The organism is Streptomyces sp. NPDC048506 (assembly GCF_040651315.1).
Lineage (GTDB): Bacteria > Actinomycetota > Actinomycetes > Streptomycetales > Streptomycetaceae > Streptomyces.
In genome coordinates, this window is record NZ_JBEZIX010000067.1 from 1 (window position 1) to 44,755 (window position 44,755).

The 44,755-nt window shown below is 69.3% G+C and carries 43 protein-coding genes and 1 pseudogene; 16 read left to right on the forward strand and 28 right to left on the reverse strand.

What is annotated here, in order from left to right; all coding sequences use genetic code 11:
* The 4 genes and pseudogenes from AB0C96_RS37470 to AB0C96_RS37485 all read left to right on the forward strand — a co-directional run.
* Positions 1–446 (forward strand): annotated as a pseudogene (locus AB0C96_RS37470) (potassium-transporting ATPase subunit B); the annotation flags it as partial.
* A 5-nt stretch (positions 447–451) separates the two neighbouring features.
* Entirely contained in the window at positions 452–1,063 is a 612-nt protein-coding gene (kdpC, locus tag AB0C96_RS37475; protein ID WP_362924039.1) for a potassium-transporting ATPase subunit KdpC, read from the forward strand.
* Positions 1,064–1,178: 115 nt separating this feature from the next.
* Positions 1,179–1,862: a response regulator transcription factor gene (locus tag AB0C96_RS37480; RefSeq protein WP_362924041.1), complete on the forward strand. Its 684-nt coding sequence runs from the start codon at positions 1,179–1,181 to the stop codon at positions 1,860–1,862.
* Between the two features lie 50 nt (positions 1,863–1,912).
* Positions 1,913–4,459 (forward strand): sensor histidine kinase KdpD, encoded by a 2,547-nt coding sequence (locus AB0C96_RS37485; RefSeq protein WP_362924043.1) that lies wholly within the window; start codon positions 1,913–1,915, stop codon positions 4,457–4,459.
* Positions 4,460–4,616: 157 nt separating this feature from the next.
* Here AB0C96_RS37485 and AB0C96_RS37490 read toward each other — a convergent pair whose 3' ends face one another.
* The 23 genes from AB0C96_RS37490 to AB0C96_RS37600 all read right to left on the reverse strand — a co-directional run bounded on the left by AB0C96_RS37490 (position 4,617) and on the right by AB0C96_RS37600 (position 30,221).
* On the reverse strand, positions 4,617–5,069 hold the full coding sequence (locus AB0C96_RS37490; protein WP_362924045.1) for an ester cyclase: 453 nt from the start codon (positions 5,067–5,069) through the stop codon (positions 4,617–4,619).
* A 46-nt stretch (positions 5,070–5,115) separates the two neighbouring features.
* Positions 5,116–5,436 carry a nuclear transport factor 2 family protein gene (locus AB0C96_RS37495; RefSeq protein WP_362924047.1) on the reverse strand — a complete coding sequence of 107 codons (321 nt, stop codon included), beginning with the start codon at positions 5,434–5,436 and terminating at the stop codon, positions 5,116–5,118.
* A gap of 1 nt (position 5,437) precedes the next feature.
* On the reverse strand, positions 5,438–6,943 hold the full coding sequence (locus tag AB0C96_RS37500; RefSeq protein WP_362924049.1) for an ATP-binding protein: 1,506 nt from the start codon (positions 6,941–6,943) through the stop codon (positions 5,438–5,440).
* Positions 6,940–8,163, reverse strand: coding sequence for a transposase (locus AB0C96_RS37505; protein WP_362924051.1), 1,224 nt, complete (start codon positions 8,161–8,163; stop codon positions 6,940–6,942). The genes AB0C96_RS37500 and AB0C96_RS37505 overlap by 4 nt, the downstream gene beginning before the upstream one ends.
* A gap of 468 nt (positions 8,164–8,631) precedes the next feature.
* Positions 8,632–10,203 (reverse strand): Na+/H+ antiporter, encoded by a 1,572-nt coding sequence (locus AB0C96_RS37510; RefSeq protein ID WP_362924053.1) that lies wholly within the window; start codon positions 10,201–10,203, stop codon positions 8,632–8,634.
* On the reverse strand, positions 10,200–12,095 hold the full coding sequence (glgB, locus tag AB0C96_RS37515; RefSeq protein ID WP_362924055.1) for a 1,4-alpha-glucan branching protein GlgB: 1,896 nt from the start codon (positions 12,093–12,095) through the stop codon (positions 10,200–10,202). The genes AB0C96_RS37510 and glgB overlap by 4 nt, the downstream gene beginning before the upstream one ends.
* Positions 12,089–14,293, reverse strand: coding sequence for an alpha-1,4-glucan--maltose-1-phosphate maltosyltransferase (locus AB0C96_RS37520; protein ID WP_362924057.1), 2,205 nt, complete (start codon positions 14,291–14,293; stop codon positions 12,089–12,091). The genes glgB and AB0C96_RS37520 overlap by 7 nt, the downstream gene beginning before the upstream one ends.
* 40 nt (positions 14,294–14,333) lie before the next feature.
* A complete protein-coding gene (gene glgA / locus AB0C96_RS37525) occupies positions 14,334–15,515 on the reverse strand; it encodes a glycogen synthase (protein ID WP_362924059.1) in 1,182 nt (393 codons plus the stop codon).
* The gene (locus tag AB0C96_RS37530) at positions 15,515–16,834 is read right to left on the reverse strand and encodes a sugar phosphate nucleotidyltransferase (RefSeq protein ID WP_362924061.1); all 1,320 of its coding nucleotides are present in this window, start codon (positions 16,832–16,834) and stop codon (positions 15,515–15,517) included. The genes glgA and AB0C96_RS37530 overlap by 1 nt, the downstream gene beginning before the upstream one ends.
* Positions 16,835–16,847: 13 nt before the next feature.
* On the reverse strand, positions 16,848–17,600 hold the full coding sequence (locus tag AB0C96_RS37535) for a MinD/ParA family protein (RefSeq protein WP_362924063.1): 753 nt from the start codon (positions 17,598–17,600) through the stop codon (positions 16,848–16,850).
* 49 nt (positions 17,601–17,649) lie between these two features.
* Positions 17,650–18,906, reverse strand: coding sequence for a SpoIIE family protein phosphatase (locus AB0C96_RS37540; protein ID WP_362924065.1), 1,257 nt, complete (start codon positions 18,904–18,906; stop codon positions 17,650–17,652).
* A 7-nt stretch (positions 18,907–18,913) separates the two neighbouring features.
* Positions 18,914–19,372, reverse strand: coding sequence for an ATP-binding protein (locus AB0C96_RS37545; protein WP_362924118.1), 459 nt, complete (start codon positions 19,370–19,372; stop codon positions 18,914–18,916).
* A 19-nt stretch (positions 19,373–19,391) separates the two neighbouring features.
* Positions 19,392–19,703 carry an STAS domain-containing protein gene (locus tag AB0C96_RS37550; protein ID WP_362924067.1) on the reverse strand — a complete coding sequence of 104 codons (312 nt, stop codon included), beginning with the start codon at positions 19,701–19,703 and terminating at the stop codon, positions 19,392–19,394.
* A 110-nt stretch (positions 19,704–19,813) separates the two neighbouring features.
* Positions 19,814–21,919 (reverse strand): glycogen debranching protein GlgX, encoded by a 2,106-nt coding sequence (gene glgX, locus AB0C96_RS37555; protein ID WP_362924069.1) that lies wholly within the window; start codon positions 21,917–21,919, stop codon positions 19,814–19,816.
* Positions 21,916–22,263: an STAS domain-containing protein gene (locus AB0C96_RS37560; RefSeq protein ID WP_362924071.1), complete on the reverse strand. Its 348-nt coding sequence runs from the start codon at positions 22,261–22,263 to the stop codon at positions 21,916–21,918. Before AB0C96_RS37560 ends, glgX begins: the two co-directional genes overlap by 4 nt.
* Positions 22,263–24,161 carry an AGE family epimerase/isomerase gene (locus tag AB0C96_RS37565; RefSeq protein WP_362924072.1) on the reverse strand — a complete coding sequence of 633 codons (1,899 nt, stop codon included), beginning with the start codon at positions 24,159–24,161 and terminating at the stop codon, positions 22,263–22,265. Before AB0C96_RS37565 ends, AB0C96_RS37560 begins: the two co-directional genes overlap by 1 nt.
* On the reverse strand, positions 24,154–24,624 hold the full coding sequence (locus AB0C96_RS37570) for a VOC family protein (protein ID WP_362924074.1): 471 nt from the start codon (positions 24,622–24,624) through the stop codon (positions 24,154–24,156). Before AB0C96_RS37570 ends, AB0C96_RS37565 begins: the two co-directional genes overlap by 8 nt.
* Entirely contained in the window at positions 24,624–25,226 is a 603-nt protein-coding gene (locus tag AB0C96_RS37575; RefSeq protein WP_362924076.1) for a DJ-1/PfpI family protein, read from the reverse strand. The genes AB0C96_RS37570 and AB0C96_RS37575 overlap by 1 nt, the downstream gene beginning before the upstream one ends.
* Positions 25,219–26,766: a GMC oxidoreductase gene (locus tag AB0C96_RS37580; RefSeq protein ID WP_362924077.1), complete on the reverse strand. Its 1,548-nt coding sequence runs from the start codon at positions 26,764–26,766 to the stop codon at positions 25,219–25,221. The genes AB0C96_RS37575 and AB0C96_RS37580 overlap by 8 nt, the downstream gene beginning before the upstream one ends.
* A 32-nt stretch (positions 26,767–26,798) precedes the next feature.
* A complete protein-coding gene (locus AB0C96_RS37585; protein ID WP_362924079.1) occupies positions 26,799–27,173 on the reverse strand; it encodes a nuclear transport factor 2 family protein in 375 nt (124 codons plus the stop codon).
* A 13-nt stretch (positions 27,174–27,186) separates the two neighbouring features.
* Positions 27,187–27,639 carry a nuclear transport factor 2 family protein gene (locus tag AB0C96_RS37590; RefSeq protein ID WP_362924081.1) on the reverse strand — a complete coding sequence of 151 codons (453 nt, stop codon included), beginning with the start codon at positions 27,637–27,639 and terminating at the stop codon, positions 27,187–27,189.
* Positions 27,640–27,673: 34 nt separating this feature from the next.
* Entirely contained in the window at positions 27,674–29,311 is a 1,638-nt protein-coding gene (locus AB0C96_RS37595; protein ID WP_362924083.1) for a thiamine pyrophosphate-binding protein, read from the reverse strand.
* An 88-nt stretch (positions 29,312–29,399) separates the two neighbouring features.
* Positions 29,400–30,221 (reverse strand): type 1 glutamine amidotransferase domain-containing protein, encoded by an 822-nt coding sequence (locus AB0C96_RS37600; protein WP_362924085.1) that lies wholly within the window; start codon positions 30,219–30,221, stop codon positions 29,400–29,402.
* A 235-nt stretch (positions 30,222–30,456) separates the two neighbouring features.
* Here AB0C96_RS37600 and AB0C96_RS37605 point away from each other — a divergent pair, with 235 nt between their 5' ends.
* The 8 genes from AB0C96_RS37605 (at position 30,457) to AB0C96_RS37640 (ending at position 36,555) form a co-directional block, all read left to right on the forward strand.
* Positions 30,457–31,524, forward strand: coding sequence for an ankyrin repeat domain-containing protein (locus AB0C96_RS37605; RefSeq protein ID WP_362924086.1), 1,068 nt, complete (start codon positions 30,457–30,459; stop codon positions 31,522–31,524).
* Positions 31,525–31,536: 12 nt separating this feature from the next.
* Entirely contained in the window at positions 31,537–31,845 is a 309-nt protein-coding gene (locus tag AB0C96_RS37610) for a muconolactone Delta-isomerase family protein (protein ID WP_362924088.1), read from the forward strand.
* Positions 31,846–31,892: 47 nt separating this feature from the next.
* On the forward strand, positions 31,893–32,585 hold the full coding sequence (locus tag AB0C96_RS37615; RefSeq protein ID WP_362924090.1) for an EthD family reductase: 693 nt from the start codon (positions 31,893–31,895) through the stop codon (positions 32,583–32,585).
* Complete coding sequence (locus AB0C96_RS37620; RefSeq protein WP_362924092.1) at positions 32,582–33,040, forward strand: nuclear transport factor 2 family protein; 459 nt, start codon at positions 32,582–32,584, stop codon at positions 33,038–33,040. Before AB0C96_RS37615 ends, AB0C96_RS37620 begins: the two co-directional genes overlap by 4 nt.
* Positions 33,037–33,459: a nuclear transport factor 2 family protein gene (locus AB0C96_RS37625; protein ID WP_362924094.1), complete on the forward strand. Its 423-nt coding sequence runs from the start codon at positions 33,037–33,039 to the stop codon at positions 33,457–33,459. Before AB0C96_RS37620 ends, AB0C96_RS37625 begins: the two co-directional genes overlap by 4 nt.
* Complete coding sequence (locus tag AB0C96_RS37630) at positions 33,456–34,352, forward strand: alpha/beta fold hydrolase (RefSeq protein ID WP_362924096.1); 897 nt, start codon at positions 33,456–33,458, stop codon at positions 34,350–34,352. The genes AB0C96_RS37625 and AB0C96_RS37630 overlap by 4 nt, the downstream gene beginning before the upstream one ends.
* A 119-nt stretch (positions 34,353–34,471) precedes the next feature.
* On the forward strand, positions 34,472–34,756 hold the full coding sequence (locus AB0C96_RS37635; protein ID WP_362924098.1) for a UBP-type zinc finger domain-containing protein: 285 nt from the start codon (positions 34,472–34,474) through the stop codon (positions 34,754–34,756).
* A gap of 128 nt (positions 34,757–34,884) precedes the next feature.
* Entirely contained in the window at positions 34,885–36,555 is a 1,671-nt protein-coding gene (locus AB0C96_RS37640; RefSeq protein ID WP_362924099.1) for an FAD-dependent oxidoreductase, read from the forward strand.
* 31 nt (positions 36,556–36,586) lie between these two features.
* Here the strand turns inward: AB0C96_RS37640 and AB0C96_RS37645 are convergent, their stop codons facing one another.
* The 5 genes from AB0C96_RS37645 to AB0C96_RS37665 form a co-directional block, all read right to left on the reverse strand.
* A complete protein-coding gene (locus AB0C96_RS37645; protein ID WP_362924101.1) occupies positions 36,587–37,957 on the reverse strand; it encodes a hypothetical protein in 1,371 nt (456 codons plus the stop codon).
* A 71-nt stretch (positions 37,958–38,028) separates the two neighbouring features.
* Complete coding sequence (locus AB0C96_RS37650; protein WP_362924103.1) at positions 38,029–39,393, reverse strand: hypothetical protein; 1,365 nt, start codon at positions 39,391–39,393, stop codon at positions 38,029–38,031.
* A 13-nt stretch (positions 39,394–39,406) separates the two neighbouring features.
* Positions 39,407–40,495, reverse strand: a complete 1,089-nt coding sequence (locus tag AB0C96_RS37655) for a WXG100 family type VII secretion target (protein ID WP_362924105.1) — start codon at positions 40,493–40,495, stop codon at positions 39,407–39,409.
* Positions 40,492–40,821, reverse strand: coding sequence for a hypothetical protein (locus AB0C96_RS37660; RefSeq protein WP_362924107.1), 330 nt, complete (start codon positions 40,819–40,821; stop codon positions 40,492–40,494). The genes AB0C96_RS37655 and AB0C96_RS37660 overlap by 4 nt, the downstream gene beginning before the upstream one ends.
* A 536-nt stretch (positions 40,822–41,357) precedes the next feature.
* Entirely contained in the window at positions 41,358–41,792 is a 435-nt protein-coding gene (locus tag AB0C96_RS37665; protein WP_362924109.1) for a hypothetical protein, read from the reverse strand.
* Between the two features lie 210 nt (positions 41,793–42,002).
* Here AB0C96_RS37665 and AB0C96_RS37670 point away from each other — a divergent pair, with 210 nt between their 5' ends.
* From AB0C96_RS37670 to AB0C96_RS37685, 4 genes are all read left to right on the forward strand, one after another.
* Positions 42,003–42,290, forward strand: a complete 288-nt coding sequence (locus AB0C96_RS37670; RefSeq protein ID WP_362924111.1) for a hypothetical protein — start codon at positions 42,003–42,005, stop codon at positions 42,288–42,290.
* Positions 42,291–42,717: 427 nt separating this feature from the next.
* Positions 42,718–43,005 (forward strand): hypothetical protein, encoded by a 288-nt coding sequence (locus AB0C96_RS37675; RefSeq protein WP_362924113.1) that lies wholly within the window; start codon positions 42,718–42,720, stop codon positions 43,003–43,005.
* On the forward strand, positions 43,002–43,136 hold the full coding sequence (locus AB0C96_RS37680) for a hypothetical protein (RefSeq protein ID WP_362924114.1): 135 nt from the start codon (positions 43,002–43,004) through the stop codon (positions 43,134–43,136). Before AB0C96_RS37675 ends, AB0C96_RS37680 begins: the two co-directional genes overlap by 4 nt.
* Before the next feature lie 213 nt (positions 43,137–43,349).
* The gene (locus AB0C96_RS37685) at positions 43,350–43,976 is read left to right on the forward strand and encodes a hypothetical protein (protein ID WP_362924116.1); all 627 of its coding nucleotides are present in this window, start codon (positions 43,350–43,352) and stop codon (positions 43,974–43,976) included.
* The last annotated feature ends 779 nt before the right edge of the window (positions 43,977–44,755 follow it).

Consider the following 44,755-nt stretch of genomic DNA (forward strand, 5'->3'; position numbering starts at 1 on the left):
ACACCGGTACCTCGGCCGCCAAGGAGGCCGGGAACATGGTGGACCTGGACTCCAACCCGACGAAGCTCATCGAGATCGTCGAGATCGGCAAGCAGTTGCTGATCACCCGGGGTGCGCTGACCACCTTCTCGATCGCCAACGACGTCGCGAAGTACTTCGCGATCATCCCGGCCATGTTCTCGGTGGCCTACCCGGGCCTGGACAAGCTCAACATCATGGGCCTGGCCTCGCCCGAGTCCGCGATCCTGTCGGCGGTCATCTTCAACGCGCTGATCATCATCGCACTGGTGCCGCTGGCCCTGAAGGGCGTGCAGTACCGGCCGATGAGCGCGGACAAGATGCTGCGCCGCAACCTGGGCATCTACGGCCTGGGCGGCCTGATCGCCCCGTTCATCGGCATCAAGCTGATCGACCTGCTCATCTCCCTCATCCCCGGAATCGGGTGACCGCCATGAACAACTCCGTCACCAGCACGCTCCGTCTGGCATGGGCCTCACTACGCATCCTGCTGGTCCTCACGGTCGTGTGCGGCGTCATCTACCCGCTGGTCGTCACCGGCATCGCGCAGGCGGCCTTCCACGACAAGGCCAACGGGTCCGAGGTGAAGGTCGACGGCAAGGTCGTGGGCTCCGAGCTCATCGGCCAGAGCTGGAACTTCAAGGGAACGGACAAGCCCGATCCCAAGTGGTTCCAGGGCCGTCCGTCCAACAGCACGTACGACCCGATGGCCACCGGCTCCAGCCAGCTCGGTGCGAGCGACCCCACGCTGGTGAAGAACGTGAAGGCGGCGAAGAAGCAGGTCGCCGAGTTCAACGCCGTACCGCAGTCCGAGGTCCCCAAGGACGCGGTCACCGGTTCGGCCTCCGCCATCGACCCCGGTATCTCGCCCGACTACGCCGAGATCCAGGTCAAGCGTGTGGCCGAGCACAACCGGCTGAGCGTCGGGCAGGTCGAGAAGCTGGTGAGGGCCAACACCGCCGGCCGTTCCGCCGGCTTCCTCGGCGAGCCCGCGGTGAACGTGCTCAAGCTGAACATCGCGGTGAGGGAACTCGCCAAGAAGTGAGTGCCCGCGTCGCGGGTGGCCGGCATGGGGGACCGGCCACCCGCGACGCCGCGTTCTTCGCGTACGACCGACAGAGATTCGCGTACGACCAGCAGAAAACAGAAAGGTGACACCGATGACCCGTGTGCTGGTGGTCGAGGACGAACCACCTCTCGTACGGGCCCTTGAGATCAATCTGAAGGCACGCGACTACGACGTGGACACCGCGCCCGATGGCGCACAGGCCCTGCGCCTGGCCGCCGCACACCCACCGGACGTCGTCCTGCTCGACCTCGGTCTGCCGGACATGGACGGCCTCGACGTGATCAAGGAGCTACGCGGGTGGAGCCGGGCGTCGATCCTGGTGGTCTCCGCCCGCCGGGCCTCCGACGAGAAGGTCACCGCGCTCGACGCGGGCGCCGACGACTACATCACCAAGCCGTTCAGCATGGACGAGCTGCTGGCCCGGCTGCGCGCCGCGGCCCGCAGAATCGATACGGCCAAGCCGTCCGACGAAGCCACGGTGATCGTGACGGAGGACTTCACACTCGACCTCGCCGCCAAGAAGGCCCGGCGCGACGGGCGCGGCGTCCGGCTGACCCCGACCGAGTGGCACCTGCTGGAGGTGCTCGTGCGCAACAGCGGGCGGCTCGTCGGCCAGCAGCAGCTGCTGGAGGAAGTATGGGGTCCGTCACACAGCACGCAGACCAACTATCTTCGCGTCTACATGGCCCAGCTCAGGCGCAAACTGGAGCCTGATCCGGCACACCCGAAGCACTTCTCCACCTCGCCCGGCATGGGCTACCGCTTCGACGCCTGACAACCCGGGCTTCGAGCCCCTGACCAAGACGACATGGAGAGCGGGAGCACGTGGGACGCGGCAAGCTTCGGATATACCTGGGCGCGGCACCGGGCGTCGGCAAGACGTACGCGATGCTGTCGGAGGCGCATCGGCGCGTGGAGCGCGGCACGGACTGCGTGGTCGCCTTCGTCGAGCACCACGAGCGACCGCGCACCGAGGTGATGCTGCACGGCCTGGAGCAGCTCCCGCGCAAGGAAATGGAGTACCGCGGCACGGTCTTCACCGAGATGGACGTGGACGCGATCCTGGAGCGCAGGCCGGCCGTGGCGCTGGTCGACGAGATGGCGCACACCAACGTCCCCGGCTCGCGCAACACCAAGCGCTGGCAGGACATCGAGGAGCTGTTGGAAGCCGGGATCCATGTGATCTCGACGGTGAACATCCAGCACCTGGAATCCCTCGGGGACATCGTCGAGTCGATAACGGGTGTGCGGCAGAAGGAGACCGTCCCCGACGAGGTGGTGCGCCGCGCCGACCAGATCGAACTGGTCGACATGTCGCCCCACGCGCTGCGCCGCCGGATGGCGCACGGCAACATCTACAAGCCCAACAAGGTCGACGCGGCGCTGTCGAACTACTTCCGGCCCGGCAACCTCACCGCGCTGCGCGAACTGGCGCTGCTGTGGGTGGCCGACCGGGTCGACGAATACCTCCAGGAGTACCGGAGCGAGCACAAGGTCTCGAAGATCTGGGGCTCCCGCGAGCGCATCGTCGTCGGTCTGACGGGCGGCAGCGAGGGCCGCACCCTCATCCGGCGCGCCGCCCGCCTCGCCGAGAAGGGCGCCGGCGGCGAAGTGCTCGCCGTCTACATAGGCCGCAGCGACGGACTGGCCGCCGGCTCGCCCAAGGAACTCGCCGTCCAGCGCACCCTCATCGAGGACCTGGGCGGAACTTTCCACCACGTGATGGGCGAGGACGTCCCTTCCGCCCTGCTCGAATTCGCCCGGGGCGTCAACGCCACCCAGATCGTGCTGGGGTCGAGCCGCCGCAAGGCGTGGCAGTACATCTTCGGGCCCGGCGTCGGCGCGACCGTCGCTCGCGACTCCGGCCCCGACCTCGACGTCCACATCGTCACGCATGAGGAGGTCGCCAAGGGACGCGGGCTCCCGGTCGCCCGCAGCGCGCGGCTGGGACGGCCCCGGATCATCTGGGGCTGGTTGGTCGGATCGGTGGGGCCGGCCCTGCTGACCCTGCTGCTGTTGCAGGTGGGGGCGGTCCTGGGGCTCGCCAACGACATGCTGTTGTTCCTGGTACTGACGGTTGCCGCGGCGTTGCTGGGCGGGCTGGTTCCGGCGCTCGCCTCGGCCGTGGTCGGCTCGCTCCTGCTCAACTGGTTCTTCACCCCGCCCGTGGGCCGCCTCACCATCGCGGACCCCAAGAACATCCTTGCGCTCATCATCTTCGTCCTGGTGGCGATCTCGGTCGCGTCAGTCGTCGACCTCGCCGCCCGACGCACCCATCAAGCCGCCCGGCTGCGCGCCGAGTCGGAGATCCTCTCCTTCCTGGCAGGCAGCGTGCTGCGCGGCGAAACCACCCTCGACGCCCTCCTGGAGCGGGTGCGCGAAACCTTCGCGATGGATGCGGTGGCACTTCTGGAGCGGGAGAACGACACGGCCCCCTGGACCTGCTCGGGCAGCGTGGGCGACGTCAGCCCGCTCGAACGCCCCGAGGACGCGCACGTCGACATGCCCGTCGGCGACCATATGGCTCTCGCGCTCACCGGCCGTGTCCTGCCCGCCGAAGACCGTCGCGTGCTGGCGGCCTTCGCGGCGCAGGCCGCCGTCGTCCTCGACCGCCAGCGCCTGCAATCCCAGGCCGACCACGCCCGCGAACTGGCCGAGGGCAACCGCATGCGCACCGCGCTGCTCGCCGCCGTCAGTCACGACCTGCGCACTCCCCTGGCCGGCATCAAGGCCTCCGTGACCTCCCTGCGCTCCGACGACATCGAATGGTCCGACGAGGACCAGGCCGAACTCCTCGCGGGCATCGAGGAGGGCGCCGACCGCCTCGACCACCTCGTCGGCAACCTCCTCGACATGTCCCGGCTCCAGACCGGCACCGTCACGCCCCTGATCCGCGAGATCGACCTCGACGAGGTGGTGCCGATGGCGCTCGGCGGCGTGCCCGAGGACAGCGTCATCCTCGACATCCCCGAAGAGCTGCCGATGGTCGCCGTCGACCCGGGGCTGCTGGAACGGTCGGTGGCCAACGTCGTCGAGAACGCGGTGAAGTACAGCCCGGACGGCGAGTCCGTGCTGGTGTCCGCCAGCGCGCTCGGTGACCGCGTCGAAATACGGGTGGCCGACCGCGGCCCCGGCGTCCCCGACGATGCCAAGGACCGCATCTTCGAGCCCTTCCAACGCTACGGCGACGCCCCGCGGGGCGCGGGCGTCGGCCTCGGCCTGGCGGTCGCCCGAGGCTTCGCCGAAGCCATCGCGGGCACCCTCACCGCCGAGGACACCCCCGGCGGCGGCATGACCATGGTCCTCACCGTCCCCACCGCCGCCGGCCACCTGGCGACCCGGCCCGACCTTCCGGCCGCCGTCACTTCGTAATGCGTCAGCGCTCCGCGCGTCGATCCGAAGGGCATCGGCCGGTCCCGTTCACATCCGCGGGTCCGGCCGATGAAGCCCGGCCGGTCGTCGAGGTTGCGCATGGGCGGGATCCCGAGACCGCAGGACCGGCACGAGGGGGCCCGGGCGGCACCCACACTCATCGATCGACGCTGCCCGACGTCTCTTCCGGAGTGGTCAGTTGCTGATGGATGCCCCAGAGGTCGAGCTGCGCCCACTGCCCGGTCACCCTGCCGTCGTTCACGTGCACGATGCGGATGGCCTGGAACGAGACCTTGCGCCCCGTCGCCGGTATGCCCAGGAACTCCCCCACGTGCGTCGCCTCCACGCGGAAGCGGATGGTGACGGCGTCCGGGCCTTCGACGACCTCCTCTTCGTGCATTTCCAGGCCGGTCCAGGGCCGGACCATGTTCTTCTCGTAGTGGGTGAGTGCGGTCTCGAAGTCGGTGAGCCAGTCGGTGAGTCCGAGGCACTTCTCGCGCCAGTTGTCGGCGTCGATGAACCGAGCCGCGCCTTTCAGGTCGCCGGCGAGCAGGCAGGCGTTCCAGGCTCGGTAGGTTTCCAGTGCTCCGGTCTTCGAGAGGGGCGCCATGGGGATTTCCTTTCTCCGTGGTCCGGTTGAACAGTCAGCCGTTGGGTCAGTCACCGAGGAATCCGGCCGTCTGCCGCCAGATCTTTCCGTCTCGCAGCACCAGCGTTCCCAGGGCGCCTCTCTCCTGCCCGCCCACATTCATTATGGCTCGGTAGAACAGCGTGTCAGCGCATTCGGCGTACTGCCGCAATTCCACGAGCCGCGGCTTGAGGGTGAGGTAGGCGGAGAGCGTCGCCCGGATCTGCTCGGTGCCGACGCATACTCCGTCGAATCTGAGGAGGCTCGCATCGGGCGTATAGTTCTCCATCACCGCATCTATGTCGCCCGCGGCGAGGGCTGCCAATTGGCGTTCGAGAACGGCGTGCATATCAGGCGCTTCCTCTCGTGCGTGTTCCGTCGGCCGGTATGCGGACGACCATCCAGGTGTCGCCCGGTGTCGAGCGTGCGGTGAGCGATCCGCCGTGCCGTTGGGTGACGATCCGGTACGACAGGTGCAGCCCGAGGCCGGTCCCTTTGCCCACGTCCTTGGTGGTGTAGAACGGCTCGAAGATCCGGGAGAGCGAGTCGACCGGGATTCCGTGGCCGGTGTCGCCGATCTCGACGGTCAGGCAGCTTCCCTGGAGGCAGGTGCGCAGGGTGAGTGTTCCTTGTCCGCCCATGGCGTCCACCGCGTTGTCGATCAGATTGGTCCACACCTGGTTGAGTTCGGTGGGATAGCCGGTCACCGGAGGGAGGTCCGGCGCGAAGTCGCGGACGATCCGCACTCCGGACAGCTGGTGCCGCATCATGGTCAGCGTGGCTTCCAGTCCGTCGGCCACGGAGAACCGCTGCCGAGGGGTGCGGTCGAGGTTGGCGTAGTCCCGGGTCGCGGCCACCAGTGCGGAGATCCTCGGGCCCGCCGACTGGAGCTGGTCCGTCAGCGCGCGGGCTTCGAGGAGCGCGGACAGTTGGTCGAGCGCCGCGGCGACGACGTCCGGTCCCATGCCCGCCACCCGTGCGGCCGCCCAGTCCTGGTCCAGTCCTCGCTCGGCCAGGGCGGTGGCCAGTGGCTCTGGTCGCACTGCGCCGTGTTCTGCCGCCCAGTCGCCCAGGGCGTCCTCGCGGTCCGCGAGGGCGAGGGGATCGGTGTCGGCGGTGGGTGGGGTGCGTGCGATCTCGCCGATCATCTCGTTCAGGACGGAGCGTTCCCGGTCATCGGCCACGTCTCCCCAGTGCTGTGCGGTCGCGCCGAGCCGGTCGATCACCGGTCCCAGGTCCTGTGCGGCACGGGCCACCGCCGCCGCAGGGTTGTTGAGCTCGTGCGCCAGGCCGGCGGCCAGTGTCCCCAGGGCGGTGACCGTGGCCCGGTTCCTGGCCTGGATCTCCGACGATGTGATGCGCCAAGCGAGGACGGGCAGGAGTACACGCGCCACGGTCGGGCAGCGCACCAGCATGTCGCAGAAGGCCTGTTTGGGGCAGGTGAGGACCGCTGTGGGACCGAAGGCGGTGGCGGTGGCCAGATAGCTGCCGTCGGTCAGCAACGGCAGCTCTCCGGTGAAGCGGTGGGCCGCCGACGGTTTGCCGTGGTGCCCCTCGCCAGGGCGCGGGCGGGTGCTGTGCCGGGTGAGCAGTTCCTCCCGGCCGTCCACGACTTTGGTCACGAGGAGTTCCCCCTCCAGGAGCACGTAGAAGTGGGTCGCCGGCTCGCCGTCCCGGAACAGGGTCTCGCCGTCCCCCAGGGACCGCTCCTCGGTCACCGCGGAAAGCCAGTCCAGCTGGCCGTCGGTCAGCTCCGCGAAGAGCTCGATCTCCCGAAGTCGCTTACGGTGCTGGGGGGTTGCGTCTGGTGTCGGCGTACGGGGTGTTGGTGCATCTGTTGCCGTTGTCTCGGTCATCGCGTCCCGATCAGCGGTCGTAACGGGGAGGCCGACGAGTACGGCGCGCGAGTGCGCCGGTCCGCCCGGGAAAGGACGGATATCGCATGCGCGATGGAGACGAGGGTGGAGTGGTGGTGCCAGCCCCGGAAGGACCGCCCGGCGAAGTCGCGGACGCCCACGCGGTCACAGACCTCATGGAGGTCCTGGGACACCCGCCTGGCGAGTTTGGCGATCCGGAAGAGCGCCGAGGAGGAGAGGTGGCAGACGTTGGACAGCCAGAATTCCGTGGGGCGGGCGATCGCCGGGTTCGTCCAGGCTCCGACCAGGAGGAGCGGCGGCGTCCCCGTCGCGCGTGCCATGTGGCCGACGGGCGTAGGGAGGCCCACGCGGGTGCCGACCACCTTGCTGACCCGGTGCCGCGACTGGCCGACGTCCCGCCACTCCACCGCCCCCGCCTGGTCCTTCAGTGCCTCCGCGAGCCGGAGCGCTGGGAGGATGCGCTGTTCGCAGACTGCCGGTCTGGGGTCGGCGGCGATGACGGGGGCGGAGCCCTCGATGCGGAGCACGAACGGGATGCGGTGCCCGGTGAACGCCCTCGCGGCTCCGGGTAGGTCCGCTTTGGTCACGGACATCACCACCGGTCGCGGCGTGAGGCGCCACTCCTTCGCCATTTCGACCACGGAGTCGATGGCGCACTGCACCGGAGTCCTGGCCCTGATGTGATCGGGAATCGCGGCCCGTTTGCGCTGCTCCGGTCCGGCCACCCAGCTGGCCGGCAGGGCGAGCTGCCAGTCCACCGGGCAGCTGGACTCCTCCGACGCCAGCCAGACGCCGGAGCTCTGCTGGCAGTTCGCCACTTTGCCCAGACCGGTGGCGTATTGGCGCTCGACTCCGACCGAGTGCTTCCCGGCCTTCGGCACGGCGAGTGGTTCGACGATCCAGGAGAGCGGCTGGATCTCGCGGTCCAGATAGCCCGCGAGGGCCTGCCGTACCGGCCTCCAGTCCCAGGGAGAGCTGCTGATGAACTGCTGGAGACTCTGCATGGCCGCGTTGCCGGCCACGTCCGCGATGGCCTGCATCGTCTTGCGTCCCTCCGCCAGGAGGAGTCCACGTATGTACAGTTCGCCCCAGCGCCGTTGATCACTTCTGGGGATGGAGGCGAGCAGCATCCCGCACAGTTCCTCGACACGGTCCTGGGAAAGCCACTGTGAGTCGAGCCCTTCGAACCCGGCGTCCACACAAATCCCTCCTCGCAACACAGCGCGAAACCAAAATGGCGGGAAAGATTCACTGAAACGGGCAGGCCGAGGCATGCGAAAATGCCCTTCGGCCGGTGGGGTTCCCGGATACAGTCCGCACTCACTGCACTCGATTAAACGTTGAACGATTTACTCAGAGTGCCGACCGTCAAGCCGCATCACACCGATCGTGAGAACGTCTCTGGATATCCATACGCTCGGCGCATGAATGAATTTCCGTCAGCCATTAAACTGGACCGCACAAGTTCGGCCAACCTGGCAGGCTGCGCCTTAGCGCGTTCTATATACGCGGCACGAGGCCTGACCGGCGGACTGACCAAGGAAACGAATTGGCGCGGTTCCCGGCAAAAGGGGGCGTTGCCCACTGCACTTGACAAAACAGGCCGATCCTTGATGACAGTCCGACCGCACGTGGGCAGAGCCACCCCGGCCCCCCACCGCACCCCGTCAGTCGCGGCAGAGCACCGCTTCCTCCAGGTCGAGATCGTGCATGACGCGCCGCAGCACCTCGTCGTTGATCCGGCCCTCCCCGCGGAGCCGGACGAACACCTGGCGCTCGGCGGCGAGCATCTCCCTGCGCAGCCGCCGGTACGCGGCGGTCGGGGTTTCGGTACTTCCCGGCCGGCTGTGTGCCGTCAGCCTCTCCCAGGCCGTGTGGCGCCGATGCTCGGCCAACTCCCGGAGCCTGTCGACCACATGCCCGGGCGTCGTGCCGTGGCCGGCGGTCAGCAGCTCCTCCACCCGGGTCCAGGCGGCACGGGCGGCAGCGTCCTGCGCCAGCGCCTCCGCCAGGTCGTCCTGGTCCGCCTGCCGGTCCTCTCCCAGGCCGATGCGGCGCACGACGACGGGGAAGGTGAGTCCCTGCAACAGGAGCGTGCCGAGGACCACCGCGAAGGCGAGGAACAGCAGCAGGTCGCGATGGGGCATCCCGGGCGGGACCGCGAAGGCGGCGGCGAGTGAGACCACTCCCCGGATTCCGGCCCAGGAGATCAGGGCGGGAAGCTGCCACGGCGGCGACGGGTCACGCTCCCGGATCCGCGCCGACATCCGGCGTGGCAGGTACGTCGCCGGGAAGATCCAGCAAATGCGCGCAAGCATGACCGCGGCGAGGACCGCGACGGCGTAACCGCCGAGCGCGGACGCGTCCGTCGTGTGCAACGCCTGGAGCACGGGCGGCAGTTGAAGGCCGATGAGGGCGAAGACCACGGACTCCAGCAGGCAGGTGCTGAGCTTCCAGGTGGCCCTCTCCTGCAACCGTGCCTCATGCGACGCCCCCGTGGAGTGGTGGCCGAGGTACAGCCCCGCGGCGAGCACGGCGAGGACGCCGGAGGCGTGACACGACTCGGCGACGGCGTAGGCCGCGAAGGGGACGACCAGCGACACGGCGTTCTCCGTCACGGCGTCGGCGAGCCAGCTCCGCAGCCGCCGGACCAGTACCGCGAGCAACAGGCCCACGGCGACCCCGCCGCAGGAGGCGAGCAGGAACCCGCTCACTCCCTGGAGGAAGGAGGTCGCGCCGCCGAGGGCCACGGCCACGGTGAGCCGGAAGGCCGTCATGCCGGTGGCGTCGTTGACGATGCTCTCCGCGACCAGGATGGTGGCGATCCGTCGCGGCAGCCCCAGCCGCCGGGCGATGGAGACGGCCGCCACCGCGTCGGTGGGCGCCAGGATCGCGCCCAGGACGAAGGCCACTGCCCACGGCAGACGGGGAATGACCGTGTGGGCCACGACGCCGACCACGGCCACGGTGAACAGCACCAGGCCGATGGAGAGCAGACCGATCGGGCGCGCATTGGCCCGCAGATTCAGATACGAGCTCTCCAGAGCGTCGGAGTACACCAGCGGCGGCACGAAGACCAGCAGCGCGAGATGCGGGTCGAGGTGGTAGTCGGGGACTCCTGGAAGGAAGGAGACCAGGAGCCCGGTGACGACGAGGGCGATGGGCGCGGAGATGCCGGCCCGCCGCGCCGCGGCGGCCACCAGCGTCGCCCCGACCACGAGAAGCAGCACATCCGTCATAGGTGCTCCGGGGTGAGCCAGAGCGCGCCGAGTGGAGGGAGCACCACCGAGGCACGGGCCGGGAACCCCTGCCAACTGCGCGGCTCGGCGCGCACCCCTCCGAGGTTTCCCACTCCGCTCCCGCCGTAGCACCGCGCGTCGGTGTTGAGGACCTCCCGCCACTCCCCCGCACCGGGAAACGCGAGCGGGTGGGAACACCTCGTCTGCGGGGCGAAGTTGTACACGCAGACGAGCGGGTTGCCGTCGGCGTCGTAGCGTACGAAGGAGAGGACGTTCTCCCCGGCCGCGTCCGCGTCGATCCATCGGAATCCGTACGGTGCGGAGTCCCCCTGCCACAGTGCCTCGGTGCCTCGGTAGAGCCGGTTGAGGTCACGGACCAGATCGCGCACCCCTCGGTGGTCGGCGGCCCCGGGCGCGGAGGCGTCGAGCAGGTCCCACTCCAGCGCCCCGTCGTGCCACCACTCCGCCGACTGCGCGAACTCCTGCCCCATGAAGAGCAGTTGCTTGCCCGGGTGGGCCCACATGAAGGCGAGGTAGGCGCGGAGGTCGGCGAACCGGTGCCGTCGGTCGCCCGGCATCTTCCCGAGGAGCGAGCCCTTGCTGTGCACCACCTCGTCGTGGCTGATGGGCAGGACGTAGTGCTCTGCATGGGCGTAGGCCATGGGGAAGGTCATGTTGGTGTGGTGGTGCTGCCGGTGCACGGGGTCCTGGCGCATATAGCCGAGGGAGTCGTGCATCCACCCCATGTTCCACTTCAGGCCGAAGCCGAGCCCACCGGCGTCGGTGGGGCGGGTGACGCCGTCCCAGGCGGTGGATTCCTCGGCGATGGTGAACGCTCCGGGGCACCGCCGGTGGACGGTGGCGTTGAGCTCCTGGAGGAAGGCGATCGCGTCGAGGTTCTCCCGTCCGCCGTGCGCGTTGGGCCGCCACTGACCGTCTTCCCGGGAGTAGTCGAGGTAGAGCATCGAGGCGACCGCGTCCACCCGCAGCGCGTCGATGTGGAACTCCTCGCACCAGTAGACGGCGTTGGCGACCAGGAAGTTGCGGACCTCGGGGCGGCCGTAGTCGAAGACGAGGGTCCCCCAGTCGGGGTGCACGCCCCGGAGCGGGTCGGGGTGTTCGTACAGCGGGAAGCCGTCGAACCGGGCCAGAGCCCAGTCGTCCTTGGGGAAGTGCGCGGGCACCCAGTCGAGGATCACCCCGATCCCCGCCCGGTGGCAGGCGTCGACGAGGTGGCGGAAGTCGTCGGGGCTGCCGAGCCGACCGGTCGGGGCGTAGTAGGAGGTGATCTGGTAGCCCCAGGAGCCGCCGAAGGGGTGCTCGGCGACCGGCATCAGCTCGATGTGGGTGAAGCCCAGGTCCTTGGCGTACGCCGGCAGGACCTCGGCGAGCTGCCGGAAGGACAGGCCGGGGCGCCACGAGCCGAGGTGGACCTCGTAGACGCTCATCGGTGCCTCGTGGGGCCGGCGGGTGGTGCGTCCCGCCATCCACTCCGCGTCCGTCCACCGGTGCCGGGAGGCGTAGATCCGCGAGGCCGTTCCCGGCGGGCACTCGGCGGAGAAGGCGAAGGGGTCGGCCTTCTGCCGCCACCGGCCGTCCACGCCGCGGATCTCGTACTTGTACAGGTCCCCTTCGCCCGCCTCCGGGACGGACAGCGTCCAGACGCCGGACGATCCGTGGCGCCGCATGGAGTAGGTACTACCGTCCCAGCCGTTGAAGTCTCCGACGACGCGGACGGCGTGCGCGCCCGGTGCCCACACGGCGAAGGAGGTCCCGTTCGGGCCGGGGTGAGCGCCCATCACCCGCCAGAGCTGCTCGTGCCGGCCCTCTCCGATCAGGTGGAGGTCGAACTCTCCGAGGGACGGGGCAAGGGTGTCGATGAGGGTCACCATGAACTCCTAGAGGTCCTAGAGGTCCTAGAGGTCCTGGTCAGAGGTCGGATGGTGAGGACGTGGGCGACCTGGTGGCGGCTCGGATCGAGCCGTACGTAGTTCTCCCGGCCCCAGCGGTAGGTCGCCCCGCTCAGTTCGTCGTGCGCATCGAAGGCGGCGTCCTGTTCCAGACCGAGTGCGGACAGGTCGAGGCAGACGGTGCCGTGCTGTGGGTAGTGGGGGTCGAGGTTGATCACGACGAGCACGGTGTCCGTGCCGTCCGGTGTGGCGAGGTGCTTGGAGAAGCAGATGAGCGCGTCGTTGTCGCTGCTGTGGAGGCGCAGGTTGCGCAGGTGGTGGAGGGCGGGGTGCTGCTCGCGGATCCGGTTGAGGGTGGTGAGGAGCGGTGCGAGGGAACGGCCCTCGGCTTCTGCGGCGGCCCAGTCCCGGGGCCGGTACTCGTACTTCTCGGAGCGTGCGTACTCCTCCCGCCCGGGTGCGGCGGGCGACGCCTCGCACAGCTCGAAGCCGGCGTAGACGCCCCAGGTCGGGGAGGCCGTCGCGGCGAGTACCGCGCGGACCTGGAAGGCCGGGCGCCCGCCCCGCTGGAGGTACTCCGGGAGGATGTCCGGGGTGTTCACGAAGAGGTTGGGCCGGAGGTAGGCCGCGGACTCCTCGTCATCGCCGCCGGACAGCTCGCGGAGGTACGACTCCACCTCGTCGCGGGTGTTGCGCCAGGTGAAGTAGGTGTACGACTGGTGGAAGCCGACCCGGGCGAGGGTGCGCAGCATCGCCGGCCGGGTGAACGCCTCGGAGAGGAAGAGCACGTCCGGGTCGGTGCGGTGGACGTCAGCGAGCAGACGCTCCCAGAACGCCACCGGTTTGGTGTGCGGGTTGTCGACCCGGAAGATCCGCACTCCCTGGGCGATCCAGTGCCGCAGCACGTGCGCGCAGGCGGCGTGGATGCCGTCGGGGTCGGCGTCGAAGTCGAGGGGGTAGATGTCCTGGTACTTCTTGGGCGGGTTCTCGGCGTAGGCGATCGAGCCGTCCGCCCGGTGCCGGAACCATGCGGGGTGCTCCTGCACCCAGGGGTGGTCCGGCGAGCACTGGAGCGCGAAGTCCAGCGCCACCTCCATCCCGAGGTCGTGGGCGGTGCGCACGAAGTCACGGAAGTCCGCCGCGGTGCCGAGCTCCGGGTGGACGGCGTCATGGCCGCCGGCCGGGGAACCGATCGCCCACGGGGATCCCGGGTCGTCCGGGCCCGCGGTGAGGGTGTTCCCCGGGCCCTTGCGATGGCTGGTGCCGATCGGGTGGATCGGCGGCAGGTACACGACCTGGAAGCCCATGGCGGCGATGGCGGGAAGCCGTCGTGCGGCGGTGCGGAAGGTGCCCGAGCGGGGTGGGCGACGGCCGGTCGGATCGACCACGGCCCCTTCGGAGCGCGGGAAGAATTCGTACCAGGCGCCGTAGAGAGCGCGTTCCCGGTCCACCCGGAGGGGCAACTCCGGTGCAGGCGTGAGGAGTTCGCGGAGCGGGTGCTGTTCCAGCGCCCGGGTCACCTCGGGCGCCAGCGCGGCGGCGAGCCGTACGGCCTTCGGGCGGCCGGTGTCCCTGAGGGCCGCGACCGCATCGGCGAGCAGCGGCTGGGCGGGGGTGCCCGCAACGGAGGGAGCGAGTGCCGCCCGGCCCAGCAGCCGGGCGCCGTCCTCCAGGGTCAGCTCCACATCGATGCCGGCGGGGATCTTGGCCTTCGCCGTGCGCCGCCAGGTGGCGATCGGGTCGCCCCATGCCTCGACGCGGTACGTCCACTCCCCCGTCCGGTCAGCGGTGACGTGCGCGGTGAACCGGTCGGTACCCGGCACCCGTTCCGTCATCCGGACCACTGGGCCAGGCTGCCCGTCGGGGCCGGTCAGCACCACGTGTGCGGCAAGCTTCTCGTGGCCTTCGCGGAAGATGGTGGCGGACACCTCGAAGGGCTCGCCCGGAACCGCTCGCGCCGGCCTGCGCCCGCCGTCGACCGAGGGCCTGATGTCGGTGATCAGGAGGCGCCCTACGGGGGCGGGGGGACGGACGTGGTCCAGCCGCGGTGGACGCAACTCCTCGTCGAGCAGCCGCGCCAGGACCACCCGCCCCAGGGGCCCCTTCCCGGTCGTCTCCACCGCTTCCGTCGTCTCCGTCGTTCCCGTCGTCTCGAACGTGCCGATCAGGTCGATCGTCATCGGACGTGGAACCTCCCTTTCCGTTGTCGGCCCACAGCACTCACACCACGGACCGGTAGATCTGATGGACCTGCGCGGTGATCGAGGACCAGGAGAAGTGCTCGGTCGCGCGGCGGCGGCCGGCCCGGCCCATCCGGCGGGCCCGCTCCGGGTCCGTCAGCAGTTCGTTGACGCGGGATGCGAAGTCCTTGGCGAAGGAGTCCGCCTCGGCGGGCTCGCCCCCGCTGCCCGGGGCCACCTCGATGGGGACCAGCAGCCCGGTCTCCCCGTCGGCGACCACTTCCGGGATGCCGCCGACGGCCGTGGCGACGACCGGCGTCCCACACGCCATGGCCTCCAGATTGACGATGCCCAGGGGCTCGTACACGGACGGACAGGCGAACACGTCGGCGTACGAGAGCAGTTGTCGCAGGGCGCCGCGGGAGAGCGGCTCCTGGACGTGCACCAGGTCGACGCCCTGGTCCCGCACGTCCTCCGCCAGTGCCGAGAATTCGGACGCGATCTCCGCGGTGTCCGGGGCGCTCACGCACATCACCAGCTGGGTGCCGTGGGCCAGATGCGGTGCGGCCCGCAGCAGGTGGAGCAGGCCCTTCTGGCGGGTGAGGCGGGCGACGCAGGCCACGGTGGGCCGGTCGGTACGGATGCCGAGCGGCGTCAGTTCCGCGGTGCCGGGGTCCGGGGCGAACCCCTCGGTGTCGATGCCGTTGTGGATCACCGCCACCCGGTCGGGGTCGAGTTCGGGGTAGCAGCGCAGGAGGTCGTCCCGCATCGCGTGGGAGACGGCGATCAGCCGGTCCGCTCCGAGCACCGCGGTGCGCTCGCAGAACAACGACAACTGGTAGCCGCCTGCGAGCTGTTCGGCCTTCCACGGGCGCAGCGGTTCCAGGCTGTGCGCGGTGAGCACATGCGGTGTCCCGTGCAGCAGCTTGCCGAGATGGCCGGCGAGGTTCGCGTACCACGTGTGGCTGTGCAGCACGTCGGCTCCGGCTGCCGCCGCTGCCATGGCCGGGGCGATGGCCAGCGCGCGCAGGGCGGGGTTGGCGCCGGTCAGTCCGCCCGGGGGCCGGTGGGCGGTGACGTACGGTTCCGGGCGCGGTTCGCCGAAGCAGTGCACCCGGAGGTCGACCAGCCGTCGCAGTTCCCTGGAGAGCTGGTCGACGTGGACGCCCGCACCGCCGTAGACGTCCGGCGGGTACTCCCGGCTCAGCAGGGCGATCCGCATCACGCCGCCTTCCCCAACCCGCGCAGGACGTCCTGCAAGCAGGACAGGTCGGCACCGGGCGGGATGCCGACGCCGCTGTGGACCTCCAGCTGCGGATGGACCCTGACCCCGCTCAGCCGGGTCCCTGCCGCGATCCGCACCTCGTCCCCCAGGGCGCAGAAGTCCGTGAGCACTACGGGTCGGTCGGCGGTGGAGCCGATGTCGACCATGGCCCCGAGGAAGGCGTCGGAGATCCTGGCGCCGGGGCCGATGATGCTGTGGTCGCCGCAGGCCACGCCCCGCAGCACACTGCCCGGGCCGATGTCGACGCCGTCTCCGATGTCGGAGTCGGCGAGGACCACTCCCGCGCCGATCTCCACGTCCCGGCCGATGCGGACGCCCGGGCCGACCCGGACCGTGCCCTCGTCGATCTTCTCGGCCAGGGTCCGCCCGGTGGTCTCGTCCTTCAGCTGGAGGCTGCTCCGATGGATCCGGGCGCCGGCGAAGGGGCTCGGCGGCGGGTCGATTCGGCTGCTGAGCAGCGGGTACTCGTCGCGGAGCACCTCGCGCAGGGTGGTGAGGTAGTCGCGGGGGCTGCCCAGATCGCCGAACCTGGCGATCGGGAACGAGGCCACCCGGTGGCCGTGCCCGGCGAGGTACGGCAGCAGGTCCCCGCCCCAGTCCAGGCTGCCGAGGGCGAGCGCGGCCAGCGCCGGTTCGCGTCCGGCCATCCGCAACCGGTCGCAGTCGACGAGGTACATGCCGGCGTTCGTCTCGACCTGGCTCCCACACCGGCCGAGCGTGCTGAGCTCCGGTTTCTCCAGGAAGCGCCGCACCAGCCCGTCCGGGCCGCGCTGTACCACCCCGTACTTGCCCGCGGCCTCGACGGGCGGGCGGAGCACGGAGGCGACGGTGACCACGGCGTCGGCGGCCCGGTGGGCGGCGACCATGGCATCGAGGTCGAAGTCGAAGACCGAGTCGGAGGGGAAGACCAGGGCCGGCCCACGGAGGTCCCAGTGCTCCAGGCAGCGCAGGGTGGCTTCCCCGGAGCCGGTGTTGCTGCGGTCGAAGCGGGTCCGGGAGTAGCGGACCTCCACGCCGAGCCGTTCGCCGTGTTCCAGGATCGCCTTGGTCTGGGCGCGGTTCTGCCCGCCGTTGGCCGCCACGAAGAACCGGTCGACGCCCTGGCACCGCAGGGTCTGCACCGCCCACTCGATCAGGCTGCGGCCGGCCAGGCTCATGGCGGCCTTGCTGCGCAGACAGTCCGGGGAGATCAGCGTCAGCGGCCGGGCGCGTACGCCCCGTCCGCCGACCAGTGCTATCCCGGAAACAGCGTCCATCGTTACCGTCACCTCAGTCCTCGTCCATCAGGGAAGGAATCACCGCACGGAACTGGGCCACCACGGGATGTTCGGGGTGGGCCGCGGCGAACAGCCGGTCGCCCGCGACACAGGCCAGCTCCGGTGCGTAGGGGAGCACTGCCGTCGCCTTCATTCCGTAGGCGGCTTCGGCGCGCTGCCCGGCCTGGTGCCCGTCCATGCCCGGCGGCACCATGTTCACCACCAGCGCGCGGCGCGAGCAGCCGAGCTGGTGGGCGAACTCGACGGTCTCGCCCGCTCCGGTGAGATCGAGCCGGCAGGACCTGGTGACCACGATGAGGCGGTGCGCGCTGGCCACTGCGGTCACCGTTTCGTTGTTGATGCCCGCGTGGGTGTCGAGCAGGAGCAGGTCGAGCCGCAGCGCCTCGATGAGCCGGTCGAAGCCTTCGCGCAGCAGACCGACGTCGTACCCCTGGGCGATGATTTCGTGGATCCCGGAGGCTTCCGCCCGCGCCGGCACCAGGAAGAGGGCGCCGTCGCCGGGGGCGATGGGCAGGGGGACTGCCGCGTCCTCGACCTCGCACCGTCCGATCAGGTAGTCGGCGAGGGTGGCCCGGGGCGCGAGCTCCGTCAGCCCGAAGAGGACATGGGCCGCCGGCGACTGGATGTCGGTGTCCACGAGCGCGACCCGGCGTCCGGAGTCGGCCATCAGCCGGGCGAGGTTCGCCGCGATACTGGATCGCCCGGTACCGCCGCGGTGCGAATGCAGTGCGATGATCTGTGCCATGGGCCGTCCGATCGTGTCCGGTCGTGGTCGAGCCCTGCTCCGAGACGCGTCAGGCCGGTGTGATCGCCCGGCTCACGGCCATCATGGTGATGTCGTCGTGCTGTTCGGCCGACCCGCTGTGCTCCTGGAGGGCACCCTCGATACGGGCGAGTAGCGCCCGGCCGGACGCCACCGGCTCCCGCAGCAGTTCGAGGACGCGGTCGTCGCCGAAGAACTCGCCCTGTGCGTTGCGGGCTTCGGGCACGCCGTCGGTGTAGACGAAGAGCGTGTCCCCCGGTCGTACCCGTGCGTACCCCAGGGAGAAGTCACAGTCAGGGATGACGCCGACGGCCGGGCCGGTGGGCTCCAGGGGGTGCGGCTCACCGCCTTCCCGGGGGACCAGCAGCGGTGGGTTGTGGCCGCCGTTGATGTAGACGAGGTTGCCGGTGGCCGGGTCCAGGACGCTGAAGAACATGGTCGCGAAGTAGCCCTGGCCGCTGTGGTTGCGGGTGAGGTAGCCGTTGGTGCCGACCACCGCGTTCATCAGCGGTGTGGCACCCACGACCGGGATCATGTGGGCACCGCCGGGGCTGCCTTCGCCATCGGCGGGCAGCAGCGGTTGATGTCCCGTCATGAGGCTCTGCAAGCCGCTGTGTTCGGCGGTGTGTCGGAGCAGGCTGCGGATCAGCGCCATGAAGAGGGCCGCCCCGACGCCCTTGTCGCAGACGTCCGCCACGACCAGCGCCAGCCTGCGACGGTTGACCATCTCGAAGACGTCGTAGAAGTCGCCTGCCACGTTCCGGGCCGGCCTGAAGCGCACATCGAGGTCCCAGCCGTCGAGCGTCGGCAGCCCCTCGGGCAGGAATCCCTCCTGGATCTCTCGCCCGATCCTCAACTCCCTTTCGTAGCTGAGCAGTTCGGCCTGGGCCTCCACCTCCTCCATGGTCCGGCTCAGCCTGGCCCGTTCGTAACAGCTGCGCAGGCGGGCCCGGACCAGGGAGGGGAGGAAGGGCGGTACGAGGTAGTCGTGGCCGAGCTTGATGTGTGGGTCGATGGCGGTGAAGTCCTGCTCGGTATAGACCACCACGATCGGGGTCCGGCCCGTCTCGCCCATCCGCCGGCTCACCGCCCGGACGGTGCGCGGCGGCATGGCCGCCGGTGCCAGCAGCACCTCGGCCGCGGGAGCCGGTTCCTCGCTGCCGACGGCGCCGAGCGCTTCGTCCGGGGTGCACACCGTGACGGCCACGTCCTCGTGGGCGAGCGCGGTCAGCAGGTCGGGGGGCGGGTTCCTCTCCTGATGCACAAGGAGAGCCGTGACGTCGGACATGTCCGCCTCATTTCAGGGTGGGGTGGTCGCCGTACCGGTCGCCGGGGTGGTCGTCGTGCTCATGGCGCCGGATCACGAGGGTGCTGCTGTTGCGACCGTCGGCGTAGTGATGGCCGAAGCCGTCGAGCGCGGTGAGGGCGAGATGGATTCCCAGGCCCCCGATGGTGCGCTGCGCCAGCGGTAGCCGGGTCTGCGGGGGCACGCAGTGGGCAGCGGGGTCGAATCGGGGCGCGTCGTCCTCCATCCGGATCCAGACGGTGTCCTCGTCCATCCCGCCGACGATGCATAACTCCCCCGCGCTCCCGCGGTAGCCGTGCATGACCACGTTGGTGGCCAGCTCGTCGGTGGCGAGGCGCAACCGGTAGGAGTGCTCGTCCGAGAGCCCCGCCCGCCCGGCGAGGTCCAGTACGTAGCGCGCGATCTCGTCGAGGGAGGTCAGCGCGGCTGGCAGGCACAGGGCATTCATCTGCACGGCCCGCTCGCCGTCACTCGTCGACGAGGGTGACACTGCGGTCGAAGCCGGCCTGCCGGATCGTACGGGCCACGGGGACGCTCGCGCCGGTCACGGTGATCCGCACGTCGTCGCCCATCTTCTGCCGGGCGAAGACGAGGGAGCGCAGTCCGGCACTCGCCATGTAGGTGAGGTCATGGGCCCTGATGGCCACGTGGCCGACGCCGGCGGCCGCAGCCTTCTCGATCGTGTCGTGGAAGGCGGGGGCGCTGGAGGCGTCGAGTTCGCCGCTGAGTTCGATGGTCGCGGTGTCGGCCGAGGTGGTGACCGAGACGGAAAAGGGCACGGTGGATCTCCGCTTTCTTCAGGATTCTTCAGCCAGGTCGGTGGGTTCGTCCTCGATGAGGCCCCGTGAGCCCCGGTGAGGCTCTGTGAGGTCTGGTGCGTGCGGCGAGGTCAGGGGCGGGCGAGCAGGATCACCGTGGAGCGGGGCGCGATCCGGTAGTGCCCGGGGACCTCCAGGGGCGCCTCCTCGCCCGGCTCGTGGATGTCGTGCGGCGGCTCGGCGGCGGTGTCCGCGACCAGGTGCCACTCGGTCGCCAGTTCCGGCCGCGGCAGTTCGAGGTCATGGGGCTCCCAGTGGGCGTTCATCGCCACGTAGATCTGCTCGTCGCCGGAGCGCATCAGTGCCAGCAGGCGGCTCTCGGTGGACCAGTCGGGCTGCCAGGCCCGTACGCCGTGCCAGCTGATGTCAGCGGGGCCCTCTCGGTCCGCGCTCGACCCACCGGGGTGGCAGGGACTGCGCAACAGCGGGTGCGCGTGCCGGAAGGCGATCAGGGAACGGACGAAGCGGTGCAGCTCCTCGTAGCTGTCGCGCCGGTTCCAGTCGAGCCAGGACAGCTCGTTGTCCTGGCAGTAGGTGTTGTTGTTGCCGGACTGGGTGCGGGCCGTTTCGTCACCCGACAGCAGCATCGGCATGCCCTGACTGGTGAGCAGAACGGCCATGGCGTTCTTCATCTGCCGCATGCGCAGCCGCAGGACGTCCGGGTCGTCGGTGGGCCCCTCCACACCGCAGTTCCAGCTGTAGTTCCCGTCGGCCCCGTCGGCGTTGCCCTCCCCGTTGGCCTCGTTGTGCTTGGCGTCGTACGAGACCAGGTCGTGCAGGGTGAATCCGTCGTGCGCCGTGATGAAGTTGACGGAGGCGGTGGTGCCGCGGCCGGTGTAAAGGTCGGGTGAGCCGGCGAGCCGGGTCGCCAGCTCGCCGACGGTGCCCGGGTCCCCCCTGAGGAACCGGCGCACCGCGTCGCGGTACTTGCCGTTCCACTCCGCCCAGCGTCCGTAGGCGGGGAAGGTGCCCACCTCGTAGAGGCCGGCGGCGTCCCAGGCCTCCGCGATCAGCTTGCAGTGGCGCAGCACCGGGTCGTGGGCGAGTTGTTCCAGCAGCGGGGGGTTGGCCAGCGGGGTGCCGTCGGGGGCCCGGTCGAGGATGGCCGCCAGGTCGAAGCGGAAGCCGTCGATGTGGTACTGCGACACCCAGTGGCGCAGGCAGTTGAGGACGAAGTCGCGGACGACGGGGTGGTTGCAGTTGACGGTGTTGCCGGTGCCGCTGAAGTTGTAGTAGTCGCCGGCCGGCGTGAGCATGTAGTACGTGGCGTTGTCGAGGCCGCGGAAGGAGATCGTCGGGCCCTGTTCGTTGCCTTCCGCCGTGTGGTTGAAGACGACGTCGAGGACGACTTCGATGCCGGCCGCGTGCAACTCCTTGACCAGGGCCTTGAATTCGTCCGCCTGCATTCCGAAGCGGCCGGTCGCGGCATAGCCGGCCTTCGGGGAGAAGAAGCCGATGGTGTTGTAGCCCCAGTAGTCGAGGAGGGGCTCACCGGTCGCCGGGTCGCTGCGCGGGTTGTCGTGCTCGTCGAACTCGAAGACCGGCATGAGTTCGACGCAGTTGACGCCCAGCTCCGTCAGGTACGGGATCTTCTCCCGCAGCCCCGCATAGGTGCCGGGAGCGGTCACCCCGGAGGACGGGTGGCGGGTGAAGCCGCGTACGTGCAGTTCGTAGACGACCAGGTCCTGGGCCGGGATGTTCAGCGGTGCGTCGTCACCCCAGTCGAAGTCGTCGAAGACCATCCGGGAGCGGTACGGACAGGGACGGTCGCGGTCCGGTTCCGTGCCCCACTCGTCGCGTCCCGAGATCATCCGTGCGTAGGGATCGGTGAGGACGCGGGTGGCGTCGAACCAGTCGCCGTGCTCCGGGTCGAACGGACCGTCCGCGCGGAACCCGTACTCCAGGCTCTCGGCATCCAGTCCGAAGACGGTCATGGCGTAGACGCTGCCGACGCGGAACGACGGGAGGAACTCCAGCTCGGCCAGCGGTTCCCGGGCGCCGGGTTCGAACAGGACGAGCCACATCCGGGTGGCGCGGTCGGAGTAGACGGAGAAGTTGATGCCGCCGGGAACCAGGGTGGCTCCGAAGGGCATCGGGCTGCCGGCCCGAACGTCGTAGCCGGCGATGCGGTGGGTGGGGTAGGCGTCGATGCGGGCTCGGTTGTCGGTGGTGGTCATTCGCGCAGGGCTCCCGGGTCGCAGGTGGCCTTGTCGCGGATGTCGAAGAAGCCCAGGAACCCGGTGGAGGACATCACGAACCGGACCTCGTCCGACAGCCCGACCAGGATGGTGCGGGTCTCCTCCCGAAGTGCCCGCCGGTGCACCAGGAGCAGGGTGCGCAGTCCGGCGCTGGAGATGTAGGGCACCTTGGTCAGGTCGATGAGCGTGGTGCGGCTGCGCCCGACGAGCGGCAGGATCCGCTCCTGGAGCGCGGCCGAGGTCACGCTGGTGATCTCGCCTTCGAGTTCCACGACCGTGACGCCGTCCTGGTCCTGGGAGCGGACCGCAACCTCGGTCGTCATCACCGCGGCTCCGCTGTCCGGACCGGCTGGAGACGAACGCGTACCTTGGTCCTCCCCCGGCTGCCTCCCTCAGACTCCGTCTGGGCGGTACCCCCAGGAGGTGCGCCCGCCGTGGACTGCGGCAGACGCACGGTGAGGGCATCGGCGTCGTAGTCGTAGTACGGGTTGCCGTCGGCCTCGACCTCGGCGATCCGCACCGCCCCCGGGGGCAGCAGATCGGGGGCGACACGCAGCACTCCGCCCTCCAGTCCGGTCGGGTCCGGCATGAACCAGAAGTCCATCGGCCTGCCGTGGATCAGCAGGTTGTTGTAGACCGCGGCGAGGAAGCACAGCTCGGCGGAGTGGTACATGCTCATCGAGTGGCTTCCCTTGAGCCGTTCCGTGCCGAGCAGGTACGGCAGGCCGGAGGCGAGCACGTTGAAGTAGACGGCGCCCTCGTCGTGGTCGAGGAAGAAGGCGTTGTAGAAGGCCTCAGCCTGGCGCGCTTCGGACAGGAAGTCGTCGCGCCCGGTGATCCCATTGAGGATCAGATAGGCCAGGATCGCCTGCTCCTGCTGCCACCATGCCTTGCGGTCGTGCCAGGCGAAGCGGTGGGACCGTGCGCCGTCGCGGCGGACCCGCTCGACGACGTCGTACCAGCCGCCGCGCTGCCGGTCACTGCCGACCGCGGGCATCGACTCCCCGATGCTCACCGCCGTGTCGAGGTACTTCGGCTTGCCGCGGAGCGAGTGCATCCGCAGCAGGTTCCAGGCGATCTTGAGGTTGTGGCCGACGACCGCACGGTTCTGCTGCCAGCCGTGGGTGGTGTCGTGGGACCAGTCGCGGTGGAACCGCTCCTGGACGAAGGGGCTGTGTTTGCGGTCCGGGAAGTGCTCGACGATGGTGTCGAAGGTGTCCTCCAGCATGCGCGCGTAGCGGTCGTCGCCGGTCGCCAGGTAGAGGTTGATCAAGTAGGCCGGCGCGTGGTCGCCCACCGAGTTCCAGTTCTTGCGGTCTCTGTTGGGCCCCAGCGACTCGTGGTCGGCCCGGAAGAGGATGGGGTCGACATGCGAGTAGTACCCGCCGTGCTCCCGGTCGAGGAAGAACTTGTCGAACAGCCGCAGGGTCGCGTCGGCGTCGCTCCTGATCCTCGGGTCGGCGGTGATCCGGTAGGTCTGTACGGGACCGGCGAGCGCGTAGATCTGCTCGTACATCGGGATGGCGTCGTAGTCGTCGGAGAACTCCGAGGTGAACAGCTTCTTCTCGGTGTCCCCGTCGACGCTGAGCCCGTGGTACCAGTACACGACGTCTTCCTCGGGGTCGACGACGCGCATGTGCTCGCGCAGGTAGGCGGTGCCGCGCTCGGCCACGTCCAGGTACTCCTCGTTGCCGGTCAGCATGAAGGCCGAGGCCATGCCGTAGACCAACCGGGAGATGGTGTCGGTCTCCTGGACGTGGCCGGCGGTCTTGTCGCCGCCCAGCCGCAGCTGTGTCCGGTACTGCGTGTAGTCCACCGGCCCGTCGCCGAACTGGGCCCGGCGGTAGAAACCGGCGATGCTCTCCAGCTGCCGGATCCACCAGTCGGACTCCTCGAAGCGGAAGGTTCCGGACCGCCGGCCCGGGAAGATCAGCCGCTTGGCCTCGACGACGGTCTTCCCGCCCTCGGGGTAGAAGATCGCGTGGACGAAGAGGAACCGCCCGGGTTCCAGCATGGCGTCGAGATGGGCGCCGGCGCCGGTGTACGGCTCCTCCAGGTTGTGCAGGAGCTCCGCGGCCACCTCGTCGGTGAGGGTGACCTCGATGTCCCGTTCGTCCGCGGTGGCGAGGCGGAGAAGGCGGGCGTCGGGGTCGTACGCGGTGACCCAGCCGGCGATGGTGTCGGAGAAGGTGAAGTTCACCGCGTCGGGTACGTCAGGCATGGAGTGAGCCGTCCCTTTCACTGAGGGGTGCCGCATCGAGGTCGATCACGTCCTGGTCCCGGAATCCCTGGCCGACCTCGACGATCACGCCGTCGGGGTCGCGCAGCCAGACGGTCCGCCAGCCCGGGACGACGTCGTCGAAGCCCAGCGGCCCGAGCGTCACCTCGGCCTCGCCGCCCAGGGCGGCGAGGAAGTCGTCGACGCTGTCGGTCTGGAACGCGAGGTGGCGGACGCTGCCGGGCTGCGCCGGCCCGTCGGCCCGGACGGGACCCGTCGGATCCTGACCGGCCGGCGCTTCCCGGGCCGGGAAGAGTTCGAGGTAGGCGTCGCCGTTACGGAGGAAGACGATCTGCCGGTCACCGACCGGTACCACGCGAGCCCGGCGGAAGCCGAACCAGCGGGTGTAGAACTCCTCGGTCCGGTGCTGGTCGCGGCAGTTGAGGCCGACGTGTGCCCAGTGCATCAGCGGGCCCTCCGCTGGATCAGGAGATCGATGAGGGTGCGGGCGAAGAGGTGGTGGTGCTCGCCCGTACGTCCGGTGACCAGATCGCCGTCGACGACGACGTCCTGGTCCACGTACGCGGCGCCCATGTTCCGTACGTCGCCGACCAGATTGTTGTGGCAGACGACCTTGCGGCCGCGCACGGCCTGGGGAATCGAGGAGGCCAGCCACATGCCGTGGCAGATGATCCCCTTGACCACTCCGGGCTCGGCGAACGCGCGGCGCAGCAGCTCGGTGGCGGGTGCCAGGCGCTCGACGTCCTCGGTGTAGCGCAGCCGGTCGGCCACCATGCCGGAGGGCACGATCACGGCGGCGTACGCCCGGAGCTCCGCGTCGGCGAGGCCTTCGAGACCACGGTCGACGGTGAACGGGGCCCGGTGCTCGTGGCCGGTGAAGGTCAACTCGGGCTGGCCCCACAGCCGGGTGAGGAAGTCGACCCGGGCGCCTTCCTCCGCGAACCGGTGGCGGTAGTAGAAGATCTCGGGCTCGTAGAAGTCGCTCTCCATCAGCACCGCGATACGGGTGCCCGAGAGCGGGCCTTCCCTGAGCGCCACATCAGACATGGGTGACTCCCCTGATCAGGTCGGCGGCCTTCTCGGCGATCATCACGACCGCGGTGTGCGGATTACCGGAGGGCACTGCGGGCATCACGCTCGCGTCCACCACCCGCAGCCCCCGCACACCGTGGACGCGCAGCTGCGGATCCACGACCGAAAGGTCGTCGGTGCCCATACGGCAGGAGCCGGCCTGGTGGTGGTAACTGTCCGCGGTGCGCCGGACGAAGGCTCGGAGGTCGTGCTCGGTGGTGAGCGTGGGGCCGGGCCGGAGCTCCTGCTTGTTCCAGGGGGAGAAGGCCGCGGTGGCGGTGATCTCCCGGGCCAGCCGCACGCCCTGGACCAGGCGGTCCACGTCGGAGCGGTCGGCCAGGTAGTTGGGGTTGACCAACGGCTTGGCGAGCGGATCCGCGTGGGCGAGCCGGACCCAGCCGCGCGAGGCCGGGCGCACCACGCCGGGCAGGATGCTCACCGTGTCGGGGTGCTCCTCGGCGACGGAGGCGTCGAACGGGGCGTGGACGAAGGCCAGTTGGAGATCGGGGCTGGGCAGCCCGGGCGCGGACGTGGTGAACAGCGCGCTCTCGGAGAGGTTCTGCCGGGCCGCGGGCACCGCGGTGCGGGACTCGGTCATGACCGCGGTGAGCACGTGGTTGTGGAAGTTCTCCCCCACCCCGGGCAGCGCCGCGGACACGTCGATGCCGACCTCCCGGAGGTGATCCGGGCTGCCCAGGCCGGAGAGCATCAGCAGCTTGGGGGACTCGACGGCCCCGGCCGCGAGGATCACCTCGCCCGCGGCGCACACCCGGTGCAGGCCCGGCCGGACGGGTTCGCCGTGCGTGTCCCGCACCTCCCGGCCGTAGGTTCCGGGCTGTTCCGGCCGTTGGAGGTACTCCACCCCCACACAGGTGTCGTCGCCCACGGCGAGCCCGACGACCTGGGCGTTGCAGCGCAGGGTGAGGTTGCGGCGGTCCAGGGCCGGCTCCAGGTAGGCGGCGAGGACACCGCGCCGCCGACCGTCGACGACATCGAGCTGGTGCCAGCCGGCGCCCTGCATGACACCCGCGTTGAAGTCCGTGAGCCTCTCGTGGCCCAGTTCGGCGCAGGCGTCGAGGAAGGCCTGGGAGGCAGGGTTGGGGTCGTGCTGGGCGGCGGAGGTGGGCGGTGGGGTCTCCAGCCGCTCGAAGTACGGCCGGACGTCCGCGAAGGACCAGCCGGCGGCGCCCTGGTAGGCCCAGTTGTCGAAGTCCGAGGGGTGACCGCGGACGTGCATCATGAGATAGAGGTTGCTGCTGCCGCCCACCGCGCGGCCGCGCGGTTCCCGGGTCACCCGGCCGTTGAGGCCCGGCTGCGGGGTGCTGCGGTAGCGCCAGTCGATCCGCCCGCCGAGCAGCCCGAGCCATGCGCTCGGGTCGTCCACCTCCCGTGGGATGCATCCGCTCCCGGCCTCCAGCAGCAGGACGCGTACGCCGGGGTCCTCGGTCAGCCGGGCGGCCAGCACGCTGCCGGCGGTGCCCGCTCCGACGATGATGTAGTCGAACTCTTCCTTCATGGGTCTCTCCGGGCGTTCCGTGCAGGGGGGTGCTAGCTCTGGGAGAGCACCTGGAACGGCTGCGTGTCGTGGTGGTTGGCCAGGTAGGTGATGAGCCCGTTCTCGATGCGGAAGTAGTTCATGACGGCCGCCTCGATCGGCTTGCCGGAGGAGCTCCGCGCGGAGATGTGGGAGACCACGGCGGCCTCGTCGCCGTCGACCAGGAAGTGCGACGGGATGTTCTCGAAGGAGGAGTACAACTCCCCCATGCCGGCCATCATCGAGCGGAGCGTGTCGCGACCCTCGATCCGGCCGGCGAGCTGTTCGTCCATCACCATGTCGTCCGCGAACAGGTTGCACCAGCGGTGCCAGTCACCGGCGTTGGCGTAGAGGTAGTAACGGGCCAGCACATCGCGGGGGTCGATCACGTTCCCCAACTCCTCACAGGGCGGCGGAGCCCGGCATCGGCTCCAGCGCGTTGCAGATGTAGGTCTTGATCAGCGGGGCCCAGCTGCGTCGGCCGGTCGCCACGACCCAGGTCTGGTCGGCGTCGAAGCCGAGCCACTCGCTCCTGGCCGCCGGCGGTCTCCACGTCCTGGCCTGCCAGTTGACGTGGACGTGGACGCGGGCCTCGGCGCCGTCGATGACGACCTGGGTGTCGGTCACCGTGTGCCTCTCGTCGAAGAACCGGTACGAGACGGCCGCGTACCACTCGGCGAAGCCGGCGTGTCCCCGGAACGTGCCTTCGGGGAACCGCATCTCCAGCCCCTCGTCGACGACGAACTGCTTCATTTCGTCCAGGCCGTCGTGGCGGTCCAGTGCGGCGTACCACTGCTCGGCCAGTGCACGGACGGCCTGTTCGGTGAGCCCTCGGACGGCGGGGGCCTCCGGCATGACGGGACTCCTCGGGTGTCGGTCGGGGTGTCGGTCAGACCTGTAGGTCGACCAGGAAGGGCCCTGGCGCGGCGAGCATCCGCTCGACCGCCGCACCGGCTTCCTCGGGCTTCTCGACCCGCACCCCGTCGGCGCCCAGGGCGCGGGCCAGGTCGGCGAAGCGGATGTCGGGGCGGGACAGGTCGAAGGAGGACGGGAAGTCGTGCCGGGGGATGTCCCGTTCCTTCCAGTACTGCGCGATGTTGTCGTCGAGCAGCCGGTACTTCCGGTTGTTGCAGACCACGAACTTCGCCGCGACGGAGTACCGGGCGGCGGTCCACAGGGCCTGGTAGGTGTACATCGCGCCACCGTCGCCGGTGAAGCCGACAACGGTACGGGCGGGGTGGGCGAGCTTCGCTCCCACGGCGCCCGGGATGCCGACCCCGAGGGAGCCGCCGCGGGTGAGGAAGTAGTCGCCGGGCCGGTCCGGCGGCAGATGCCTGACCAGGGCGGGCGAGGAGGTGAGCGCCTCGTCGAACACGATGAGGTCGTCGCCCGCCCGACGGGCGAGCTCCTGCACGAAGCGCTCCAGCGTCGAGTCACCCGGGGCCACGTCGCACAGGCTCCGCTTCCGCTCTTGCTTCCGCACGGCCAACCGCTCGGCGGCCGACCGTCGTTGGCCGGTGCTCAGGCGGCCGCCGAGTTCGGCCGCGAGCGCCGTGAGCGCCGGCTTCGGGTCGGCCACCACACCGAGATCGACCGGGAAGTTCTTGGCGATCTCGTAGGAGTCGAGGTCGATGTGGACGATCCGGGCGTCCGGCCGGAAGGGACTGGTGAGCCGCGGGAAGACTTCGGGGAAGACGTACGTGCCGACGATCAGCACGGCGTCCGCCTCGGCCACCACGGCGGCGCTCCGCTCGCCGAACATATGGCCCAGCTGGCCCCGGTGGAGCGGATGCGAGGCCGGGAGGTTCACCTCGGAGGAGTCGACGCACCAGACGTCGGCCCCCAACAGCTCCGCCACCTCGGCCAGTTGCTGCTGTGCCCCGGCGAGGGAGACACCGTCGCCGGCCAGGATCAGCGGGCGCTCTCCGGCCGCCAGCAGCTGAGCGGCCCGGGTCACAGCCTCCGCAGGTGGCGCGGAGACCGTGACGGGAACGGTGGAAGCGATGACGGGCTCGTCATTGAGCTCGTCGAGCACGTCCATCGGCAGGGCGACGAAGACCGGGCCGCGCGGCGGGGTCATGGCGATCTTCACGGCCCGGCGCATCGCCCGCAGCACCGAGCGTGGGTCGGTCACCCGGGTCGCGTACTTGGTCACCGGGCGCGCCATGGCGACGAGATCGGCCGCCATCTGGGCGTCCATGGCGTCGTAACGCACCCCGGCGTCGCCGGCGATGGCGACGAGTGGGGTGTGCCCGCGCATCGACTGGTAGAGCATGCCGATCGCATTGCCCAGGCCGACCCCGCTGTGCAGCTGAAGCAGCGCCGCCCGGCCCGTCGCCCGCGCATAGCCGTCCGCGATTCCGGCCGCCACCGTCTCCTGGAGAGCCAGCACGTACCGGAACCCCGGGGTCTGTTCGGCCGCGTCGAGCAACCCCTGTTCCACGGTTCCGGGATTCCCGAACATGACGTCGAGGCCGTCGGCCTTGAATTGCTCGATGAGTTTGACGTTTCCTGACCTGCCAGCCACCGAATACTCCCTGCGGTTCGTTTTCCGGATCCGCTACAGGTTTTCCTACCGGTAGTTTCCTGTGCCCCGCTACGAACTCCCGATCGCGCTACCAGCCGAACCGGGTGAGCCCGTCCTCCAGCACCTCGACCATCTTCTGGCCGGTCAGGAAGGAATCGGGCGTGGAACGGCCGGTGATGAACGGGAAGTCGACGATCACCGAGAGCGGCTTTCCGAAGTTTCCGTGGTAGGCGCCGTCGGGGCCCGTCGCATCGCGCAGGATGTACTCCAGCGGGTACGGCGGCGGTCCCATGACGAAGTCGGTGCCGAGGAAGCCGGTGCCGTCCTTGTAGTCGTACTCCTTGCAGTGGCCGGTGACGTGCTTGCCCCGGATGATGCTCCTGCGGTCGTCCCAGTCGCGGGCGAAGGCGAGGCAGGCGACGCCGTAGCACTCGGCACCGACCGGCTTGCCGGCCCGGACGAACGCCAGGATCAGGTCGTGCAGCCGCTCGTTGTTGGCCAGGTCGACGATGGGCCCGCTGCCGCCGACGATGAGCAGCGCGTCGTACCGCCCCAGCTCGGTGTCGATCCGCTCCAGCGAGCGGTGGTACTGCTCCAGCTCGCGGAGGTAGTCGGGAGCGCTGGTGTACGGGCGCTCGGGGACCCAGCCGGCGAGGCTCAGCGGGTCGTCGAGCCGGTTGCCGCTCTCCACCTGACGGCCGAGTTCGGCCACTTCGGCGGTGGTCACACAACGGCCGAGCGGCGGGTCGACGTACTCCACGTCGAGGCTCGGCGGCAGGGCGTGCGCACGCTTTCCGGTGGGCGTCGCGAAGGTGATGCGATATCCGCGCTCGTCGAAAGCGCGGAGCGGGCCGACCAATTCCTCGGCCCAATATCCGTACTCGGAGAGAACAATCAGAATGTGCTTCACGCGAGTCCTCCGACGTGGTCGGTCGATGTCCGACAACGACATTGGGCCAGCGGCGAACACCTGTCAAAGGAAATCGGAAACAGTTTGTTAGGTGGTCACGACTTGGTGAGGTCGCGACCCGTCGGCGTCAGGACTCCGCAGTAACAAATGAGAGTCTGTCAGGTCGCCGCATGGAGTGCCGGCCGCCTGGCTAATCTCCGTTCGCCGACTCATGCCGAAAGAGGGCAGAAACAGGATGACAACTCCAACGCGCCAGGAATTCATAGCCGCGGTGCGCGACGGCGATACCGAAAGGGTCTCCGGGCTTCTCCACCTGGGGGCCGATCCGAGCACCCGTGACACCACCAGTGGGCTCACCGCCTTGATGATCGCGGCGGGCCGGGGGAACGCGGCAGCCGTACGGCTGCTCCTGACCGCCGGCGCGGACGTGTACACCGCGGACTCCCGCGGCGGCGGCACGGCCCTGCACAAGGCCGTCCAGGGTGGCGATCCCGAGACCGTGCGGGCACTGCTCGAAGCGGGGGCCTTCGTGGACGCCGTTGCGGCCACGACGGGACACACCCCTCTGATGGACGCCCTCTGGTACAAGTGGCCCGAGGTCGTGGCCGTGCTCCTGGACCACCAGGCGGGCCTGAACCTGTCGACGCACTACGGCTTCTCGATGCGTGAGCACTTCGCGTACGAGCTGAACGTCAACACCCGCGGCAAGGACAAACTGCTCGCCGCCGAACACCTGTTGAAGGACCGTACGCAGAGCGACACCTCCGCGGCGCAGGCGCAGAAGCTGATGGGCGCGGTGGTCGCCGGCGACCTCGCCGCGGTGCTGCGGCAGCTCTCCGAGGGCGCCGAGGTCGACGCCCGCTTCCCTGTGGTCAACGGCTTCAACGACGGCCACACCCCGCTGCTGGTGGCCTGCCGGGACGGTCACCAGGAGATCGCCCGTGAGCTGGTCGCGGCCGGCGCCGACGTCAACGCCACCGAACCGACCTTCGGCGCCGTGCCACTCCACAAGGCCGTCTACAACGGCCACGCCGGGATCACCGCCCTGCTGGTCGAGGCCCCCGGCATCGACCTGGACTTCCAGGGCATCACCAACGGCTACACCCCGCTGCACGACGCCCTCTGGCACGGCTACGAGGAGTGCGCGCAGGTCCTCATCAACGCCGGTGCGCGGCAGGACCTCGTCGGACACGACGGCAAGACGCCGGCCGACATCGCCCGCGAGACCTTCGGCGACACGCATCCGCTCACCCGCGTCCTGGCCACCGTCAGCAGGGCGGCCGCCGCCCTGCACTCCGCCTGACAAGGAGTCACCGTGCTGTTCTACGTGCAGATGAAGTGGAACCACGAAGGGCGCATCACCCTGGACGAGCTCTGGGACGTCGAGGCCCAGGAGGCGCTGCACGCCAAGGAGACGATCGAGTCCGGCATGGTCGTCGGCATCTGGAAGGTCGCCGCCCAGAAGCGGGTCATCGCGGTCGTGGACTGCGAGTCGGCCGAGGAGCTCGACCGGACCGCGCTCGGGCGGCTGCCCATGCGGGAGTACCTGGAGTTCGAGGTGGTCTGGCCGCTGCGCGACTACCTGGGCTTCGCCGACGACGTGAACGCCCACTACCAGGTCTGAGCCCACCACGGGGTCTGACGTTCCAGCCCTTCCCCAAGGAGAACCACGTGATCCACCAGCTCATCCTTGCCCACCCCAAGCCCGGCATGTCGGAGGAGGAGTTCCAGCGCTACTGGGTCGAGCAGCACGCGGTCCGGTACGCGGTCAAGATCCCGCAGATCAAGCGGTACTGCGTCGACACCCGCATCCCCCGGCCCGGCGACGAGGACGACCCGCTGTGGAGCGGGGTGGCCGAGATCTGGCTGGAGAACGAGCAGGAACAGCTCGCCTCCCTCCAGAGCCCGGAGTTCCTGGAGGGCGCGCGGCTGGACGAGCCCCGCTGGGCGGCCTTCTGGCGCACCGTGGTGCTGGACACCGACGCACACGTCGTCGTCCCCGGGAACGACGGCGACGGACCGGCGACCAAGGTGCTCATCCTCGTCAAGCGCCGCGAAGGCCTGCCACTTCGAGGGTTCAGGGAGCGCAGTCTGACGCGGCACGCCCGGCTGACCGAGAAGGTCCCGGGCCTGCGCAAGTACACCCAGAACCACACCCGTGACGCCTTCTACGGCGTGGGCGAGGCCGTACTGGACGCCGCGTACCAGCTCTGGTTCGACGACGTGGCCGCCTTCGAGACCGCGCGGGAGACGCCCGAGTACCGGGAGATGCTCGCCGACCTGAGCCTGTTCACCGAACCGCGCTACGTACACACCCTGCTGCTCAAGGAGAACTGGATCACCGGCCGCGAGGGCGCCCGATGAGCGACTCCGAACTCCGCGACCGCCTCGACATCATCGAGGTGTGCACCCGGATGTGCTGGCACACCGACAAGCGCGAATGGGATCTGCTGCGCTCGGCCGTCTTCGCGGAGAAGGTCCAGGTCGACTACACCAGCCTCAACGGCGGCGAGCCGGCCGAGGTGGCCGCGGACGAACTGGTCGGGGCCTGGCGGTCGTTGTTGTCCCGTCTGACCTCGACCCAGCACCTGCTCACCAACCACCTGGTGCACACCTCCGGCGACACCGCCGTCGCCACGGCCGACTTCCAGGCCACCCACCTGCTGCCCAACGCCCTCGGCGGCCCCCTGTGGACGCTCGGCGGGCACTACCGCTTCACCCTCCGCCGTACGGCCTCCGGATGGCGGATCGACGGGCTGACGATGACCACCGACTGGGCCACGGGCAACCGGCAGATCATGGAAAGGACCACGCGATGACCCGCTCCACCCGCGAGACCGCCGCCGGCTGGTTCTCCGCACTCACCAGTGGCGACGCCGCCCGGGCCGCGGAACATCTGGCCGACGACATCGAGTGGATCAACTACGCGCCGGTGCCCGGCTACAACGACCGCATGCCGTGGATCGGCACCTACCACGGCCCGGCGGCGGTGCTCGACAGCCTGAAGGTCTTCCTGGACATGGTCGAGGTCGGGAAGGAGGAACTCGTGGACCTCGTCGTCGAGGGCGACGAGGCGATCGGCATCCTGCACGAGAAGTCCGTGGTCAAGGAGACCGGCCAGAGCTTCGAGATCGACTTCATCCAGCACCTCACGGTGCGGGACGGGAAGATCGTGCGCTGGAAGTCGTACACCGACCCGTCCCAGATCCTGCGGGCGATCGACGGGAGGGCGGCATGACGCACACGGTTCGGACGGAGCGGGTCACCTTCGACAGCGACGGCGAGACCCTCGTCGGCACCCTGTACCGCCCCGACGGCCAGGACCTTCGGCCCGCGATCGTCGTCACGGGGTCCTGGACGACCGTCAAGGAACAGATGGCCGCGGTCTACGCCCAGCGGATGGCCGAGGCCGGTTTCACCGCGCTGGCCTTCGATTTCACGGGCTTCGGGGAATCCGGCGGTCGGCCCCGCCAACTGGAGTCCCCGGCCCGGAAGATCGGCGACATCCACAGCGCCTTCACCTTCCTCGCCCGGCACCCGGCCGTGGACGCCGGACGCCTCGGCGCCCTCGGCGTCTGCGCGAGCAGCGGATACACCGCCGTGAACGCCGCGGACGATCCACGCGTGCGCAGCCTGGCACTCATCGCGCCCTGGCTGCACGACGCCGACCTCGTACGGGACATCTACGGAGGAGCCGATGGGGTGCAGCAGAAGATGGTCCTCGGCCTCGACGCCCTCGCCCAGTACGAGAACGGGGCAGCCGCGCAGTACGTGCCGGCCGTCAGCACCACGGACCCCCAGGCCGCGATGTTCGGGCCCTTCGACTACTACCTGGACGAGAAGCGCGGGGCGGTGCCGTCCTGGGACAACCGGTTCGCCGTGATGTCCTGGCCGCAGTGGCTGACGTTCGACCCGCACCCGGCGGCTCCCCGCATCAAGGCGCCGACCGTGCTGGTGCACAGCCGGGACGGGGCGATACCCCAGGGCGCGGAGAAGTTCCACGCCGCCCTCGGCGGCCCGAAGCACCTCGTCTGGACCGGCGGTACCCAGTTCGACTTCTACGACCAGGACGCCAAGGTCACCGAGGCCGCCGGCGTCGCGGCCCGGCACTTCGCGGAGACCCTGACGTAGCACGGCCGACCGACCGCTGCTGCGGGGCACGGCGGTGCTCGACGAAGCGCACCGCCGTGCCCCGCCCCTCGCCCTGTTCCCGCCCCTGCCCGGGGCCCGGGGCCCCGACGGAGGCGCCCATGCCCACCTGCTCACACCTCGACCAGATCACCCCCGTGGCGGCCGGTGCGCCATCGGAAGGCTGCCAGGAGTGCCTGCGGTCCGGCGACGGATGGGTCCACCTGCGCCGCTGCCTCACCTGCGGCCACATCGGCTGCTGCGACTCCTCCCGTAACCGGCACGCCAACCGCCACTACGAGGCCACCCGGCACCCCGTCGTCGTCTCCCACCAGCCGGGCGAGGACTGGGGCTGGTGCTTCCCGGACCAGCTCTTCCTGGAGTTCGCCGAAGGGACGCTCGGATGACCCCGGCCCCGGCCCCGTCTCCGGCAACGGCTGCGACCGCGACCGCGACTGCGACTGCGACTGCGACTGCGACTGCGACTGCGACTGCGACTGCGACCGACGATGCACGCAAACCCGTGATCCTCGCGGTGGACGACGACCCCCAGGTGCTCCGCGCCGTACGCCGCGACCTGCGCAGCGCCTACGCCGACCGCTACCGGATCCTCGGCGCGTCCTCCGCCGGAGAGGCCCTGAAGGTCCTGGACGCACTGGACGAGCGGGGCCACGACCCGGCGCTCTTCCTCGTCGACCAGCGCATGCCGGACATGACCGGAGTGGACTTCCTCCTAGAGGCGGTCAGTCGCTTCCCCGACGCCCGCCGGGTCCTGCTCACCGCGTACGCCGAGACCGACGCCGCCATCACCGCCATTAACAAAGTCCGCCTCGACTACTACTTGATGAAACCCTGGGACCCACCCGCCGAACGCCTCTTCCCTGTCCTCGACGACCTGCTCTCCGACTGGCTCGCCGCCTACCGCCCCGCCTACCAGGGCATCCGCGTCGCCGGCCATGTCGTGTCGGCCCGCACCCACGCCGTACGCGACTTTCTCACCCGCAACGGACAGCCGTTCCTCTTCCTGAACGCAGCGACCGACCCCGAGGCCCAGCGCCTCCTCGACCAGCACCCCACCGCCACCACCGACCTCCCGCTCGTCGCCTTCCCCGACGGCACCGTGCTCTCGGCCCCCGACAACGCCCAACTCGCCGACCGGCTCGGCCTCTCCACCACCGCCTCCCGTCCGCACTACGACACCGTCATCGTCGGTGCGGGACCGGCCGGTCTGGCCGCGGGCGTCTACGCGGCCTCTGAAGGGCTCTCCACCCTCCTCCTGGACGCCGACTCCCCCGGCGGACAGGCAGGAACCTCCAGCCTCATCGAGAACTACCTCGGCTTCCCCGCCGGGCTGTCGGGCGGCGACCTGACCCGACGCGCGGTCAGCCAAGCAGGCCGTTTCGGCGCCGAGTTGCTCCATCCCGTAGAGGTTGTCGGACTGCGCCGGGCCGACCCCGCCCGCATCATCACCCTCGCCGACGGCTCCGAAATCAGCGCCGAGACCGTACTGCTCTCCACCGGAGTGTCGTACAACCGCCTGGACGTCCCCGGAGCGGACCGCTTCGAAGGCGAGGGCCTCTACTACGGCGCCGCGACGACCGAGAGCAGCTCCTGCATCTCCCACCACGTCTTCATCATCGGCGGTGCGAACTCGGCCGGTCAGGCCGCCATCCACTTCGCCAAGTACGCGGCCAACGTCACCGTCCTCGTACGCGCCGACTCGCTGGAAGCCGGCATGTCCCAGTACCTCGTCGACGAGATCCACCGGACCCCCAACATCGAAGTACGGCTGAGCACCCGGGTCCTCGCCCTCGACGGCGACCGGCACCTGGAACGCATCACGCTCGTGAACGACCGCACCGGAGCCGAAACCGAAGAAGCGGCGCGCTTCATCTTCACCTTCATCGGAGCAAGGCCGTGCACCGGCTGGCTAGCAGGTGTCGTGGAGTGCGACGAGCGCGGCTTCGTCCTCACCGGCCCCGACCTCCTGCGTCCCGCCAATCCGTCTGCCCCTTTCTCCTGGCCGCTGGAACGCGACCCCCTGCTGCTGGAGACCAGCGTGCCAGGGGTGTTCGCGGCCGGCGACGTACGAGCCCAGTCGATCAAACGGGTGGCCTCCGGCGTGGGCGAGGGCGCAATGGCGGTGGCGCTCATCCACCGCTACCGGGCGGCAGGCGGAAGCGGCCGACCGGAGCGGCGCCGATGAACGACGAGCAGCTCACTGGCGACCGTCTCCGTCATGTCTGCTGCACCAACTGGCGCAAATAGCGGGTACGCCGACGCCCGATCGCCAGCACCCCCACGAGCGGCCCGGCCCCGGCGACCAGAAGGCACGCGGTGCGCAGCACCCCGTTGTCCTGTCCGATCCCCGATACCAGCAGCACCACGGCGAGGAAGGCGGCACCGAAGCAGATAGCGCCCGGTGTGTGCACCTGTGGCTGCCACACCGCGTACGGGCCCACAGGGCGACTCCTTTTCGCATCGGAGAAGGGGCCGGAGACCGGCTCACCCGCCGCGGCGTCCGAGGGCGTACCGATGAGTGTCGCTCCCCGTATGTACCGGCCGTCGTCCAGGACCAGCAGGGCGGGGGCGGACCATTCGGGCCGGTCTCCCTCTCTGGGCGTCCAGTACAGCCGACCCTGGCCGTCCTTGAACGCCGCGGCGAGCGGGACGGGGTCGAGGCACCGTTCGAGCAGCAGATCACGGCCTCCGCTCGACGAGGCGAGACGCAGCGAGGGCGTCAGGGTCGGCATGGGGCGCCGGGCGGTGTCGAGAGAGGCGGGGCGCAAGAGCCGGTTGCCCGCACCGGCGCCGGTGATGCGGACCCGAAGCATCCGGGTTTTACCGGCACCGAAAACGCCCACCGAGCCGCGGGTGACGACGCGGGTGCACAAGGCCCCTCCGACGCAGAGCAGAACAAAAGAGCCGCTGATCCCCAGCACCGTGAGCTCCCGCGGCCCGGCGGGCCCGCCGAGAAGCGAGCGCAGCTCGGCGCGGCTGTCCATGATGACCCCGGCAGCGGGGTCGCCCGGAGCGTACAGGCCCGGGGACCGGTCGCCCGGGCGCGGCGACTCGGGGGTCTTCACCGTTCCCTCGAGCCACAGCGTCTCCTTCCCCGACCGGCCGCCGCCCAGGGCGGTCGCCGCGACCTCGGACTCGTATTGCCGGGAGTTCCTGCCGGTCTTCAGGACGGAGTGGTGGACCTGAGTGATGGTCACCTCCCCGATACGCGGACCATGGGCAGTGATGGCGGCCAGCTGTGGCGTGCTCTCCTTCGTCAAGAAGGACAGCATGACCAACGGGAGCGTCAGCGCCACCAGGGCCAGTACGACGAGCGCGGACCGGCTCTCGGGCCACCACCGGGTCCTACGCCGCTCCACCGGGACGGGCCGGACCCTGGCGGACACCGTGCGCTCCGCGTCTGCCAGCCCGCTGCGCGCCCGCAGCCACCACGTCAGGACCGCTGCGGCGGACACTGCCAGGCACGCCAGCAGATCCCAGCGCGGATACGGGGCGACCATGCGCACCACCAGACAGACCACGAACGCGGCAGCGCCCGCCCAGGCCACCGCGGCGGCTGCCGCCACCGCGCGATCTCGTTCCCTCACCCGAATACGCTTCTTCCTCTTGGTCACCTTCGACGCCGTGGTTACCGCGAGCCGGGGCCCGTTCCGCCGTCTCAGCCCGGCTCGCCCGCCAACCGCCGCAGGGAGACCGTGCGCCGCCGCTGAATCAGCAGGAACCCCGCCAATGGTCCTCCCACGGCCGCCGCAAAACACGTGCCCAACAGTTGCCCACCGTCGTAGCCGACCCCGGCGACGATCAGGCATACGGCGAGGAAGCCGAGCCCGAACCCGTACATCCCCGGTCCGTGCACGGCCGGCTGCCACAGCGCGTACGGTCCGACCGCGCGCAGCGGACGGGCGTCCGGGAGAGGACCGTCCACCGGCTCGCCCTGAGGAAGCTCCGCAGCACTTCCCGGGGGAGTCAGCCCGTAGACGTACCGGTCGTCGTCAAGGACGAGCAGGGCCCTGACACACCAGTCCGGTGGATGCTCCTCAAGTGGCGCCCAGTAGAGCCACCCGGCCCGGCCTTCGAGGGCTGCGGCAAGAGCTTGCGGGTCCAGGCACCGGTCGATGAACAGCTCACGTGTGCCTTCGGGGGAGGAAAGGCGCAGGGCGGGGGACAGCTTGGTATGGGGGTCGCGGGAGGACTTCTTGGGATCGGGTGCCGCGAGGCATTGTCCGGCGGCCGCACCCGCGATGTGGACACGTAGCCTGCGCCCCGGTCTGTCGCCGAGCACGGACCGGAGAGTCATCGGTTCGGCCCCGGACTTGACCCCTACGAGGAACAGGGCAATGGGGATGGCGCCGACGAGGGCCAGGAGGCCAATCTCGCGCGGTGCGGCCGGGCCTCCCACGAGGGAAGCGAGCTCCTCACGGCCGTTCAGGATGATTCCCAGGGACGGGGCATCCGGGGCGTAGAGCCCACCCGTGAGCCGGTGACCGGTAGTCAACCGGTCGGGTGTGGTCACCGTCCCTTTCAAGCGCAGTGCCTTGCCGTGCTTGGCGGGTCCCGGAGCCTCGACGGTGACCACGGATATGTACGTCGTACCGGTCTTGGACCGATTCCGGTGTGAGTGATGGATTTTCGTGATCGTGACGGGTGCGATGCGGTAGTCGTGCCGGGTAATGGCTGCCAGTTGAGGAGTGTTGTCCAGCGTCGAAAGACCCAGGAGCACGAGTGGCATGAACAAAGCCCAGACACCGAGTGTCGTGTATATGCCGCGCGCCGGTGGCCACCACCAGCTGCCCTGCTTCGGCCCGAGTGCCGGGGATCCGGCCCATCCCAGCCGGGAACTCCACCGTCCGGTCGCCCGCAGCCACCACGCCAGGAACGCCACAGCGGAGAACGCCAGACATGCCAGCAGATCCCAGCGCGGATACGGTGCGACCTTCCGCACCAGCAGGCAGATCAGGAACGCCGCGGCGCCGGCCCACGCCAGCACCGACGCCACAGCGGTTCCACGGTCCCGCTCTCTCATCCGAAAACATCCTTCACCCGAAAACGTCCTTCACTGACCCCTTCTTCGGGCCCTGTGGCGTGTCGGCGGCCTTGCTCTCCGTCGCGTCCTCCGGGGGGAACATGGCGTTGTGCAGCTCGCTGCCGATGGCTCCGGCGCCACCGTAGATGATTCCCTGGGCCGGACCCTCGACCGCGAAGTGCGGGCCCTCCCGGCCAGGTGGCAGCTGTGTGTTCGCACCGTGTACGGCAGCGCCTCCCGCACCACCGCCGACCCCGTTGACCCCTAGATCCCACAGCATGTCGCGACCACTGACGTCGTTCGACGGGTCGTTGTCGAGGTTCTTCGTCCCATCGACAGCAAGCCCGCCGACCATGCTTCCCGTTGCGCCGCCCGCTATGTCACCGAGCAGCGGCCGGCCAACTTTGCCCAGTCCGCGGGCGACCGCGAGCCCGGGTCCGGTACCGGCCAGGGACGAGAGGCCGCCTTGCCATGTCGCGTCCCACAAGTTGGTGTCCTGCCCGGTGAGGGTGTTGGTAATGACGGTGCCGCCGGTATTGCTGGCCCAGTTGACCAGGACGTTCTTCAGAAAGCGGTGTTCTTTCGCCAGCCGGGAGACGGTTTTGAATGCCTGACCAACCTTTCGGAGGATGGTGCCGAGCGTCTTGGCGAGTTTGGCGGCCCGGGCGGCCAGCTGGGCTGCTCGGGCGGCCCCCGCGGCCGCCGAGAAGCCCATGGTCAGAAAGGACATGCCGACCGAGATACCGATGGAGATACCGATCTCCAGGTAGATCTCGTGGATCTCGTCGTTGATCTCCTCAATGGCATCTGCCGCCTCATCAAGGCTCTTTGCCGCCTGCGGCAATTGCGGCAGGGACTTGTCCATCCCCGCATTGAGGTTCTTCCAGTGTTCCGCGAAGGAGTCGGCCGCCGCACCTCGCCACCCGGAATCCAGGGTCCGCTGCACGTCGCGGTCCAGCGCCTGAAACATGGACTGGAGGTTGTCGTGGAGGTCCCGCCAGCCCTTGGCAGCCGCGCGGAGGGTGTCCGGATCACCGCCAGGATTGATGATCTCCAGGCCGGCCTCGAAGACCTGCTCCGCTACGGACTCGTCACCGCTCATGCGTGACGCCCCTGGTCGAAACCGGTCGACAAGGACTCGTCCGTCGCCGTGGCGTTCTGCTGAACCTGGCGCAGCCCCTGGCTGATCTGGTCGAGGTGCTTGCGCAGCTCGTTCAGCGTCTCCACCATGTCGGTGGACATCTCGATGTATGCCGAGGTGACTTCCTCGGATTCGGTGAGAACGCCGAATCCGTCATGAATGACCTCGGCGTCGGTCATCCCCTGGAACTCCTTGATATAGCTCTCCAGGTCCGAACCGTGGCTCTCGAAGCTCTTCGACAGCCTGGAGAGAGCCGCCGCATCCACGAACGACTCGTTTTCAGACATGAGTCACCCCTTATCACTCCCGAAACCGCCGACGGCATCATGCTGCCGTGGTTCCGGCATCGTGGTGAGGACCGTCGTGCTGGCCGAGCCTAAGGAAAGATGATCACTGGAAGACTGGCCGGAAGATTTCTTGTCACGTTCTTGTTGGACTCTTTATGCAGGGGGAGTTGAGGGGCGAGGCAGGGTGGGTGGCTTCGCCGTCTCGTTTGCCGAGGCCTTCCGCGCTCGGGCGTCCGTCTGCCGGACTCCTCTGCGTTTACGGGCGGTGCGGGGGCGCATCAGGGCGAACCGCCGCGGCTGGCTACCCGCAGTGCCGGAGGGCAGGAGTTCGCCACTTTCCCCGCCGTTGGGACCACGCCCTGCCCGGGATGCGGCTCGGACGGAGGACAGCCATCCCGGCAGCACGATCCGCGCCACCATCCGATCGGACAAGTGCGATCCCGTGTCCTGGGCTGGACGTTCGTTGGAAGTTCTCCTCTGGTGCGGTAGCTCTCTTCTCCTTGGAGGCAGCGGCACGGCATGCCGTTGCAGTCCGGTCACTCCGGGATGACGTCCTCAACGACGGTCTCGGCGAACCACCGGCGCCCCTCGTTGCCGAACACCTCAGCCCGCAGTCCCTCTTCCCCTGCAATACGGGCCGCACGGGTGTGGGAGATGCTGTCGCCGCGTTCGGCCCCCACGCCGCGTGACGGCATGGCGGAGCCGGGGACCGCCCTGCCGTGCGCATCCGCCAGTTTCAGATAGCCGACGGACCTGTTCCTGCCCTGCACCGTGTACGTGCCGACGACCTCAGCCCGCACAGTCCGGCCATCGCGCTCGAGCAGATATCCCTCATAGGCGCCGGCCCCGGCAGCCAAGGAGGCCAGGGGAAGGACGAAGACAAAGAACAGCACCAACGCGGCCAGCCCCTTCACCCGGCCCATCGGCAGCACCGAAACGATGAGGCCGAGGAGGCACAGCACTGCGAACACCGACGACTGCGGTCCTGGTCAGCGCAGCCCTGCCCCCTGCAAAACCACTTCACTGCACAGGAGCCGGCGTATCGTGGTCGAGGAAGCAAGCCCAGCACTTGCACTTCTCGCAGTTGACGGCAATCCACTTACCCACTGCCCTGCCTTGCGCAACACCCCTGGTCCATTGATGTCGCCCCGAGTTGCTGAGAGTTGCTGAGGAACCAGACCATGGAGAATGACGATGAGCCGGTCTTCAAGAGGAGCACGTGGGGAACGAACCGGTATGTCTACAACCCCAACAACCCCGTGGGACTTGCGCTGATCGTGATCAGCCTGATCTTCGCGGTGATGATGATGGTGCTCATGCAGAAGCATGCGGGTCCCTTCGCGCCGCCTCCTGATCCCACGCCATGGAGTCCACCGCCGCTTGACGACGAACCCTGGCCGACTCCCGCGCCCGGAGGCACTCCGCGCGTCGGGGACACACCTTCACCAGCGCAACAGACAGGGCCGTGACGCGCCTCCTTGGCGGACGACCAGGGAAGACCGTGCAGGCGGCGATGAGGCCAACCGCGCACGTACGAGGCCTTGCTGCGGACGAGCACGAGTAGGCCGCCACCAGAAGCGCATGCGGCGACCTGGCAGGAGCCGTTCGGGCACCCCAGCTGCGCAGACCGCTTCAGCAGCCTGTTTCCTCCGACCTGCGCCGGCGCACAGCGCCCACCCCCTGCGCGCCCCGACAACTGGACCCGGCCGTATGCAGCACTCTCGGCATAAAGGTTCCGACAAGAACACCCAGGGCCACCTTCGTCAAGATCACCGCACTTCTAGGATCCGTTGCCATGGCCATTTTTGGCACCGCACACTCGCCGCTCATTGCAGCAGATGGGGGATACCCATGCCAGAAAATGATTCGTTAGTGGATGCGGCGACACTGGCGAGAGTGGCAGAGACCTTAAAGAAAGCACACAGGCCGACCCCGGAACGGCATATCGGGCAGTTCCCGGAAAACACCGACTCCGACGTGAAGCATGACAGGTCCGGCCAGTCGGCCGAATCCGAGGAATTCATATCCGCGCACATCGAAATGTCCAACGTAATGGTCGGGTCACTCAATGCCCTGCGGCGGTACGTGGAACACAGCGCCGCCGAACCGCGCACTTACCAGCACAACGCCGCAGAGACCGACGAGCCCATAACTACCGGATTCCACCAGGAGCGTCACACATGAGCGGTGACGAGACGACAGGTTGGCGGGTGCACCGTTGGCGGCGCGCGACGACGACCTTCGACAATGGCCCCAAGTCGGTCGACTTCGCCACGAACAGCGTCGCCAATCGGCGTGACAAGCGCAGCTGGTGATACCGCCGGTCACCAGTGTTGACCCGCACGTGCCTGCGAGGCCGGGGAGAACGGTAACTTCTCGGTCGGCAGCACAGCCGGCACTGTTTACGGGACAGGCGCAGCACTGCCCGCCTGCTGACATGACACCGGCCACTGACACGTCAGAACTGCTGCCGGGAGCACACCGGGAGCAACGAAAGCGGCACTACTGCAAGAGGAGGTCGGCCTCATATGCAAGACGCCGACATAGTCGCTCGTTTCGACGGACGGCCCACGGTGAAACTGACCTTCAGCGGCTTCCAGACCTCCCGGGCCGACCGCGCTGTGTGGATCGGCTCAGAGCTCGGATACGAACTCGACGGATACGAGTCCTATGGACGTGGCGGCGACTTCCGTTTGACGCTGACCCGCGACGACAGCCCACCGGCAAGGCGTCGGGCCATGGCCACACTGGCACGGATGCAGTCCACAGGCAGCTGGCTTCCCTACGCACCCCCTTGGGTTGTGACGATGCCCTACGATCCTGCGTACATCCATCCGGAGCGCGCCGCGCGGGTTCGCAGGAACCTCAAGGCATACGAGGGCTGGCACCCATCCCAGCTCATCATCAGCTGCTGCGTCGCCGCCGCCGTCCTCCTTCCGTTCGCCTGGCTTGCCCGCAGCTCCCTGGCACTCACTGTGCTGGCGATCGTGGGCGGCTTCCTGTGTCTCACAGCAGCCGTCATCGGGCCCCGTTACATCAAGAACTGGCAGCGGAAGAACCTGGAGCTGCTCGAACGTTTCCGTCAGCAGCAAGCCGCACAGTTCCCTGTCCCCCCTCCCCCGCCAGCTGCCAACCAGGGACGCAGTCTGACGTGACGGCAGGTCGACGAGGGCTCCATGCGTGCAAGCCGGCCTCACGTCGCCCACCCTGCCGGCGCTGGCGCGGCACTGTGACCGGCGGTCTCCCCTGCGTACCTCAACGGGCAGGTCAACCGGTGGCGAAGGCCCGCCGGCTCCGCCCCGGCCAGGTCGAGCGGCTGGTCGCCGACCACGTCCTGGGCGCAGGGCTCACGGCGACTGGGTGGTATCCCCGGAATGCCCGGCGGGCCTGTAGATCAGGATGTCCTATCGCCATCTCTTCCCGGTCGTTGCCTGTGAGTGGTGTACGCAGCTGGGCGGAAGAGCTGGAGGGGGCGGTGGAGCGTAACCGGCTGCCGCGGTGGAACGGAGCCCCGGGGCCTGGGAAGCGCCGGCAGTAAACATTCACAGTGCCATCGGCGGAGCCAACCCCTTGAGCCGCTCAGTGCGCACCACCCAGTTGAGGAGGAGCCCCACCGGGATCAACAGCGGAGCCCCGTGAACGATCGCGAGTTGAAGCCCCGCATCGACACCGGCGACAGCGCCCACCGACACCGCGCACACCCAGCAGCGCCAGGCCAAAGCACAACGTCCCGGCCAGGACCGGCTGTGGACGCAGCACGGCAGGCTCCATCGGTCGTACCTCCGGCCAGTGTTGCGGGTCCGGGTCATGGAATTGTTCGCCCTGTGGCAGGGGAGCGTTACTGACTTCGGCTGGTCAGGGTGATGTTGGGATGTCGAGGGCGAGGCCGGTTCCTGCTATGAAGCCGTCGAGGGTGTCGGGCCGGTACTGGAGG

Coding starts and splice junctions, on each gene's coding strand:
- glgB (WP_362924055.1), bottom strand. CDS start 12,095: ATGGTGACCCTCATCGACACCCTTGCCCCGTCCCTCGGAGAGTTCGAC.
- glgX (WP_362924069.1), bottom strand. CDS start 21,919: ATGACCACCACCGACAACCGAGCCCGCATCGACGCCTACCCCACCCAC.
- AB0C96_RS37480 (WP_362924041.1), top strand. CDS start 1,179: ATGACCCGTGTGCTGGTGGTCGAGGACGAACCACCTCTCGTACGGGCC.
- AB0C96_RS37545 (WP_362924118.1), bottom strand. CDS start 19,372: ATGAATGCCCTGTGCCTGCCAGCCGCGCTGACCTCCCTCGACGAGATC.
- AB0C96_RS37660 (WP_362924107.1), bottom strand. CDS start 40,821: ATGTCTGAAAACGAGTCGTTCGTGGATGCGGCGGCTCTCTCCAGGCTG.
- AB0C96_RS37565 (WP_362924072.1), bottom strand. CDS start 24,161: ATGCCTGACGTACCCGACGCGGTGAACTTCACCTTCTCCGACACCATC.
- AB0C96_RS37580 (WP_362924077.1), bottom strand. CDS start 26,766: ATGAAGGAAGAGTTCGACTACATCATCGTCGGAGCGGGCACCGCCGGC.
- AB0C96_RS37630 (WP_362924096.1), top strand. CDS start 33,456: ATGACGCACACGGTTCGGACGGAGCGGGTCACCTTCGACAGCGACGGC.
- AB0C96_RS37540 (WP_362924065.1), bottom strand. CDS start 18,906: ATGTCCGACGTCACGGCTCTCCTTGTGCATCAGGAGAGGAACCCGCCC.
- AB0C96_RS37530 (WP_362924061.1), bottom strand. CDS start 16,834: ATGGACGCTGTTTCCGGGATAGCACTGGTCGGCGGACGGGGCGTACGC.
- AB0C96_RS37535 (WP_362924063.1), bottom strand. CDS start 17,600: ATGGCACAGATCATCGCACTGCATTCGCACCGCGGCGGTACCGGGCGA.
- AB0C96_RS37575 (WP_362924076.1), bottom strand. CDS start 25,226: ATGTCTGATGTGGCGCTCAGGGAAGGCCCGCTCTCGGGCACCCGTATC.
- AB0C96_RS37650 (WP_362924103.1), bottom strand. CDS start 39,393: ATGAGAGAGCGGGACCGTGGAACCGCTGTGGCGTCGGTGCTGGCGTGG.
- AB0C96_RS37500 (WP_362924049.1), bottom strand. CDS start 6,943: ATGACCGAGACAACGGCAACAGATGCACCAACACCCCGTACGCCGACA.
- AB0C96_RS37570 (WP_362924074.1), bottom strand. CDS start 24,624: ATGCACTGGGCACACGTCGGCCTCAACTGCCGCGACCAGCACCGGACC.
- kdpC (WP_362924039.1), top strand. CDS start 452: ATGAACAACTCCGTCACCAGCACGCTCCGTCTGGCATGGGCCTCACTA.
- AB0C96_RS37495 (WP_362924047.1), bottom strand. CDS start 5,436: ATGCACGCCGTTCTCGAACGCCAATTGGCAGCCCTCGCCGCGGGCGAC.
- AB0C96_RS37490 (WP_362924045.1), bottom strand. CDS start 5,069: ATGGCGCCCCTCTCGAAGACCGGAGCACTGGAAACCTACCGAGCCTGG.
- AB0C96_RS37590 (WP_362924081.1), bottom strand. CDS start 27,639: ATGCCGGAGGCCCCCGCCGTCCGAGGGCTCACCGAACAGGCCGTCCGT.
- AB0C96_RS37680 (WP_362924114.1), top strand. CDS start 43,002: ATGAGCGGTGACGAGACGACAGGTTGGCGGGTGCACCGTTGGCGGCGC.
- AB0C96_RS37655 (WP_362924105.1), bottom strand. CDS start 40,495: ATGAGCGGTGACGAGTCCGTAGCGGAGCAGGTCTTCGAGGCCGGCCTG.
- AB0C96_RS37685 (WP_362924116.1), top strand. CDS start 43,350: ATGCAAGACGCCGACATAGTCGCTCGTTTCGACGGACGGCCCACGGTG.
- AB0C96_RS37670 (WP_362924111.1), top strand. CDS start 42,003: ATGGAGAATGACGATGAGCCGGTCTTCAAGAGGAGCACGTGGGGAACG.
- AB0C96_RS37620 (WP_362924092.1), top strand. CDS start 32,582: ATGAGCGACTCCGAACTCCGCGACCGCCTCGACATCATCGAGGTGTGC.
- AB0C96_RS37635 (WP_362924098.1), top strand. CDS start 34,472: ATGCCCACCTGCTCACACCTCGACCAGATCACCCCCGTGGCGGCCGGT.
- AB0C96_RS37560 (WP_362924071.1), bottom strand. CDS start 22,263: ATGACGACCGAGGTTGCGGTCCGCTCCCAGGACCAGGACGGCGTCACG.
- AB0C96_RS37605 (WP_362924086.1), top strand. CDS start 30,457: ATGACAACTCCAACGCGCCAGGAATTCATAGCCGCGGTGCGCGACGGC.
- AB0C96_RS37510 (WP_362924053.1), bottom strand. CDS start 10,203: ATGACGGATGTGCTGCTTCTCGTGGTCGGGGCGACGCTGGTGGCCGCC.
- AB0C96_RS37520 (WP_362924057.1), bottom strand. CDS start 14,293: ATGACGATCGACCTGATCGGCACGTTCGAGACGACGGGAACGACGGAG.
- AB0C96_RS37625 (WP_362924094.1), top strand. CDS start 33,037: ATGACCCGCTCCACCCGCGAGACCGCCGCCGGCTGGTTCTCCGCACTC.
- glgA (WP_362924059.1), bottom strand. CDS start 15,515: ATGCGGATCGCCCTGCTGAGCCGGGAGTACCCGCCGGACGTCTACGGC.